This is a genomic window from Mediterranea sp. ET5 (genome assembly GCF_023337025.1).
In the GTDB taxonomy this organism is placed as follows: domain Bacteria; phylum Bacteroidota; class Bacteroidia; order Bacteroidales; family Bacteroidaceae; genus Phocaeicola_A.
Genome location: NZ_JAMBLN010000023.1, coordinates 1 through 48881 on the forward strand (window position 1 = coordinate 1; position 48881 = coordinate 48881).

A 48881-nucleotide genomic window follows, 5' to 3' on the forward strand; every position below is an offset into this window, starting at 1 on the left:
TGTTATGTCGCCCCTACATTCGCCGCCTCGTGGATTCATGCCCACGCCGAAGGGCAATTGTCCATTGTCAATTGTCCATTGTCAATTGAGGCATGGTTGGACCGTTTCCTGCATCTTTTCGAAGAAAATGTGCAGTATTCCTTTTGTTTCCCAAAAACAATACCTATCTTTGGACATCCAACAGTAATCTAAGGAGAGTTGAACCATGGAATTCATCCAAATTATCGTCATCTTCGCCATCATAGGCTTTGCGGTCGTACGTAACGTCCGCAAGGAGCTTGCCAAGGAACGGCGGCGCAATCCTGCCAAGCCGGTGGCGCAACCGGAGGTCTCTGTCCCCCGGCATGAAGAGGAGCGATGGGAGGCGGACGAGGCACCACCCGTCAGCCGTCCGCGGGTGAAGACCGGGAAGAAAAGCCCGCCGCCACCCCTGATACAACCTGCCGAAGCGGAAGCCGCGGCATCAGGTCCGCCACACGGACGCAGGCAGGTCCCACACCCGCAGAAGCGGACGCCGGGCAACGACATACGGCTCGGCTCACCCGAAGAAGCCAGGCGGGCGTTCATCTACTCGGAGATTTTTAATCGGAAATATTAATCTTATATATAAAGGTATAAGAGGGGACTAAGGGGATGAATCGACAAGCAGACTGTGAAACCAAAGCAAGCATCTATCATCAACCCTGTTTTCTTGCCGGCTCGTCCCCCACGCCTTTCCACCCGCCCCGGACGACGGACATGCTTCCCCGCCACTTTCCCCGCGGTATGCTCCACACGGAGCACCGACCCCTTCCCGAGAGAGAGACTTCCCCAGACATTTCGACTGATAAACTGTAAATCATAACCAACCAAAAAACACCTTTGACGCGTATGGGATACCACATCATCTCGGCAGCTGAGGCTGCCGCCCTTGTCAAAGACGGCGACACCATCGGACTGAGCGGGTTCACACCTGCCGGTACGCCGAAAGCCGTCACCCCCGAGATTGCAAAAATCGCCGAAGCGGAACACGCTGCCGGACGTCCGTTTAAAATCAATATCCTCACCGGCGCCTCCACGGGCGACTCGTGCGACGGAGTGCTCTCGCGTGCCAAGGCGATACGCTTCCGCGCCCCCTACACGACGAACCCCGACTTCCGCAAGGCGGTGAACAACGGCGAAATAGCCTACAACGACCTCCATCTCTCGCAGATGGCGCAACGCGTACGCTACAACTTCCTGGGACATGTCGACACTGCCATCATCGAGGCGTGCGACGTGACACCTGACGGGAAAATCTACCTCACCGCAGCCGTCGGCATCGCACCCACCGTGGCCCGCCTCGCCGACCGCATCATCGTCGAACTGAATGCCGCACACAGCAAGAACATGATCGGCATGCACGACGTCTATGAGCCGCAAGACCCGCCCTGCCGCCGCGCCATCGAGATTTACAAGCCGAGCGACCGCATCGGTGTGCCCTACGTGCAGGTGGACCCGGCGAAAATCGTGGGCATCGTCGAGGTGAACAAGCCGGACGAGGCACGTGCCTTCACCGCCCCCGACCCGGTGACCGACCGCATCGGGCAGAACGTAGCCGACTTCCTGGCTGCCGACATGCGTGCCGGACGCATCCCCGACACCTTCCTGCCGTTGCAGAGCGGTGTGGGCAACATCGCCAACGCCGTCCTCGGCGCGCTGGGACGCAACCCCGACATCCCCGCTTTCCAAATGTACACCGAGGTGTTGCAGGACTCCGTCGTCGGGCTCATCAAGCAGGGACGCGTGAAGTTCGGCAGTACGTGCTCGCTCAGTGTCACCAACGAGTGCCTGAACGACATCTACGGGAACATCGACTTCTTCCGTGACAAGCTGGTGCTCCGCCCCTCGGAAATCTCCAACAACCCGGAGGTCGTGCGCCGTCTGGGTCTGATCACCATCAACACCGCGCTGGAAGTGGACCTCTACGGCAACGTCAACTCGACGCATGTCTGCGGAACGAAGATGATGAACGGCATCGGCGGTTCGGGCGACTTCACCCGCAGCGCCTACCTGAGCATCTTTACCTGCCCGTCGGTGGCGAAGGAAGGCAAAATCAGCGCCATCGTCCCGATGGTTTCTCACCACGACCACAGCGAGCACTCCGTGAGCATCATCGTGACGGAGCAGGGTGTGGCGGACCTGCGTGGCAAGAGCCCGATGGAGCGTGCAGAGCTCATCATCGAGCACTGTGCCCACCCGTCGTACCGCGAGATGCTGTGGGACTATGTGAAGGGCAGTGCGAAGGGCCACACGAGCCACAGCCTGAGCGCAGCCTTCGCCATGCACGACACCTTCCTCCGCACGGGAGACATGCGCCTGACGAAGTGGGAAGAGTACATCAAGTAAGGACCTAAACCTTCCAGCTCCCGCACGCATCCCCCGGCGGACTTTCCTCCGGACGGACGGCGGAAGGGACTGATATATCATACACAAAAACATTTTAATGAAGAGGAGACAGCTTCATGGTTCGTCCATGCTGTCTCCTCTGTTTGTATATACCCCCTTCGTCCGGTTGTACGGACGGAACCGTCTCCGTCCGGCGTGTGTATGCACCCATCAGGCGACAATTGATAATTGCCTTTCGGCGTGTGTATGCACCCATCAGGCGATAATTGTCAATTTTCAATTGTCAATTGTCAATTGCCCAACAGGCCTTGCAGAGCCTCTTCCGCTTCAGGTTGCGAAGGACGCGGGGCGTAGGCGTCGGCGATGTTGAAGTCGCGGTCGATGAGCACGAAGCGCGGGATGTAGTGGATGCTCCAGCCCGTGCGGAGCGCCTCGTCGGTGCTGTTGTACTGCGGCAGCTGTTTGTCATGCGCCTTCAGGTAGGACAGCCACACCTCCCTTCCGGTGTCGGTCGAGATGGGGATGAACACCACGTCGGCATCCTTGAACCGGGTGGCGAGCTTCTCGAAGTGGGGCGACTCCTGGATGCACGGTCCGCACCACGTCGCCCAGAAGTCCAGGTAGAGCACCTTCCCGCGAAAGTCGGACAGGCGGTGTGCCTTGCCCTCGGTGTCGGTGAAGGAGAAGTCGATGGCGGGCTGCCCCTTCAGCAGGCGCGCTGCCTGGTCGAGCTTGGCGCGCAGCTCGTCGGCGAAGTCCGTGTGGGTGAGGCTGTCGGCAAAGGCTCGTGCAGCCTGCAACTGCGCTTCGTCGACCCGGTGCCGCAGCCGGTTCACCTGTCCGGCGGCGGCATAGAGCTCCCGGGCACGGGGGCTGAGCGTCACCTCGCCGGCGATGGCTTCAAGGGCGGGAGTGTAGGGCGTAGCGAGGCTGCCGAGGACATCGCGGACGACTGCCACGTCGAGCAGTTCGTCGTCAGTCAGTGTGCGGAGCAGCGGGACGAGGTCGGGCTTGAGCGTGGCATAGACGGAGTCCAGGCTCTCCGGCGTCATCTGCAGGTAGCCGCGCATGGCGGCATAGGAAGGATAGGACAGGAAGCTGTTGGCGACATCGGCTGTGATGCGTGCCCCTTCGAGCCGCTTGAAGGCGTCGGTGGCTCCCGTCAGTGTGTCGAGCTGGGTACGGCGGACGGCAGCCAGGCTGTCGACGAGGGCTTTCGTCCGGGCGAAGTCGGGGCGCAGGTTCGAGCCTCCCTCCAGGAAGGAGCCGCCCTTGGGGAAGAGCCGTCCCTTCATGTACGTGTTCACGGACGCTCCCTGCCCCGTGAACTCCGCCTGCCGGTTGTCCTGCGTGATGCGTAGGGTCAGGTCGTCGCCGGGTGTGAGGTAGAGCGTGTTGCGGCTGATGCTGTAGTACGTCGGCGCAGTCAGGGTAAGGACCGTGTCGAACCGTCCTTCCGCGTCGGTGTGCAGGATGATGTCCCGGCTGTCACCGACGAGGGATGCCGCCCCGTCATAGCGCATCGGCACGTCGGTCGTGCCCATGTCGACGAGTTGTCCCTGCAGGTGTACGGTGGTCGGTGCAGGTGCCGGCTGGCAGGCGGACGCCAGGAGGGCGGCTGCCGCGAGTGTGTGGATGAGGTGTTTCATACGTATGTCTTTGGGTGGTTGAGTCTTGTGATGGATGCGTCCGGAGGGCATGCGGGACAGGCGTGTCGCGTGTGCCCCGGCATGTCCCCGCGGACAGTGGTCAGATGAACGCGATGTCGGTGATGGGACCGAAGCCCGTGTGTACCTGCGTCGAGGGGTAGGTGTGGTCGCTGTCCACATTGCCCGCCGTGTTGAGCTGCAGGACGATGAGCTGGCCCTGTCCGTCGCCGGTGTTGACAGCCACGCCGAGGGTACGGCTGAAGGGGTGTCCGTAGGTGTCCGCTCCGTTGGTGTCGGCGTCGTTCTGGAACACGGAGTTGTGTGCCATCAGCAGGGCGGATATTTCAGCCGACGCGTCCTCGTGCTGGTAGATGACCGTGCTGTTGCCCGAGGTGAAGTCGAGCCGGTAGACCTTGTTGCCCACGGCGTAGAAGAGCAGGTTGCTGTACGTCGGTCCCGATGCCATGGGTGTCTGGTGGTCCACGCCTTCGGGGGTGGGGAAGTCATAGCGTCCGGAGACGGTCGCCACGTCAGAGTGCGTCAGCGAGTAGTAGCGCATGACGTAGATGTGCGACTGCCCGTCGGGCGACACGGTCCATGCGTAGGTGGAGTACTTCTGCCAGGGGGCGATGCCGCTGACCTCGTAGTGGTACCCGCCGACGAACTTGAGAATCTCCTCCTGCGGGTCGATGGCGTTCGGGTCTGCCACGTCCAGTCCGCTGCGGTAGGTTATGGGCACGATTTCCCCGCCATACATGTCCGCGCTGGGCGCATAGCCCGACCACGAGTCTCCCGTCTGGAGGTTGCAGTGGACGAAGCGGTGCCCGAGCTTGTCGAAGGCGATGGCGGTGTGCGGTCCGCCTGCCACCTGCTCGATGTAGTAGTCCCCCGAGAGGCTGACGGAGGGCAGCATCTCGAACATGACGGGCGAGTTGTTGTTGGCACGGAACACGTGTCCGTTGCTGCACATGGTCATGCCGTTCTGCGAGGCGGAGCACTGCATGTGGTCGAAGTCGACCAGTCCCAGCAGGTGTTCAGGCAGGAGGCTGCTCCAGTCCGCCATGAGGCTGAGCCCGTCGACCTGGTTGAGCAGCCCCGACTCCGACAGGTCGGTCGTCTGGACGTAGAGCTGCGAGGGCGCTTCATAGAGCCAGGTGTACTTCTGTGTGTTGTACTGGCGCGAGTAGAGGCGGACGGGCCGTCCGGTGAAGGAGGCTCCGCTCTCCTGGGTGTAGGCGTCCGGGGTGATGAAGATTTCCCCGTTGGCATACTCGACCGAGCCCAGTTCGGCGTGTCCGTCGGTCTCGTGGAGCACGATCCAGGAGTCGGTGAAGGGCTTGAAGATGACCAGTTCCGTCGGTCGCATGACGGTGATGCCCCGTCGGTTGTCCTTCACGTAGAGGCGGAAGTAGTAGTTGTAGCTGAAGTCCTCCGACTCGGGGTCGATGGTCACGGTGAGCGCCTCCTCGCGGGAGATGGTGTCCTGCGGGAGCGACATGGGTGCGGAGCCTTGCGTCCAGGCGTATTCGAGGTACGACTTGTCGCCGTCGGGCGTGGTGATGTCGGGCGTGATGGTGTAGGTGAACGCCTCCTTGTCCATGCGGACGTTGAAAGCCTCGTCGAGGCTGACGCTGATGTCTTCGAGCGTGTCGTCGTAGGTGTAGTTGCCTTCGTCTTCATAGCATCCCGCGCAGAGGGTCGCGGCGGCGATGCAGAGTGCATATCTGATGGTCTTCATAGGCGTTAGTTGTTAGGGAATGATACCGGTGTGCCGTCGGCTTCGGCGAGGGGTGTGTCGTGTGTGCTGTTCCACTCGTCGAGGGCGGAGGTGAGGATGCTCATGTAACGTCCGAAGCCGTAGGACGGCATCATCTGTGTGAGGTTGTAGATGGTCTTGACGTTGTCGGCGCTGTAGCCTGCCTCGCCCATGGCGACGAGGATGAAGCGCGCCTTGACGGGTCCGAACGTGCCCAGTGTGGCGGCGTAGTAGCTGTTCCACTCGTCTGCGTTATCGACGTACATGGACTCCCAGTCCGTCTCGTCGGTGAGGATGAGGGTGTACTGCTGACGTTCCTTCGTGCCGGGCACGACGTCGGAGTTCTCATAGTCGAAGGTGAGGATGGCGCGGTACTCGGTGTCCGCCACTTCGGGCTTGCGGATACCCAAGGTGATGGTGCGCCGGTATTCGCCCGCGGCGATGGCGGAGTCTCCGGGCAGGACGACATCGGCGAGGGGGTATCCCTCAGCCTCGACGACCCGCAGGCGTACGTTGACCGGGTGGTCGGGGATGATGCCTTCGAGCTGCACGCAGACCTTCGTCGTGGTGTCGGTGAATGCCATCCCCTTGGCAGCATAGTAGTTGTAGAAGTTGACCTTCGTGGTCAGGTTCTGGTAGTTGTCTACCGGTTGTCCGTAGCTGTCCCAGGCGAGGAAGTTGATGCCCAGGGCGTCGCTGTAGGGCGCGATTTCCTCCTCGTTGCAGGCGGGCAGGAGCGCCGTCAGGCAGAGGAGCAGGATGTATGTGAGCTTCTTCATAATCGTTAGCGTATGGTGGTTAGTAGATGTTGCCCAGGGCTATCTCGTCGTCGGGCAGCGGGAAACGGTAGTGCCCCTCGGTCATGTTGGCAATGGGGCAGCCGAGGAAGGTGTTGTAGCCCAGCCGCTTGTAGAAGAACCAGAGCTGTCCCTCGGCATAGAACTCCTTGCGGTACTCCTTCTCGATGGCCTGCATGCGCTCGGTGTCGTTGCGGAAGGTCTCCAGGGCGTCGACGCCGCGCATGGTGCGCACGGTGGAGATGAGGCTGGTCGCCTCGCCGAGGTCGTCCGTGCACTCGGCAAGGATGTAGTACATCTCCGGCAGGCGGATGAGGGGGATGTTGTTCTCCAGGGCAAAGGAGAAGAGCTGGTTCTGATTGTACTTCAGCGTGTAGGCGCCGTTGGCGTTGATGCTGAAGCCCATGCCCTCCTTCATGCGCATGTCGTTCTGTCCGTCGGTCTCGACGTCGAAGATGTCGTACAGGAAATTGACGTCAGTGATGATGTAGTAGTTCCACATGGTGATGGCGAACTCGCTCTCGATGCGGTCGGCAAAGGTGTTGGAGTCCATGTTGATGGCGAACATCAGCTCGGTGGAGCATATCTTGTCCTGTGTGTTATCGGATATCAGGGTGAACATGTCCCCTCCCTCGGGCTTCTGCGCGTCGATGACCTCCCGTGCGTAGCGGGCGGCATTGGTCTTGTCGCCTTTCCACAGGTAGGCGCGGGCGAGCTCTCCCTTGACGGCATACTTGTTCATGCGGTTGAAGCGGTAGTTGAGGAAGGGGTCGATGCTGGTGTCCTCGCCGTGTGTGGGGAAGGAGATGTTCATCGGGTCGTTCTCCAGCAGGGCCTCCGCCTCATGCAGGCAGTCGATGATGCTGTCGATGACCTCCGTTGCCGGCAACAGCTTGGCGACGTTGCGGTCGAACTGCGTGCGGTAGGGGAGCGAGGGCGACGAGGCGTTGTCGCGGTAGATGGGCCCGTACATGCGCAGCAGGTCGAAGTAGATGAATGAGCGCAGTCCGAGCGCTTCGCCCTTGATGAGGTCGTGATAGCCGTCGGTGACGATGACGTCGCCCCTGCTCTCAATGTTCGCCAGCAGGTTGTTGATGTTGGCGATGGTGTTGTAGCCCTCCGTCCAGAAGTCGTTGATGTAGGTCTCCGTACGCGTCGACGGGTAGGTGTACCACGTGTCCTCGTAGTAGTCCGCCAGTTCGTTACCGTCCGAGAGATAGTTCTGTGCGAGTTGCGAGAGGAAGCCGTAGGTCAGTTCCCGTCCGTAGAGTTGTGTCTCGCTCATCTTGATGTAGATTCCCGTGAGGGCTTCCTTGAAACCCTGTTCGTTCTTGAAGAGGTCCTCTTCCTCCACGTTCGTCTTAGGCTTGACGTCCAGCCAGTCGCTGCATGAGGTGCAGAGCGCCAGCAGGCAGGCTGCGAGGTAGTATAGTTTTCTCATTGTTTGCACGTTGTGTTAGAAGGTTAAGTTGAGTGACATGGATATTTGGCGCGACATCGGGTACTCGATGCCCCGCTCCTGCCGGATGGTCGACCAGTGGAAGAGGTCCTCCATGTAGAGTCCCACGCTGGCACTGCTCAAGCCGAGTCGCTTAATCCACGGAGTGTAGCGCTGCTCGAAGCGGTACTGTATGTTGATGGTGTTGAGCACCAGCTCGTTCTGGTCCATGAGGAAGCGGGTGCTTGCCTTCGTCTGCGAGCCGTTGACGTCCTGCGTCACTGCCTTGAAGACGGCAAGGTCGCCCACGTTCTGCCAGCGGTCGGTGTAGGCGCGGCGGTCGACATTGTAGCGCAGGTCGGCGTTCTCCACCTTGTCCACGAGGGTCTTGTTGTAGTACTGTCCGCCGTAGCGGTACTGTGCGGCGACGTTCACGCTGAGCCCCTTCCAGTTGAAGTTGAGGCTCATGGTGCCCTGCAGGTCCGGTTCGGTGTCACCCACGGGGACCTGGTCGGCGGCGTTCCACTCGCTGGTGCGCTCGCCATCGCGTGTCAGGAAGATTTCGCGTCCGGTAATCGGGTCTATGCCCAGAGAGCGGACCGCCCATATCATGGACTGCGAGTAGCCCTCCTCGTAGCGCGGCAGGGGGCGCGACAGCTTGTTGGGGTTGTCGGGGTCCTCCTGCATCTGCTCCTCGTTGCGGGCACGAAGGGCGTTGGAAATCTTCTTGATGGTGTTCTTGTTGTGGCTTCCGTTGACCACGAAGCTCAGGTTCATCTGCTGTGCCACGTTGTAGTAGGGCATCCAGCGCAGGGTAAACTCGTAACCTTCGTTCGAGATGTTGCCCACGTTGTCCTTGATGGTGTTGAAGCCGATGGAGGGTGCGAGCGAATAGTCGAGCACGGTGTTCTCCGTCAGCTTGTAGTAGTACTCGAAGCGTCCGCTCAGCCGGTTGTTGAAGAGGGTGAAGTCCAGACCCACGTTCCACGAATCGGTCGTCTGCCACTTCAGGTCCGGGTTGCCCATGCCGTAGAGCAGCGTACCCACCACGTCGGAGCTCTGGTAGATGCGCATGGAGTTGGAGTAGTTGTACATCTGCAGTGCCTGGTAAGCCTGGAAGCCCTGTTCGCCCGTCACACCGTAGGTGGCGCGCAGCACCAGTTCGTCGACGAAGCCCAGGCGGTGTATCCAGCTCTCCTTGTCGGCGTTCCAGCGGAGACCTGCCGACCAGAACGGGGCGTAGCGGTTGTTCCGTCCAAACTCCGAAGAGGCGTCCATACGCCCGTTCACGTCGACGGCGTACTTCTGGTCATAGGTGTAGCTCAGCGTCGCCACGCCGCCGAAGGAGCGGGTGGTGTTCTCACTGCCTTCGTTCTGCTGCACCTTCGCACCGAGGAACACCTCGTCCATGTTGTCGTTGGGGAAGCCGGTGGCATAGGCGCCGGCGCTGTGGTCCTTGGTCTCCTTGATGTTGTAGCGGAAGAAGGTGGCGAGTACGTGCCTGTTCTGCCATACCTTGTTATAGCTGGCTGTGAAGGCGAGGTCCCAGTCGAGCGACGTGGCGTTCGTCCAGCGATAGGAGCCGCGCTCCTCCAGGTCGGTCACCTCGATGAAGTCGGTGTGGTTGGCGGACTTGAAGATGTCGGTGTCCGACGTGGTCTTCGTCACCGTGAGGTCCATGGCGAGGCGCAGGTTCTGCAGGGGCGAGTACTCGGCACGGAAGGCGTCGCGCACCTCGAATGCCACGTTGCGGTCGATGGAGTTGTAGAGCGTGTTGTACATGGGGTTCCCCACGGTCATGCCGGCGGAGTTGATGCCACTCTCGTCATAGACTGCCTGTTCCAGGTATTGCTGGATTTGCCCGTGCTCGTCGCGAATGCGGTAGTAGGGGTTCAGGCGCGCGTACTGGTCGAAGGTGCCGTAGGGCGACGTCCGGTCCGAGGTGGTATAGTCCACGTAGGCGATGTTGCTGATGAGCAGCCCCTTGTAGCGGTAGCGGATGTCGACACTGACGCTCTTGCCGTTCACGCCCGTGCCGCGCATGATGCCCGGGGCGTCGTTCAGTCCGGCGTATATCTTGTAGCGCAGCTCCTGCGTTCCGCCTTCCAGGTTGATGCCGTGGCGGTGTGCGAAGACGGTCTCCAGCGGCTGGGAGAGCCAGTAGGTGTCCACGCCACGCTGCACCTCCAGGTACTTGCGCCGGTACACGTCGTAGCGGTTCTCCACGTTGGTGATGGTCCCGCTCTCGTCATAGTAGCCCGCGCGCCGTTCCAGCTCCAGCTTCTCGGCGGCATTGAGCAGGTGGTAGTCTGTCAGGTCGGGATACTCCACCTTGTAGTTGCCGTTGTAGGTCACGCGCAAGCGTCCCGCCTCGGGTGCCTTCGTCTCGACAACCACGACACCGTTGGACGCCTGTGAACCGTAGATGGCCATGGCGGCGGCGTCCTTCAGGAGCGTCACGCTCTCAATCTGTGCCGGGTCGAGGTCCATGATTTTCGTCACACCGACGTCGATAATGCCGTCGAGCACGAACAGCGGCTGGTTCGGGCGCGTGTCGATGTCGCCACGCATGATGACCGTCTCGTCGGTCGAATAGTCGCCCATGCTCGACTGTCCGCGCATGGTGAAGTCGGGCACGGAGCTAGGATTGGAGCCCGAGAGCATGTTGTCCCCCATGCGGAAGCCCGGGTCAAGCATCGTGATGGCGTTGAGTATGTTGCCCGACGAGAGGTTGCGTATCTCGTCGCCCGTCATGCGGTTGGCAGAGCCGGTGAAGCCCTCCTTCTTACGTTCGAAGATACCCGTGACGACCACCTCGTCCACCGTCTGCGCATCCTCCTCCAGGGTGACGCTCAGCGGACGTCCCTTGAAGGCGACCGTCTTGCTCTTCATACCGATGAACGAGAAGGCGAACGACCGCACGTCCTTCCCCGCGGGGAGGTTGATGGCGAACGTTCCGTCGGCGCTGGTGATGCCCTTCAGGCTTCCGTCGTCCGAGACCACCGACACACCCGGGATGGGGTTCCCCCCGACGTCGCTCACCTTTCCCGTGGCAGACCGTGCGGCGCCGGTGCTCCCCGTCTGTCGGGCAGGCACCACGGTGATGTAGCTCCCCTCCAGGCGGTAGGTCAGCGGATGCCCTGCGATGAGTGCGTCCATGATGTCGCTCACGGGACTGTCTTTCACCGACACCGTGGCACGGTAGGACTGCACGTCCTCATAGGTGAACAGGATTTTGTAGCCGGACGCCTGTTCCAGTTTCCGGAAAGCCGATGCCAGGCTTTCATTCGTACACTCGAAGGAGAGCCGCTCCTTCAAGGTGCCCTGTGCCGAGGTGGGAAGGCTGACGCAAAGCGCGAGCACCACCATCAGGCACCATTTTACTCTCTGATGCAGTTGTTGCTTAAGTAGCTGTTCCATGCATGATTCGTGTTAAGTTAATAAATATTCGCGCTGTTTAACCTCTATACGTACACACCTGGGAAATGGGTACTGCAAAAGTGAAGAAATTTGAAAGAAAATTGAAGTTTGTGCCCCGGCAGGCCCGAAAGAATGTCCGTCAGCCCTTCCGCTGAAACAAAAAAACACCTACATTTGCGCCGGAATGACAATCCGGAACCTGTACCGCCTCTCCGGCGTCAGACTATTAGAGAGATGAACCTGTATACGAATAAAAAGAAAGACACACTATGCTGAGCTTTACACTTTGCCTGCTGGCACTCATCGCCGGCTACTTCCTCTACGGCCGCCTCATGGAGCGCCTCTTCGGTCCCGACGACCGCCCGACACCCGCCCTGACCAAAGCCGACGGCGTGGACTTCATCGCGTTGCCGACGTGGAAGATTTTCATGATTCAGTTCTTGAACATTGCGGGCCTCGGACCCATCTTCGGCGCCATCATGGGCGCCAAGTTCGGCACCGCATCCTTCCTCTGGATTGTCCTCGGAAGCATCTTCGCCGGCGCCGTGCACGACTACCTCTCCGGCATGCTCTCGCTCCGTCACGGCGGGGAAAGCCTGCCCGACATCATCGGGCGCTACCTGGGTCGGACGACCGAACAGGTCATGCGCGTCTTCTCCATCATCCTGATGATTCTCGTGGGAGCCGTCTTCGTCGCCGGTCCCGCGGGCCTGCTCGCCAAGCTGACGCCCGACGCGCTCGACACGACCTTCTGGATTGTCGTTGTCTTCCTGTACTATATCCTCGCCACGATGCTCCCCATCGACAAGATTATCGGCAAGATTTATCCGCTCTTTGCCGTCGCACTGCTCTTCATGGCTGTCAGCATCCTCGTGATGCTCTACGTCCATCACCCTGCGTTGCCCGAGCTCTGGCACGGGCTGGAGAACACCCACCCCGACGCCGACACGCTGCCCATCTTCCCCATCATGTTCGTCAGCATCGCCTGCGGAGCCATCAGCGGGTTCCACGCCACGCAGAGTCCCCTCATGGCACGCTGCATGACCAGCGAACGCCACGGGCGCCCCGTCTTCTACGGTGCGATGATAGCCGAGGGCATCGTCGCCCTCATCTGGGCGGCGGCAGCCACCTGCTTCTTCCAGGACCATGGGATGGGAGAGACCAACGCCGCCGTCATCGTCGATGCCCTGACGAAGGACTGGCTTGGCACCGTGGGCGCCGTGCTGGCGGTCATCGGCGTCATTGCCGCCCCCATCACCAGCGGCGACACTGCCTTCCGCTCGGCGCGGCTCATCGTGGCGGACTTCCTCGGCATAGAGCAACGCACCATCCGACGCCGCCTCTACATCTGCATCCCCATGTTCACCCTGGCGGTGGGGCTGCTCATCTACAGCCTGCGCGACGCCGAGGGCTTCAACATCATCTGGCGCTACTTTGCCTGGGCGAACCAGACCCTGTCCATCTTCACGCTCTGGGCGGTGACCGTCTACCTGGTGCGCGAGCGGCGGAAGCCTGCCTTCCTTGTCACGTTCTTCCCCGCCCTCTTCATGACGGCGGTCTGCACGACCTACATCTGCATCGCGCCCGAGGGCTTCGGCATCCCCGTCAGTGCCACGGGCGTCGTCGCCATCCTCTCCGTCATCGGCGCCACCCTGTGGTTCTGCCTCTGGTACCGGAAGGCAGGGCGCCGTCCGCTGCAGCCCTGAGTCGTCAGCGGAGCACGATGCGGTTCCCCTCCAGGACCGCTGTCAGGCGTTGCAGTCCGTTGAGGCGCTTCAACGCCTCCTCCAGCGTGCCCCTGCGGTCGGCGACGTAGTGCAGGTGGAAGTCGAGCAGCTCCGGGTCGGCATTCACCTCGATGTCCACGTTGTACCACCGTCCCAGTCCGCGGAGTATCTCCTCCAGCGACGCGTGGTCGAAGTAGAAGTAGCCCTCCTTCCACTGCGTGCGTGCATAGGGGTCGACGTTATGCAGCTCCGACGAGCCGTCCGGCTTCAGCGTGAACTCCTGCCCCGGCTGCAGGTTCACTTCCTCCCGTCCGTCCGGGTCCTGCACCACCACGCTGCCCCGGACGAGGGTCACGTGTGAGGGCGCGTCGGTGTAAGCCTGGAGGTTGAACTCCGTGCCCAGCACGCGCGTGCTGAACTGCGTCGTTTCGACCACGAAGGGGTGACGTTCGTCGCGCGCCACGCGGAAGTAGGCTTCCCCCTCCACCCGGACGCGCCGTTCGCCGCCCGTGAACCGCGAGGGGTAGTGCAGGCAGCTCTCGGCGTTCACCCACACTTCCGTGCCGTCCGCCAGCACGAGGTGGAAGTCCTTGCCGCGGGGGACGGTCAGGGTCTGCATCTCCACACGTTCCACCTCCCGGTAGTCCGCCACGCGCCCGTCCGTCCGTATGCCCTGTTCCTCCAGCGCCTCAGCCGCCTGCGGCTTGTCCAGCTCCCAGACCGTCCCGTTGTCTGCCGACAGGGTCACGCCCCGCTCGTCGTGCACGGCAGTGAACATCAGCACCGCCTGCCCGTCGGTCTGCGGACGGGTGAAGAACACCCAGAGCAGCACGGCGAGGCATGCCGCCATGCCCGTCCATCCGCCCCACACGAGGAATCCGTTGCGCCGCCGCCGGTGCCGTCCATCCGTCCGTCGGCGGAAGTCCTCCCACGCGCGGTCAGTGTCGGGCGCCGCGTGCAGCCTCCGTGCGAAGACCCCGTTGCAGTCGTGCACCGCCTGGCGCAGGCGTTCCAGCTCCTTCTCGTCAGCAGGTCTGCCGACGTCGCCGGCTGTGTCCGCGTCCTCCAGCCAGTCGAGCCACTCGTCGCTATGTTTGTCGTTTGTTTCCATTGTCAGGTTCTTTACAATCCTATACGTGTGAGCCTCCGGTTCAGGTACTCACTTTAACATAAATTCGTCTCTCAGGTTTCTCAGCGCCGTGGTGATGTGCCGTTTGACGCCGTCCGTGGTGATGCCCAGGATGGCAGCCACCTCCCGGTAGGACTTCTTGTGGAAGAAGCACTGTTCCAGGACGAAGCGCCGTTGTGGCGGCATCTCGCTGATGACCCTGTCGACCCGTTGCAGCCGTTCCTCCAGCTCGCGGTCCGTCCCGAGCAGTCCCTCCCGGACGTCGGTGGCATAGAACAGGACGTAGCGTTGCTTCACCGACCTACGGCGCAGGTGGTCCACGCACCGGTTCTTGACGCAGGCATAGAGGTACGCCATCCGTCCGTCGGGGCGCACGGAGTCATAGTCGTGCCACAGCGTCTCGAACACGTCGCTCACGATGTCCTTACAGACCTCGGTGTCGTCGACAAACGTCAGTGCGTAGTAGTAGAGTCGGGTGTAGTTGCTCTTGAACAGGTATTCAAATTCTTTGTCATTCTTCGTCATCGTTCTACACGTCTAGAGTTTCATCGTTCAAAGGGTTTGAGTGTTTATGCGGCGGCAAATTTACATGATATTATTTTATAATTGACAACGATTTAATTGACAATTGATAATTGACAATTGACAATTGCCCTGCGATGTGGGAACGGTCCACCAACGGAATAATTGTCCATTGTCAATTGTCAATTGACAATTGGAAAGCGGTTGTATCAATTTGTCAAAATGTCAAATGAACCGCCTGAGAATGCCCGCGGTTGCACCAAAATACGGATTGGTGACCGGGAAGGCCTTTCTCGCGCGATTCGCGAAATACACATTGACGGGGTTTCCGTCGGTTCCCTTTCTTCCTGTTCCATTTTCCTGTCTGTCCGTTCCCTTCCGTCGGTCTTTTCACACGGAAGGATGCAAAATCACACATCGGGAATCGTGCCCCTTCGGGCTCTAAAAAATGGGGACAGGTGGGTGTTTTCGTACGGACGAACGACTACGACGGTGCGGACACGTCGGTACGACGGTAGTCGTTCGTCCGTACGAAGCCAGTCATAGGTGCTTTCGACCGTGAAAAGGAGGGCGAAGGATGCTTTTTCTACGTTAGAAACGGTGTAATTATGTGAATAATGGTTTATTTCAATGCGTTCTGAGGGATGTATCTTAAAATATTTAACGCGTGTTTTTCTAATTGGGACGATTTTGCGAAAATGTGCGTTACCTGAAAACGGCAAATCGGGAAAATGTGATGTTAAAACCGGACTTTCAATTGACAATTGACAATTGATAATTGACAGTGGACAATTATCGCCTTGTAGACACATCCCCCACGCCGCACGGCAATTGTCCATTGTCCATTGTCCATTGTCAATTGTGTTATGTCGCCCCTACATTCACCGCCTGATGGATTCAGGCATACGCCGAAGGGCAATTGTCAATTGTTCCTTGTCAATTGTCAATTGATAAAGGTCGCCCCTACATTCGCCGCCTTGTGGTATTGTTTTTTCTTCCTATCTTTGCCGCCGATAAGGAAGTAACTAAGCAACTAAGCATTCAATACGTTATGAAGATTGAAGACAAAATAGGGGCTTCGGTCATCGAGGCCATCCATGCACTCTACGGGCAGGAAGTGTCCCCTGCGCAGGTGCAGCTGCAGAAGACAAAGAAAGAGTTTGAGGGGCATCTCACCCTCGTAGTGTTCCCCTTCCTGAAGATTTCTCGCAAGGCGCCCGAAGCGACGGCACAGGAGATTGGCGCGTACCTGAAGGAGCACGAGCCTGCCGTGGCGGCATTCAACGTCATCAAGGGCTTCCTGAACCTGACCGTGGCGTCGGCATGCTGGGTCGAGCTGCTCGACGGCATCCACGCGGACGCCCGTTACGGACTGACGGACGCGACCGACCGCTCGCCGCTGGTCATGATCGAGTACTCGTCGCCGAACACCAACAAACCCCTTCACCTGGGGCACGTCCGCAACAACCTGCTGGGCAATGCGCTGGCGAACATCCTCGCCGCCAATGGCAACCGGGTGGTAAAGACCAACATCGTCAACGACCGCGGCATACACATCTGCAAGTCGATGCTTGCCTGGCTGAAGTACGGCAACGGCGAGACGCCCGAGTCGTCCGGTAAGAAAGGCGACCACCTCGTGGGCGACTACTACGTGGCGTTCGACAAGCACTACAAGGCGGAAGTGGCTGAGCTGATGGAGAAGGGCATGACCAAGGAGGAAGCCGAGGCGGCATCCCCTCTGATGAAGGAGGCACGCGAGATGCTCGTGAAGTGGGAGGCCGGAGACCCGGAGGTGCGCGCCCTGTGGAAGCGCATGAACAGCTGGGTGTACGCCGGCTTCGACGAGACGTACCGCATGATGGGCGTCGGCTTTGACAAGATATACTACGAGTCGGAGACCTACCTGGAGGGCAAGGAGAAGGTGCTCGAAGGGCTGGAGAAGGGGCTCTTCTACCGCAAGGAGGACGGCTCCGTGTGGGCGGACCTGACGCCCGAAGGGCTGGACCAGAAGCTGCTGCTGCGTGCCGACGGGACGTCGGTCTACATGACCCAGGACATCGGCACGGCGAAGCTGCGCTTCCGCGACTATCCCATCGACAAGATGATTTACGTCGTGGGCAACGAGCAGAACTACCACTTCCAGGTGCTGTCCATCCTGCTCGACAAGCTGGGCTTCGAGTGGGGCAAGGGCCTCGTGCACTTCTCCTACGGCATGGTCGAGCTGCCCGAGGGCAAGATGAAGAGCCGCGAGGGTACGGTGGTCGACGCCGACGACCTGATGGCAGAGATGATAGCCACCGCCCGCGAGACGTCCACCGAGCTGGGCAAGCTCGACGGGGTGTCGCGTGAAGAGGCCGACGACACCGCCCGCATCGTCGGGTTGGGTGCGCTGAAGTACTTCATCCTCAAGGTGGACGCACGAAAGAACATGACCTTCAACCCGAAGGAGTCCATCGACTTCAACGGCAACACGGGTCCCTTCATACAATATACGTACGCGCGCATCCGCTCCATCCTGCGCAAGGCCGCGGAGGCAGGACTGACCGTCCCCGCCCGTCTGCCGGAGAACGTGGAGCTGAGCGAGAAGGAGGAAGGGCTGATACAGCTCCTGGCGGACTTTGCCGGCGTGGTGCGCCAGGCAGGGACCGACTACAACCCCTCAATCATAGCCAACTACTGCTATGACCTGGTGAAGGAGTACAACCAGTTCTACCACGACTTCAGCATCCTGCGCGAGGAGAACGAGAACCTGAAGCTCTTCCGCCTCGCCCTGTCCGAGAACGTGGGCAAGATTGTCCGCCTGGGCATGGGACTGCTGGGCATCGAGGTCCCCGAACGGATGTAAGCAGGGGCGGACGTCCCAGACGGATACGAATGGACAACTGACAAGGCATTCTCACGCCGGCACGTCGTCGTGTGCCGGGGGTCGGCAGCAGCCGGTTTCCCCACACGGACGGTAGCCGGCAGGGGTGGCTTGCCGGTTGTCCATTTTTCATGGGCGGACGCCGCGTCCGTCCTCAGGAGTTCCGGTACGTCTGCGGCGTCATGCCGGTGTGTTCGCGGAAGAAGCGGTTGAAGTGGGAGGGGTTGACGAAGCCCAGCTCGAAGGCAATCTCCTTGACCGGCTTGCGGCTCGTGGAGAGCAGTTCCTTGGCGTTCATGATCAGGAAGTTGTTGATGAGCGAGAGGGCGGTGCGTCCCGAGGCACGCTTGATGGCGGAACAGAAGTGCGGGAGGGTCACTCCGCACGCCGAGGCGTAGAAGGCGACGGTGTGCTCCCGGGCGTAGTGGTGCAGCAGCAGGACGACGAACTCGCGACAAATCTCCTGGTCGCGCGTCAGCTCCCCGTCCCAGCGTGGCACATAGTGGTGGTACAGGCGCAGGCAGGTCTGCAGCGACAGCGAGAGCAGCGGGGTGAGCACCTCGCGGTCGTTCTCGATGCGGCCGATGGCGGCAGTGCGCATCAGCAGACGGTAGGCCTGCTCGTAGAGCCGTGTGATGCGCGGAGGCAAGCTGAGCGCGGGGTGCTGGAGGATGGAGTGGAAGTCGTCGACGACCAGCTTGAGGTAGTTCGACCGTGCCATGAACTCCGACGAGAAGCCGACCACGTAGAGATGGATGTCGCTGCTGATGGACTCGACCTGGATGAAGCTGCCCGGCAGCAGGGTGATAAAGGACCCCGTGCGGATGGTCAGGTGGGTCAGGTTCACGGTGGCGCGGACCTCGCCCCGGGTGCACAGGATGAAGAGGCACGCCTTTATCTTGCACGGGAAGCGGGCGTAGTTCTGGAGCAGTGCGACGGGTATTTCGTCGGTGACGATAAAGTCGATGGGGAGGTCGAATTTGGGGAGTTCGTGGTTGGTCATGGGTCGTAATCTTAAGAATGGGACACAGAATCGGAATAATGTGGCTTTGCGTACGTGCAAAATTATAAGAACTTTGCAGCGATTTTCCGGACTGTGCGAAACGGTCTGCAAGGTAAGAATATAATATTAAACAACGAAGACGATGAAGAAAGATTTTTTCAAGACCATGCTCCTGATGCTGTGTGCGGTTTTTACGTTCACGGCATGTAGCGACGACGACGATCCCATCCTGGGCAGTGAGGCTGCGATGATCAGCTTCTCCTTTGACCCCTCTGTAGCTGCCAACTCCATTGTGACCTCCCAACCGGTCATCGGCAGTGACAACTCGATTACGTACACGGTGAGCGAACAGGCTACCGAGGCACAGCTGGCTACGCTGGTGCCGACAGTGGTTGTTTCCTCCGGTGCCACCTATACGGCTTCCGGTTCTGACTTCTCGAAGGAAGTGACCTACAAGGTCGTTTCAGAGGACGGTCAGACGACCACGCAATATGTGGTGAAAGTGCCGGGCTTGACCTATCCCATCGAGGAGCAGGTAGCCGGAACCTACAAAGGCTTGCTGAACGTGGAGATGCTGGGAAACAGCCTGGTGGTCGACGAGCCGAAGAACATCACCGTGACGAAGAACAAGGGCAACGCCGTTGATTTGCTCCTGACTGACTTCTCCTTCCAGGGAATGCCTTTGGGCGACATCCAGCTCGACAGCCTGACGGTGACACTTGACGACAAGGGCGTGTACACCTTCACCGGCAACCAGGGACTGACCTTGGGTAGCGGTGTGGGCGACTGCACCGTGGAGACCGAAGGTACGGTGGACAAGGGTGCCGTGACAGCGAAGCTCACCATCCTGTGGATGCAGACTCCCATCAATGTGACCTATACCGGCGAACGCCTGACGGGCGACGAGAGTGGCGAGGCAAAGATGACGGCATTCTCCTTCACCGGAAATCCTTCGTTCGTGGCACAGCAGCCGGTCATCAACGACGACAATACCATCACGTTCGGCGTCAGTGAGTCTACAACCGACGAGCAGCTGAAGTCGCTGCAAGCCACCGTGGAGGTTTCGGCCGGCGCAACCTACAAGGCCGACGGCACCGACTTCTCCAAAGACGTGACCTACACCGTGGTTGCGGAGAACGGCACCGTGGCAACCTACGTTGTGAAGGCTCCCGCCCGTATGGCATCGCTGAAGTATTCCTTCGACGAGTGGGAAAGCGTGGCAGGAAGCTTCATCAGCAACGCATACGACAAGCCGAAACCGACGAATGAGTTGGCCTCCAGTGCCGAAGGCGCAGGCATGCTGAAGCTCTTCGGGGTTACCGACATGCCTATCTACAAGTCGACCGACGACAAGGTAGCAGGTGCAGCCGCTGCCCGCCTGGTGACGATGGATACAAGTGCGCAGGCAAACTCGCTGGTGCCCGCCATCACATCCGGTTCGGTGTTCACGGGCTGGTTTGACATGTCGGTGGCTACAACCGACAAGTTGAGCAGTACACGCTTCGGCATCGCCTATGACAAGAAGCCGTTGCGCTTCAAGGGCTACTACAAGTACACGCCGGGTGAGAAATTCATAGACGGCACGGACGTGGAGAACATCGTCACCGTGGACCAGACCGACGAGTGCGCCATCCAGGCAGTGCTCTACGAAGCTGAGACCGATGACTTCACGTTGACAGGTCACGACATCAACAACTCTGACAAGCGCGTCGCAGTAGCTGCTCTGTCTGACGGTACGGCAAAGGCAGCCTGGACATCGTTCGATATCCCCTTCACCTGGCTCGAAGGCAAGACCTATGACCCTGCCAAGAAGTACAAGCTCGCCATCGTCTGCTCATCCAGCAAGGAAGGCGACCTCTTCAAGGGGGCAGGCGGCAGCACACTGCTCATCGACGAGTTCGAGGTAGTCGGCGAGGCCGTAGCGAAATAACGGACCGTTCATATCCTCTCTTTAAATTGATAAGAAAAGCCGTCCCGGCTTCCCCTGACGGGGGAGTGGGGCGGCTTTCTTGTATGATAAGATTGGGGTTAGAGGGAGAGGCGCAGGAGGGTGCCGTCATAGTCGACTTGCCGGGTCGTGCCGTTCTCTCCCATCACGACAATGTGGAAGCGGCGGTGCTTCAGCATGCCCTTGAAGGCTCCCTGCCGTGTGCCGATGGTGAGTTCTCTGGTTGCGTCCTTCCAGTTGAAGGTGATCTCGGTGAAGGCTCCCTTCTCATAGTTATAGTTGTCGCCCTCATCCTCGTAGAGGGTGAAAGTGCCGTCAGCTCCCGGGTAGACGCGTATCTCCAGGTCATCCCAAGGTTTCTCCGACGCATACTGCACGTCCGGTCCCCACGGCAGGATGCTTCCCGCCTTGACATACACCGGCATGATGTCGATGGGGCACGGACGCCGGAGGGTCTGTCCGCCATTCAGCCGTTCGTTGGTCCAGAAGTCATACCAGTCGTTCCCTTCCGGCAGATAGACTTCGACGGGAGCTGCTGCCTGTTTGACATCCGGGTAGATGAGGTGTCCGCGCTTGTTGTCGTCCTTCCAGGTATACATCGGGTCCGTGACCGGTTTGACGAGGAGGTTGCGTCCGAACAGATATTCATCGTTGCGGGTGGCTGCCTTGCGGTCGTGTGCATAGTCCATGACAAGGGCACGCATAAGGGTGTTGCTGTGTTGCACGGCAGCTCCTGCGTTGCTGTAGATGTAGGGCAGCAGGCGATAGCGCAGGCGGATGAATTTCTTCATGGCGTCGTATGCCCAGTCTCCCTCCTTTCCGAAGAGATAGAGTTCACTGACCATGGGTGACGAGCAATGGTTGCGCATCAGGGGCATGAAGGTTCCCCACTCTATCCATCGCGTCTGCAACTCCTGCAAGGCAGGATTCTTCGGGTCCTGTTCGAACTCCCAGTAGAAGAAGCCGCCCAGGTCCGTATTCCAGAAGGGAATGCCGCAAAGCGAATAGTTCAGCCCGGAGGGCACCTGCTGCTTCATCTCCTGCCACGAGGCGAGGATGTCTCCGCTCCAGGAGAAGGTCCCGTAGTGCTGCAGCCCGAAGGCGCCGCTGCGTGTCATCTGCACGGAGCGTTTCGTGTTTCCCTTCATGGCGCGTTGGTGCTCATAGATGCCCCGGTTGTGCACCAGCGAGAAGGCATTTTTCACGCTGCGCCATGTGCCGTCGTGTGTCATGTAGTCGTCGTCGCCGGGCTTCTCGAAGTGGTCCGGTTCGGTGGAGTCGGTCCACCAGGCATCGAAGCCCATGCGATAGAGATTGGTGAGGTGTTTCCAGTAGATGTCCCGTGCTTTCGGGTTGAAGACGTCCGCTACGAGGACGCCGGCGTTGCGCGGCCATGTGTCGAAGGGGAGTAGAGCGCCGATTTCCTTCAGTTCGGCATAAGGCTCCGTCCACGGTCCGAAGTCCGGCCAGATGGTAATCATGAGGTGGGCGTGGTTGCTGTGTACGTAGTTGACCATTTCACCGGGCGATTTGAGTCGTGGCTGCTTGGGCGTGAGCGTACGCATGTCGTTGGGCAGGTACTTGTCCCACGCCGGGTCACCCACCTTGTTAATATAGTACGGGTTCATGAAGCGCATGGCGTTCCAGTTGGAGTCGCATCCCCAGTATTGCCAGTCCTGAACGATACCGTCGAGGGGAATTTGCAGCCGGCGGTAGTTGTCCAGTACCTCTGCCAGTTCGTCGCTTGTCTTGTAGCGTTCGCGGCACTGCCAGTACCCCATGGTCCATAGAGGAAACAAGGTTGCCTGTCCCGTGAGCTCGCGGATGGAGGCGATGACACCATCCTGTGTGCCGTCGCGGTAGATAAAATAGTAGTCGCTGCACAGCCCTACTTCGGAGGTGAAGGTGGTGCCTTCGGCATTGTCATCATAGTAGCTCTTGCCGGGGTTGTCCCAGTAGAGCCCCCATCCCTTCTCACTGGTGATGTAGGGGATAGAGATGTAGGTGTTGTGGTTCCAGATGTCGATGTGCCGTCCGCGTTGCACCATGCAGGTGTCGCGCAGCTGCCCCAGTCCGTAGAGCAGTTCGTCGGGAGCGACTTGCCACGTCTGGCTGAGCCGGTACTTCCCTTCGTCGTTGTCACCGTGCCGTTTGGTAAAGGAGCAGGCTTTCTCCTGCATGAGCAGGTTGCCCGAAGCGGTATAGAAGCCGACGATGCCGGTGCTCAAGTCGAGTTGTACCTGTAAGTCGTGTGTTGATAGTGTCAGTCGCCCGTTGTCTTCAGCGGACGTGACCTTACCTGCGTCGGGCTTCAGAATCACGGAGTAGCTCTGCTTGTCGGGCTGGCGGTCTGCAGCCGGATATTTGACAACCCTCACGATGGAGGGAGTGTAGAATTGAAGGACGATGTTCACATCGCCTACCTGGCGGGTGATAGCCTTGTCCGTACGGGCTTGCAGCGGAAGTACGGCACAAAGCCACGCCAGCAGAAAACAGATGTTTCGGAGTTTCATGGGTGTGTAAGTTTTAAGTAGGAAGGCGTGCCGTTCCTGTTACTGCGGGAGCGGCACGCCGGATGAGTTAATAGCCAGGGTTCTGTTTCAGCTTGCCGTTGGTCAGAATCTGTTTGTTCGGGATGGGGTAGAGATTCTTCGTTGCGTCACTTGCATCGTGTGAGAACCATGCCCGTGTGGTGAAGACCCCGAAGCGGACCATGTCTTGCCGGCGGCGTCCTTCCTGTGAGAATTCCCAACCCAGTTCGTCGAGCATTCTGCCATACTGGATGACGGCATTGTCGTGTGTGGCGGCGATGTTGTCGCGCCGCCCGTAGTCATAGCAGCTGTTGCCTGTCAGCTGGCTACCCGTGACCACGGCTTTCTCCGGATGCGAACGGAAGTTACGTTCACGCACCAAAGTGACTAGCTCGGCAGCCTCGTCTGTATGTCCGGTGCGGAGCAGTGCCTCTGCTTTCATCAGGCAGACGTCGGCATAGCGCAGTAACGGGAAGTCATTGCTCAGCCGATTGGTGATGCCTTGTGCATACTCGAACTTTCCCCAACGCAGTCCTTGGTTCTCCTCTGATGCGTCGATGCTGGTCACCTTGTTGACATACACGAGCGGCTTTCCTACGAGATTGCCCATCGTGCACTTCAGCGGGTTGCCGGCGGCGTCGTATTGTGGGCCGGCAATGAAGTCATCGGCGAGCCGTTTGTCATCCGGGTCGAAGGTGTCGATGTATTGGGGCAGTACGCAGACACCTCCCCAGGGAGTCTGCTTGAAGTTATACGTGGCCTGGTTCTCCGGCTGGAGGCTGTAGAGATGGAAATCGAAGGCGTTCCAGTCAGTGACATACGTCTCGTCAAAGGGCAGTGCGAAGATGATTTCTTTGGAGTTCTCGTTGTGGGTGGCGAAGACATTCTTGCGTGTACTCTCCAGTTCATACTTGCCGCAGTTGATGACACGGTCACAGGCTTCGATACATTTGTCGTAGTCTCGGTGTGCACCGTCTGAGAAGACCTCGGAGTTGAGATACATCTTGGCGAGCAGGGTGTATGCCGCCCACTTGTTGAAGCGTCCGTAGTACTCACTGTTGGTTGCCTCCGAGAGGTTGGGGATATTCTCAGTGAGCTCTTTGACAATGAACTCGTAGACTTCTTTGCGGCTGCTTTGGTCGGGCAGGAAGCCTTCAGGCACATCGAACTTCGTGATGATGGGTACGTTGCCGAAAAGGTCGTCGAGGACATAGTAGTATGAGGCGCGTAGGACTTTCAGCTCTGAGATGATGGCTGTCTCGCGCTCGCCGAGCCGTACTTGTCCTGACTCGATCTGATAGAGCACGCGGTTGCAGGCGTTGATTCCGTCATAAGTACGTACCCACGACTGCAACGGGATATCGTCTTCACTGGTCCACTTGTGCTGGTGCATGCGTTTATAGACACCGCCGTCGACCCATCCGTTGGGCCGGGCAGGGATAACGTCCTCGTCGGTCGAGAGCATTTGCGCCCTCGCTACTCCATTCCATTGCAGGAAAGTCTTTCTCCAGGAGACGTAGGCGGACGCCAGCAGTGAAGCGGCATCCTCGTCGGTCGGTTGGAAGCCGTCGGCAACCACGTTGGTGTAGTTGGTCTCTTCCAGCTCGGTGCAGGACCCTGCGCTCATGAGGAGTGCGGCTCCCAGCATGCTTAGATAAGGTATATTGCTTTTCATTGTTCAATTCGTTGAAATTAGAAGGTTACATTGAGACCGAAGGTGAAGGCACGGGTGTGGGGATATGTGTCTCGGTTGTCATACCCCGGTGCCAGTCCGGATGACGACACTTCCGGGTCTATCCCTTCGTAGCCTGTGATGGTCAGTGCGTTGTTGACGGAGCCGTAGAGTCGTAGCGACTTGATGTATTTGCCCAGTTGTCCGAATGTGTAGCCCAGGGTGATGTTGTCTATCTTCCAGTAGTCACCGTCCTCCACATAGTAGCTGTTGAACTCTTCAGAACAGAGACTGTTGAGGACGACCTTGCCGTAGACGGGCTTGTAGGCCGAACGCAGGCGGTTCCAGTCCTGACGGCTGCGGTTCTCATAGAACATGCGTGAGCCATTGATAATCTGGAAGCCGAAGGCTCCGCGCATGTTGATAGCGAGGTCCCAGTGCTTGTAGCGGAACTGGTTGTTGAATCCCAGGTGCCACTTGGGGATGCCATTACCGATAATCTGCTTGTCTTCAAACGCACGGCTGAAGTCGTCGTAGCCTACCAGCGCTCCGTTCCGGTCCTCGTAAATCCACTTGCCTTCTTCGTCGACATCGACCACCTTGAAGCCGTACATGTCGCCCACCTGGTGTCCGATGCGGACGATGTGTGATTCCGTCTTGACCGGTTCCTCAATCCATCCTGCCATGAAGTAGTCCGAGGAGGTTTGGTAGAGGTCGTTCGAGAGGCTTTTCAGTTTGTTGGAGTTGGTGGAGAAGGTGAGTGTGGAGTTCCACTCGAAGTCCTTTGTGCGGAAGGGGATTGCATTGAGCATGAGCTCCAGTCCGGCATTGCTCATCTCACCCACGTTGGCGCGTGTGGTGGTGTAGAGGTTGGGAGGCGAGGGGACGGTGTAGTCGTAGAGCAGTCCCTTGATGAGGCGGTAGTAGTAGTCTACAGACGCATTGAGACGGTAGTTGAGCACGCTGAAGTCTACTCCGACGTCATACTCATGCTTCTCCTCCCACTTTAGTTTGCTGTTGGAGTTCTGTGTCGGTTGCAGGGCACGTATCCATTGTCCGTTGTAGAGGTAGTAGTCGCCATAGCCCAGCAGGGGAACACCCAGGAATGACTGGCTGGGCTGGGATCCCGTCACGCCATAGCCGGCACGGAGCTTGATGTCGTCGAACACTTTCTGTCCCCTCATGAAGGGTTCCTGTGTGATACGCCATCCCAATGAGATGGAGGGGAAGTTGCCCCAGGGTCTGTCCGTTCCCGCCAGTTGGCTGGCAGCCTCGTGCCGCAGGCTTGCCATGAGGAGATAGCGATCCTTGTAGTTGTAGTTGATGCGGGCGAAGAAGCCGATGAGATTGGTCTTGAGGTAGTAGCTGTATTCTGTTCCCTTGCCCTCTTTCAGTGCCTGACCGATGCCGATGTTGTGCCAGCTGAAGAGGTCCGTCGGGAAGTTATAGTTGCGCTCGTACTGGTTGCTGTAGCTCCCTTCCTGGTAGCTGTAGCCGACAAGTGCCTGCACCGTGTGGTTGCCGAAGGTCTTGTGGAACTGTGCAGTCAGTTCCATCAGTTTGGTCATGGAAGCCGAGCTGCCCGTCGTGGCGTAGCCGTTCATGCCGTCGCGTATGTTCGAAATGTGCTGCTTTGTCTCGTAGTAGCCTCCATCCTGTGTGCTGCGGTCGTAGGAGAGGAGTGCGTTAAGCGTCAATTCACGGATAGGGTTGAAGGTGACGTTGGCGTTCACCCGCAGCTGGGCGACATCCTGTGTGCCGTCGCACTCGTAGATGCGGGACACCGGATTGTCGTAGTTGAAGATGCCGGTGTTTTCATACCACGTACCGTCCTCGTTCTTGACAGGTTCCGTCGGGTTGTGTATCATGGCTTGACGCCAGATGTAGGTGTTGAAACTGCCACCGTCGGCAGTAGCAGTGTATCCTGTCTTGTTGGCGAGAAGCTGGAAGTTGAACTTCAGCCTGTTGTCGAACATGGAGTGATTCACTTCGGCGCGTCCTTGGAACTCTTCCTTGTTGGAGCGCTTGAAGATGCCCTGGAGCTGGCGGTAGTTCAGGTTGAATATGTAGTTGGTTTGCGAGTTACCTCCTTTGAAGGAGAGGTTGTGCACGTGGCTCAGCCCGGTGCGCAGGACCTCATCCATCCAGTCGGTGCTTGCTCCCAAGTCCCACGAGGCGTCGCGGAGTCCGTCGGCTATTTGCTGACGATAGTCGGCGGCGTTGCAGAAGTCGGGTTTCTTGGCTATGTGCGACAGGCTCAGATAGCCGCTATACTGCACTTCGTTGATGTTGTCGCCTTTGGCCTTCTTGGTGGTGATCATGACCACGCCGTTGGTACCGCGTGAACCGTAGATGGCTGCAGCGGAGCCGTCCTTGAGCACATCGATGCTCTCGATGTCTTCCGGGGCGACCGTGTTGAAGTCTCCCGGAACACCGTCAATGAGGATAAGCGGATTAGTCGACGCTCCCAGGATGGTCGTGTTGCCGCGCAGGGAGATTTCCGTCTTGCCGACGGGGTTACCACTGGGGTTGGTGATGCTCAAGCCGGCAATCTTTCCCTGGATGAGTTGTCCTGCATCATTGACGGCCCCTGTGATGAAGTCTTCGCTCTTCACGCTGCCCACAGAACTGGTCACATCGCCCTTGCGTTGCGTGCCGTAGCCGATGACGACCACTTCGCTGAGCACCTTGTTGTCTTCCCGGAGGGTGATACGGAAGTCCCGACGCCCACTGACCGGTAGCTCCTGTGTAGCGAAGCCCACATAGCTCACTTGCAGGACTCCTTCACTGTCAGCTTCGAGCGAGAACCGTCCTTCCAAGTCAGAGATGGTTCCGTTGCCGGTACCCTGCTCCTTGACGGTCGCTCCGATGATGGGTTCGCCCTGTTCGTCGGTGATGAGACCTGTGATGCGCCGGCGGTCACCCTTCCCGACGGTCTTCTGTCGGTCTGCTCTGGAGATTATGACTTTCTTGCCTTTGATTTCGAAGTGGAGCCGTTGTCCGGCAAGAATCTGACTGACGGCTTCCGTCAATGTAGAGGCATTGACGGTGACCACCTCCGACGTGTTGACGTCAGAGCCTTCGTAGACGAAGGAATACCCACTCTTATGTTCCAGTTCGGTCATTGCCTGTTTCACTGAAACGTTGTGTAGCCTGAGGCTGAGCTCCTGTGCATGGGTCACGAGGTGGCACGACAGGAGGGCGGCTACGAGAAATGTTCTGCTAAAGTTCATCTTGAAACGAATAAAGGTTAGGATAAATAACAGGATGACGACACAGACACCAGCCCGTGTCGCAGTGGCGGTTTTGCCTTCCCCTTTTAGGGAGGGCTCGCGGTCAATCGGTAGTTGTTGGTTTCATGGTCTTTAAGGTATGGTTTTACATGAGGTTAATTCGAATAAAGTGTCACGCGGCGTCTCTCAATCCGATAGCGGACTTTCCCCGTGGCGGCAAGCGCGTCAAGGACTTCTGTCAGGGAGTTCTCCATGCGGATAAAGGTGCCGTAGAAATGGCAGTCCTCTAATCCCTCCGAGGCGAGCGTCACACTGACGTGGTAGCACTGCTCGATTTTTCGTGCAATGGTCTCAATGGACTCTCCGTCGAAAATGAGCCTACCGCCTGTCCATTGATTGGCGAGGTTAGCGTCGTAGGTGTCGCGAACGAGTGTGCCCGTATGTTTGTCGACCACAATCCGGTCGCCCGGTTTCATCAGTTCGGGAGAGCCCTTGCGGACGAGATTTTCCAGACGGATGCAACCTTCGGCGAGGATGACTTCAGCCTCCTTGTCGTCGGGATAGTCGCGGAAGTTGAAAGCCGTTCCAAGGTCTTGGACACAGACGGAGGAGGTGTGTACGCAGAAGGGCAGCTGTTCGTTCTTCTCTACCTCGAAGAAGCCTTCACCTTCCAGCCGGACGTTGCGGTCTTTCACTCCGAATCCCTGTGAATAGGCGAGCCGGGAGCCGGCATTGAGCCAGACAACAGTTCCGTCGGGGAGGGAGGTCCGCGTCCGCGAGTCTTGGGGAACCTCGATGGTGATGTCGGCAAAGGCGGACAAGAGATGTTTCTGTCCGGCGTAGTAGCCGATGCCGCCTGCCAGACAGAGCAGGAGTATCCCTGCCGCATAGCCTGTCCACCGTCGCAGTGTCTGCCGTCCGGCAAGGAAGTGACGGTTGGCGGACGTCCGCTTTCGGTTTATCCGGCGGAGGAAGACTGCATAGGCAGCCTCCTTGTCATACTTGCGCAATTCCTCGGGACGGGTGGCGGAGAACCACAGCTCCTGTCGTTGGTGCAGATACTTGGCATTCGCTGCGTCTGCCGAAGCCCAGGACTCCAGCTCTTGCCGTCCTTCCGGGTCCAGTTCGCCGCAGAGCAGGCGGATGATGAGGTCGTCGATGTGTTCGTTGGTTGTTTCCATGTTTAGAGGGTTCTAAGCATAAGACGAAAAAAAGAAGCCGGCGGGTAGCCGGCAATGCAGAAAAATGAAGGACGGAGGCAAAAAAAGTGAGAAAGTTGTGCCTCTCAATGCATTCCGTTGTGCAGAAGGAGGAGGACAGCCAGTGACAGATACTCCCGCAAGTCCTCATGCAGCAGTGCGAGGGCACGTTTGATGTGATATTTTACCGTGTTGACTGAGATGCCCAGCTCCTGGGCAATCTCTTCGTTTCTTTTCCCTTCGAAGCGGCTCAGGCGGAACACTTTCCGGCACTCCTCGGGGAGCTGGCGGATGGCTGCATGGACCCGCTCCTCCAGTTCCTCTTCCAGCAGCTTGCCCAACGGGCTGTCATCGCTTTTCAGGTAACGGACGACGGGCAGTGCCTCGATGCCCCCTGCTCCCGGAACGGACTGTTCACGCTCCACCTGCTGAGAACGGAGGTAGTCGAGACAGCGGTTGCGCACGCTCTGCACCAGAAAGCTGCGCAGCGAGCTCTCGATGGACAGGCGCTCTCTTATCTCCCAAAGGTGGAATATCACGTCGCTCACGATGGTTTCCGCCAGGAAGTCATCGCCCACATATTGCGCCGCCACGTGGCACAAGATGGGGTAGTGGCGGTCGTACAGATACCTGTAGGCACGTTCGTCGCCCTCTTTCAACAGTTCCACCATAAACTTTTCCGTGCTGTCCATGAGATTCAAATCATAAGCCGGTGGCAAAGATACGAAAAAACGGGTACATCCCTTCCGCCTTGTTGGCAGGATGCCCCGTTACCTTCCTCCCACCCCAACACCAAACGAGCCCCTGCCGACCTTCGGCAGAGGCTCGTTTGCTCTCAGGCAGGGGTTGCGCATCACTTACGCTTTCCGCGTCGCACGTGCAGCACGATGCCTGCCACGATGCCCAGCAGCAAGAGGGCGAGGGCGATGTAGGCGATGGTCTCTGTCGTGTGCAGCGAAACCGGGTCGAACGTCATCACCAGCTCGTGGCGTCCGGCGGGCACCTGGAGCGCACGCAGGATGTAGTCGGCGCGTCCGACTGCCACCTCCTTGCCGTCGATGAAGGCCTGCCAACCGGGATAGTACACCTCGGCGAAGACCACCACGCCACCCTTCGGAGAGTTCACTTCGTAGGTCAGGCGATTGGCGTCGTAGGACTTCATCGTCACCGTACAGGTGGAGTCGACGGGTTGTGCCTGTCCGACGGCAGACGCGAAACGCTTGTCCACCACTGCCGTATGACGGGGGTTGATGTGGTGGAGCGCCTCAATCTCCTCGTTGGCATTCGCCACCTCCTGCACCTCGCTGACGAACCATGCGTTGCCTAAGGCATAAGGGTTCTGCAGGGGGACGGTCGTCCCGTCGGCGGCAGGAAGGATGAACCAGCGCGTGTTGAGCATGTTGATGACCGGGAACAGCGAGTCGTTCACCTGCGTCATGTCGCCGCCGGCGGTCGCTACCTCTTTATAGAGAGCCTGCATCTCGGGGGCGATGTGCGCCTCGATCATCTCCTGGTAGCGGCGCAGCTTCGCGGCGTTATATCCGCCCACGCTCTTGTGGTAGTAGGAAGTCTCGTTCTCGTTGAAGGTGTTCGACGCAAGGTTGAGCACACGGTAGTCCAGTGATTTGTCGCTGAGGATGACCTTGTCGGCGGCCGACGGGCTGAACAGCTTGCTGTGTGACACCTCCCGAGGCTCGACATACATCTCGTCGCACAGGTAGCGCTTGTTCACCGACCAGAGGTCCACGAGGCAGAGCACGCCGACCAGCACCAGGGTCGTCTTCGCCTTCAGCCTGCCCAACGCGAAGAAGGCGATGAGCAGCGTGCCGGCGAGCACCACGAAGAAGCTGCGCCACGCATCGGCAGTGAACATCGCCACGCGCATGTCCGTCAGGTTCGTCAGCACCGCGGTGAGGTACTGAGACGGCAGTCCGTTCTGCAGCGCGCCCATCTCCATCGAAGAGATGAACGACGAGAAGCACACCTTCGGCGCCACGGCAAAGAGGAAGGCGACACCGCCCGTCAGCAGGAAGCTGCCCACGAACGCCTTCCGGTGCTCGCGGAGGACCTGCGGACGCGAGAGCACCTCACGCAGCGCCATCATGGCAAGCAGCGGGATGGTGAACTCCGCTATCACCAGGATGGATGCCACCGTACGGAACTTGGCATACATCGGCACGTAGTCGATGAAGAAGTCGGTGAAGCCCATGAAGTTCTTTCCCCACGACAGGAGCACCGACAGCACCGTGGCTGCCAGCAGCGCCCACTTCATCGGGCCCTTCACGATGAAGCAGCCCAGCACGAAGAGCATCAGCACGAACGCCCCCACGTAGACGGGGCCCGAGGTGCCCGGCTGCTCGCCCCAGTACTGCGTCAGCTGGCTGTAGAGCGAGCTGAACTGCGGGTCCGCCTTTGCCATTGCCGTGGCATTGTCGCTCATCAGCATGGGCTTGTCGCCGCGGTTGCTCGCGCCGCCCTTCACGTTCGGCACCAGGAGGGACCACGTCTCGCCGATGCCGTAGCTCCAGGCAGTGATGTAGTCGCGCTCCAGTCCGCTGTCCGTCTGGTTCCCGTTGTCCGCTTTCACCAGTTCGCTCTTGCCGCGCATGGACTCCTTGCTGTACTGCCAGGTGTGGTAGAGGTTCGACAGGTTCACACAGGCACCGATGGCAGCTGCCACCAGCAGCGTGCACGTCGCCTTGACGAAGCGCGGCATCTCCTTCTTCCGCCAGGCATCCACGCCGAAGGCTATCGCCATGAAGAGCATGACGAAGCCGAAGTAGTAGCTCATCTGGATGTGGTTCGAGAGGATTTGCAGAGCGAGGAAGAACGCCGTGACGATGCCTCCCCACAAGTACTTGCCGCGGTAGGCGAGCACGACGCCCGCTATCGTCGGCGGGATGTAGGCGAGGGTGACGAACTTCCAGATGTGGCCTGCCGCAATGATGATGAAGAAGTAGGACGAGAACGCCCACAGCACGGCGCCGAGGGCTGCCATCCATACGCGGAAGTCAAAGGCGCGCAGCAGGATGTAGAACCCGAGCAGCATGATGAACACCAGCCACACGCTGCCCGGAAGATAGAGGTGATAGACGTCCCCGACGGTCTTCAGCAGGTCCGTCGAGTCGTAGCTCGGCGCCATCTGATAGGTAGGCATGCCGCCGAAGAGCACGTTGGTCCAACGGGTGCGCTCGCCCGTACGCTGTTGATACTCTTGCATCTCGATGCCCGCGCCGATGCCTGCCACCGCGTCGTGCTGTGCCAGTACGCGTCCCTCGAGCACCGCCGGGAAGAAGTAGGCGAGCGAGAGCACCACGAAGGCAACCACCGCGATGACATCGGGCAAAATCAGTTTGAAGTGCTTGTTCATAAAAGGAGGGTTAGTATCTGTAATGTTCTGCTTTGTAGGGACCGTCCACGGAGACGCCGATGTAGGCAGCCTGCTCCGGGGTGAGCCGGCTCAGGTGGACGCCGATGCGCTCCAGGTGGAGCCGTGCCACCTCCTCGTCGAGCTTCTTCGGCAGGCGGTAGACGTCGATGGGGTACGGCTGGTTGAACAGCTCGATTTGTGCCAGCGTCTGGTTGGTGAACGAGTTGCTCATCACGAACGAGGGGTGTCCCGTCGCGCAGCCCAGGTTCACCAGACGGCCGTCGGCGAGCAGGATGACGGAGTGCCCGTCCGGGAAGTAATAACGGTCAACCTGCGGCTTCACGTTCACGCGGCGGATGCCGGGGTAGTGCTTGAGCGCGTCGACCTGAATCTCATTGTCGAAGTGGCCTATGTTGCAGACGATGGCCTGGTCGGGCATCTGCTCCAGGTGTTCGATGCGGATGATGTCGATGTTCCCCGTCGTGGTGACGAAGATGTTGCCCTGCGTGCATGCCTCCTCCATCGTCACGACCTGGAAGCCTTCCATGGCAGCCTGAAGGGCGCAGATGGGGTCGATTTCCGTCACGAGCACACGGGCGCCATAGGAGCGCATGGAGTGCGCGCAGCCCTTGCCCACATCGCCGTAGCCTGCGACGACCACCACCTTGCCGGCAATCATCACGTCGGTGGCGCGCTTGATGCCGTCGGCGAGCGACTCGCGACAGCCGTAGAGGTTGTCAAACTTGCTCTTCGTCACCGAGTCGTTGACGTTGAATGCGGGGAAGAGCAGCTTGCCCTCCTCCTTCATCTGGTAGAGTCGGTGTACGCCCGTGGTGGTCTCCTCCGACACGCCGCGCACCTCGGCAGCCACAGCCTGCCAGTAGCCTTTGCGCTCGGCGAGCACCCGGCGCAGGAGGGCGAGCAGCTCGACCTCGTCCTCGGCGTGCACGTCGACATCGAGCACCGACGCATCCTTCTCCGCCTCCACACCCTTGTGGATGAGCAGGGTGGCGTCGCCGCCGTCGTCGACAATCATGTTCGGACCCTTGCCGCCGGGGAAGTTCATCGCCTGGAGCGTACACCACCAGTAGTCGGCGAGCGTCTCGCCTTTCCAGGCAAACACGGGCACGCCCATCTCGGCGATGGCAGCCGCGGCGTGGTCCTGCGTGGAGTAGATGTTGCAGGACGCCCAGCGTACCTCGGCACCCAGGGCGACGAGCGTCTTGATGAGCACGGCGGTCTGGATGGTCATGTGCAGCGAGCCCATCACGCGGGCACCTTTGAGCGGCTTCGTCTCGCCGTATTTTTCGCGCAGAGCCATCAGTCCGGGCATTTCTTTCTCAGCCATGTCGATTTCCTGACGTCCGAATTCCGCCAGTGAAATGTCAGCAACTTTGTAAGGGAGGGTTGAAAACAGTTCGTTTGTCATTTTATAGTGTATTGATTTGTTGTCAGTTCTCCGCCTCGCCGGCGGGTGTGCGTCGGTGCCGTCAGCCGACGGTCCCGCGCGTGTGTCCGGAGGACCTGCAAATATAGGCAAACTTTCTCTTTCAGCAAGATATGCCGGCGGCGAATGTGGGGCGGCAGGATGCCTTCGGTCCGTACGGGCGTCGGTGTCAGAATGTCAAAATGTCAAACGAATCGCCCGAGAAGGGGCTTCCTTGCGCCAAAATACGGATTGGTGACCGGGAAGGCCCTTCTCGCGCGATTTGCAAAATGCAGGTTGTCGCCTTTCCCGTCGTTCCGCTTTCTTTTGTTCAGCGGAAGGGGCGTTCAGCCGACGGGACGTTGCCGGAACCGTCCGTGTGGACGTCAGGAAGACAGGTGACAAACGGAAGGCTCCGTCCGTCTGAAAATGAAAACAGGTAAAGAAAAAGGACAAAACCGAGGCCTTTTTTCGTGCGGACGCGTCCGTACGACGGTGCGGACGAACGACTACGGTGGTACGGACGCGTCCGTACGAAAGTGAAAACGGGTTGGAACGACCGTGCGAAGGGGTTCGAAGCTCCGTTTTTGTGTTAACGGAATAAAAATTGGAGTCTGTCCGGACGTCCGTGTCTTAAAAAGTGTATTCAACTGCGCGCTGGAAGGGACGAAATGACGAAAGTACGCGTCAGCTGAAAACCCCGAATCGGGAAAAAGTGACACCAAAACGGCTGAAACAGCGATAGAATGACAAACCGCGAGCCACGCTCCGCCCCGACACCGGAGGACAGGCACGGGGACTGCCGTCACGGGGGTGTACCAGGATGGAAACGGGATTGTCACAGGGGCGTCACGGTGCTGTAACGGGGAAGGACGTACTTTGCAGCAGTTTTCTGAAATATTCCTAAAACTATTCTATATATGTATCAAAAGTCAGCTAGATTAGGGGCATTCGGAGTCGCCTTGTGGGCACTCTGCCTGAGCGCTGCGGCGCAGAATTCTGTTTTGAGTTTTTCCGGAAAAGTCCTCGACGAGAAGGGCAAGGGCATAGCCGGGGTGGTGGTCAACGACGGGGTCCGTTTCACCCGGACCGACGGCAAGGGCGCCTGGTCGCTCGATTCGGACACCACCGTGAGCAAGTTCGTGAGCATCTCCACGCCGTCGGCTTACCGACTGCCGCAGCGGGAAGGACTGGCGGACGGCTTCTATGTGTCCGTGGGTCAGCTGGCGGCTGGCGGCAACCGGCACGACTTCAGGCTGGAACGGCGCAAGGAGGCGTCGGACCGCTTCTACTACATCGCCGTGTCCGACCCGCAGGTGCGCAACGCACGCGAGATGAAGCGCTGGCGTCAGGAGGCAGTCGTGGACCTGAAGGAGACCATCGACTCGCTGAAGCAGAGCCGCGAGGTGGTGGGCATGACGCTCGGCGACCTGGTGTTCGACAACATGGGGCTGTACCCCGAGTACAAGGAGTCGTTGCGGAACACGGGGGCGACCTTCTTCCAGTGCATCGGCAACCATGACTTCGACCTGCGCTACCAGGACCTGCACAACATGGAGGCGGGGACGCCGGTCTATGGGGAAATGGTCTACCACAGCTACTTCGGCCCGACGGACTACTCCTTCAACGTGGGCAAAGCGCACATCGTGACCATGAAGAACATCAACTACGTAAGCAACAAGAAGTATATCGAAGCACTCACCGGGGCGCAGCTGGCGTGGCTGAAGAAGGACCTGAGCCATGTGCCCGAAGGCAGCCTCGTCATCCTGAACATGCACGCGGCTTCCTGGAACACCGTGGAGCCGGGCGGGAACATCCGCAATGCCTCCGCGCTGAAGGAGGTGCTGGAGGGCTACAACGTGCATGTCTTCTGCGGGCACACCCACTTCCTGCAGAACAACGAGGTCAGCCCGACGCTCTATGAGCACAACATCGGGGCTGCCTGCGGTGCCTGGTGGGCAGGCTGGGTGAACCAGTGTGGCGCACCGAACGGCTACATGGTGGTCGATGTCGACGGCGACCGGCTGAAGTGGCACTACAAGGGTACCCGCCGCGACTTCGGCTACCAGTTCCGCCTGTACAACCGGGGCGAGTTCACGACGCAGAGCAGCTTCGTGGTCGCCAACGTCTGGGACTGGGACAGTGCCTGCCGCGTGGTGTGGTACGAGGACGGGAAGCCCATGGGGGACATGGAGCGTTTCACCGACTCGGACGAGGAGCGTGCCGCGCAGCTGAAGAACCGTGCGAAGGCTCCGAAGACGGGACACCTGTTCCGCCTCATGCCGTCGGACGGTGCGAAGGAAATCCGTGTGGAACTGACCAACCGCTTCGGCGAGGTGTACACGCAGACGCTCCGTCTGTGAACCGGACGGGCGGGAAACTCGTCAACTAATATGAACATGCACTCATGAAAACAAGACAGACAAGGATAACAGGCAGGCGCATGCCGGGCTGCAGACGCGGCCTCGTAAGCCTGCTGGTGGCCTGCTCGGCTGCCACGGCATGGGCTGCCGTCGTCCCGTTCGAGGGGACGGTGGTGGATGCCCAGGGCCAACCGCTCACAGGCGTTGCCGTACGCGTCAAGGGCGAGAACAAGGGGGTAGTGACGGACATCAACGGCCGCTTCACACTCAATGTGGAACAGGGGAAGACGCTTGTGCTGAGCTACATCGGCTACTCCAACCAGGAAATCGAGGTGTCGGACGGACAGCAGATGCAAATCGTCCTGAAGGAGGACGACCAGCTGCTCGACGAGGTCGTCGTCGTGGGTTACGGAACGGCGAAGAAGGCGAACCTGGTGGGCGCCGTGGAGCAAATCGACAGCAAGCAGATAGCGGAGCGTGCCAACAGCAACGTGTCCCGCTCGCTGCAGGGCCTGATGCCGGGACTGAACGTGACGTTCTCCGACGGCAAGCCGTCGCGCAACCCCTCCATCAACATCCGTGGTACGGGCAGCATCGGGGCGGGCGGAAGCGCGCTCATCCTCATCGACGGGGTGGAGGGCGACCTGAACTCGGTGAGCCCCTCTGACGTGGAGAGTGTGTCGGTGCTCAAGGACGCCTCGTCGGCAGCCATCTACGGCGCACGCGGTGCCTTCGGCGTGGTGCTCATCACGACGAAGAAAGCCCAGTCGGGCAAGGCTCGGGTCAACTACAACGGTAGCGTGTCGCTGCACCGGCGTACGGTGCGCACGGAGGACGGCATCGTCTCGAACGGTCTGCAGTGGACCGACGGCTGGTACACCGCCTACCTGGAGGGGAAGAACTCCATCCCGGCGGGCATCAACAACGTGTTCAAGTACTCCACCGACTGGTACAACGAGCTGGTGAAGCGCGATGCCGACCCGACACTCGACAAGGTGCGGGTGAACGACAACGGCGAGTACGAGTACTTCGGCAACACGAACTGGCTCGATATCATCTACCGCGACTTCAACTACTCCACCGAACACAACGTGAGCGTGAGCGGTGGCAGCGACAGGGCGAAGTATTACGTCTCGGGGCGTTACTTCAACCAGGACGGCATATACAGCGCCGGTGGGGAAAGGTACACACAGTACAACCTCAACTCGCGTGGCGAAATCCGGATTAACCGGAACCTCACGCTGGAGAACAGCACGAAGTTCACCCACTTCAAGTCGCACCAGCCGATGGTGATGTACGACCGGCAGAACATCGCCCGGCAGATACAGCACCAGGGCTACCCCGTGACGATGGAGAAGAACCCTGACGGGACCTGGACCGAGGCGGCTGTCTACATCGGCTGGGCAGGCTTCGTCGAGGGGACTTCGTGGCAGAAGAACGGCAAGATAGACTTCCGCAACACCAGCACCCTGACGTGGGAGCCCATCCTGGACCAGCTGACTTTCAAGGGCGATTTCACCTACGCGAAGAGCCTTTCCGACCGTCGCCGCGCCGAGAACCAGTATGAGTACTACACCGGCCCGGAAATCGTGAAGGAGCGCAACACGTACAGCTCCCTGGAGAATGTAGACTATGACAAGGAGTATATCTCCAGCAACATCACGGGCAACTATGAGCCGCAGTTCGCCAACCCCGACCATTACCTCAACGTGCTGCTCGGCTGGAACCTGGAGACCCAGTCCTACGAGACCATTACCACCTACCGCCGTGGGTTGCTGTACCCGACGAAGCCCAGCTTTGCCCTCATGGACGGCGACTACTACACGGAGAACCAGAGCGGCTATGAGTGGGCGTACGTGGGCTTCCTCTACCGCGTGAACTACAACTACAAGAACCGTTACCTCGCCGAGTTCAGCGGACGCTACGACGGCTCGTCGAAGTTCCCCTCCAACCAGCAGTGGGGCTTTTTCCCTTCAGGGTCGGTGGGCTGGCGCATCTCGGAAGAGCCGTTCATGGCTCCCGCCCGCACCTGGCTGGACAACCTGAAGCTGCGCGCCTCCATCGGTAGCCTGGGCAACGGGAGTGTGGACCCGTATCTCTACCTCTCCACCGTTCCCATCAAGCGGACGTCGGTGATTCTTGACGGCGGTCTGCAGGGTTATGCCACCACACCGGGCATCGTGCCCAGCAGTCTGACGTGGGAACGCGCGACGACTTACGACGTGGGCCTCGACTTCGCCCTGCTCAACAACCGTCTCAGCGCCACCTTCGACTACTACCAGCGTTATACCACCGACATGTACACCGTCGGCCCGACGCTGCCCGCCGTGCTGGGTGCCTCGACTCCGAAGGGCAACAACGCCGAGATGAAGACCCGTGGATGGGAGCTCTCCGTGGAGTGGCGCGACCGCTTCACCCTGGGCGACAAGCCGTTCAACTACAGCATCAAGGCGATGGTATGGGACAACCGCACGTGGGTGACGAAGTTCTACAACCCGACCAAATCGCTCTCGACCTACTACGAGGGGCAGGAAATAGGCACCATCTGGGGGTACCACATCGAGGGACTCTTCAAGGACCAGGCTGAGATCGACGCGCATGCCGACCAGTCCTACCTCGTCGTCTCCGACGACAACATCCTGAAGCCCGGTGACCTGAAGTTCGCCGACCTCGATAGCAGCGGCGCCGTGGACAACGGGAAGAACACGCTCGACGACCACGGCGACCTGAAGGTGGTCGGCAACACGACCCCGCGCTACCAGTTCGGCGTCACCCTGGCAGCCAACTGGAACGGCTTCGGCGTGAGTGCTTTCTTCCAGGGTGTGGGGCAGCGCGACTGGTACCCGCACCGCGAGTCCGCCTTCTTCTGGGGACAGTACGACCGTCCCTACAGCTACATGCTGAAGGAGCACACCGGCAACAACGTCTGGACGGAAGAGAACCAGAACACTGACGCCTACTGGCCGCGCTACCGTGGCTACCTGGCTCAAGGCTCGACCCGTGCACTGGGCCGGCAGGCGAACGACCGCTACCTGCAGAACGCAGCGTACGTCCGTCTGAAGAACCTGCAGGTGGACTACACCTTCAGTCCGAAGGTCTGCAAGGCGCTCCATCTGGAGAACCTCAAGGTCTATCTGGCGGGCGAGAACCTCTGCACGTGGAGTCCGCTCTACAAGCACACGAAGATGTACGACCCCGAAGTCATCAATCCGGGCGACGCTGACTTCCGTTCCACCGCCAACACCGACGGCGACGGATACGGCTATCCGCTCCTGAGCAGCTACACCTTCGGCATTAACGTAACCTTCTAACGACAACGCAAATGAAACGACACTATACACTCTTGCTCATGGGACTGCTGGCGCTGGGAGGCTCCTCGTGCGAGGACTTCCTGAACTGCCAGCCTGAGAATGCCGTCGGGTCCGAGGCTTTCATGACCTCGGAGAACGACCTGAAGCTCTACACCAACGGCTTCCTGCAGACTTTCCTCCCCTCGGAAGAGGACATTGCCTGGGGAGGCGACCAGTATGCCGACTACTGTGCCACCCGCACCTCGACGACCTTCCTGAAGGGAGACACCTGGGACTCCAGCCAGCAGGGCGGATGGTCCTGGAATGACCTCCGTCAGGTGAACTACTTCCTCGACCACCTGCCGCAGATGGAGGGCAAAATCGACGAGGCTACCTACCGGCATTATGAAGGGGTGGGACGCTTCTGGCGGGCCTACTTCTACTACAACATGGTGCGCACCTTCGGCGATGTGCCCTGGTATGAACATACGCTTGATACCGGGGAGACGGAGGAGCTCTACAAGGGACGCGACAGCCGCGAGACGGTGATGGCACACGTGCTGGAGGACCTGACGTTCGCCTCGACGTATTGCTCCACTGACGGGACGGAGGTGGAGAGCAGCACGCTTGTCACCCGTTGGGTGGCACTGGCCTTCAAGTCGCGGGTCTGCCTGTTTGAGGGCACGTACCGCAAGTACCACGACGAACTGGGTCTGCAGAGCACGGCCAACCAGTTCCTGGAAGAGGCAGCCGCTGCCGCCAAGGAGCTGATGGACAATGGCCCGTACTCGCTGGTAGACAACCCGTCGGACGTGGAGACGCAGTACCGTGCACTGTTCACGTCCGAGAAAATCAACACGCAGGAAGTCATCTGGGCGATTGCCTATCAGACGGACGTGCGCATGCACGACATTACGTGGAAGATATTCTCCGGTTCGTACGGTGCCAACTGGTCGCTGGTCCGTCCGTTCGTGAACATGTACCTGATGCGCGACGGCAGCCGCTTCACCGACCGTCCGGATTATGCCACGCTGACGTACGACCAGGAGTTTGTCGACCGTGACTGCCGCCTTGCCCAGACCGTCATCGGTCCCGATTACCAGCGGACCATCAGCGGTACGCTCCAGCCCGACGCCCCGAACTTCGCCATTACCTCCACAGGGTACATGATGATCAAGTGGGCGCTTGACGACGATGTACACGTGGGTAAGGCGACGGCAAACAATTCCATCCCCATCTTCCGCTACGCCGAGGTGTTGCTGAACTATGCCGAAGCCATGGCGGAGCTGGGACGGTGCGACCAGTCCGTGTGGAACGCTACCATCAAGCCGCTCCGCGAACGTGCCGGTGTGGACGGCAGCATCCCTGCCGACTACGACCCCTATGTAGCAGCTTATTTTGACAATCAGACACAGGACAAATGGATTCTGGAGGTGCGTCGTGAACGCGGTGTCGAGCTGGCCTTCGAAGGCGTGCGCTACGACGACATCATGCGTTGGAAGCAGGGCAAGCTCATCGAGCGTACCTGGCAGGGGATGTATGTCCCGGCAAAAGATACGCCGTACGACTTGAACCACGACGGGACGTTCGATGTGGCTTACGTCGACCAGGAGCCTGCTGCCGAAGATAAGGTAAAGGGAGTGGACTACGTCGTGCTCGACGGACAGAACTACCGCCTGTCGGAGGGTGACCACGGCTATGTGGAGTACGGCATGTCGCAAGACCGCCGTTGGCTGGACAAGAAATACCTGCGCCCTGTGCCTCTCTCTGCCATTCAAATCAACGAGGCGCTGTTGCCGCAGAACCCGGGCTGGGAGTAACTTCCGGTCCGTATGAAAAAAGAGGATGTGCCGGTGTGAGTGCCGGTGCATCCTCTTTCTTTATGGGTTGTCGGTATGACTGTTCACTCGTCCATCTCCGCCGAGCGGATGACCATCCGGGCGACGATGCCCGGTCCCTCGTAGATGAAGGCGGAGTATATCTGCACATAGTCGGCGCCCATGCGGAACATCCGTTCGGCGTCGCCGGGAGTCATGATGCCGCCTGCCCCGATGATGAAGAGGTCGGGACCGCCGTGCTTGCGCAGGTAGTCGACGGCAAAAAAGGACTTCATGCCCATGCCTTTGCCGCTGACTCCACCGGCTCCGAGGGCTTTCAGCTCGGCTTCCGTGTAGCGGCGTAGCTGGGAACGGTCCATGGTGGGTCCGGTGGCGATGACTCCGTCGAGTCCGTAACGGCTGATGAGGGAAAGTACGGTATCCATGCCCTCGGTCGTGATGTCGCCGGGGAGCTTCAGGAGGATGGGACGCCGCATGCGCATCGTGGCACGCTTCCCGGTCAGTGCGGCAAGAACCTCCTCCATGAGTGCGGCATCGATGGAGCCCCAGTTGAGGGTGAAGTAGTCGGCGACGGCGTTCAGCTCGGTGAAGAGCAGGAGGAAGTCGTCCACTGCCTGACGGCCCTCCGACGCGGGGTTCTTGTTGATGTTGACACCGACGGTCACCCGTCCGGTCTTGTGGCTGAGGCGTTGCTTGACGACCGCCAGCCCGGGGTTGTTGAAGCCCGTGCGCGAGATGAGCGATTCGTCCTTCGGCAGACGGAAGATGCGTGGTGCCGGATTGCCGGGGCAGGGGTCGGGCGTCACGGTACCTACCTCTATGAAGCCGAAGCCGTAGTCTGCCAGTTCGTTGAAGACTTCCGCCCCCTTGTCCATCCCGGCGGAAAGCCCGATGCGGTTCCGGGTGAGGATGCCTTTGCAGAGGATGTCCTCTTCCTCGTACCGGTACTGGCTGCGCAGGTAGGGGCGCAGGAGAGGGATGTAGTTGGTGAGCTTGAGCAGGGAGAAGGTGAGGCGGTGGGCACGCTCCGGTTCCAGGGCGAAGAGGAGCGGACGGAGGATGGATTTATACAGCATAGTACCTTTGCGTTTTGATTGATGACGCAAAGGTACGCAATGCCGTTGGAAGTTCCGTCTTCGAAAGGTTTATCTGTGATAAAAGCAGGTTATAAGCCGGTAGGGAATTGGTTGTCTACCTCGAAGACTACGCCGTTCATCACGAAGGTTTTGCTCGCGGGACTGTAGGTGAGGATGCAGGGAGCGGTCTTTTCCATCTCGGAGAGTTGGATGCTGCTCAAATCGGGGAGGAAGCAGTTGATTTTGTAGGTACATACAATCCGGTTCCCTTTAATCTTGCCGGCATACACCGTGTTGCCGGAATGGCTTATGCGCCCGTCTTCATAGACAGAGGAGCTTTCTTCGTTGATGAACACCCACCCGTCCCGTTTCTCAAAGGAAAGGAATATCAGCTCGTGCTTGATATCGCGGTTCCTGTAGGTCTTCCTCAGGACCAGTGAGTTGATGGGAGGAGTCGGTTGGAACGTGATTGGGAAGTCGCTGCGCTGGTAGGTCATCACTTTGGTTGCGGGGTTGTATGTCAGGGTTGCTTCCACCTGCTCGTTGGGGGAACCGTAGCGCCAACTGAACGTCTTGACCTTTGCGTTGTTCCCTTGCAGGGACAGGACTTGGGTGATTACCCAGACGTCCGAATTGAATTCATTCTCACTTTGCAGATAGCCGTAGGAAGCGGCGGACTTGTCCGGGGTCTTCAATGACTTCCCGTAGAGGTCAATGTACAGGGCGTGGTATTCGTCCGTTGTGTCTTTTTCCCAGAAACCTTTGAAAGGCTTTCCTTGTGCGAATGCGAACGAGAGCGACAGGGAAAGCAGCATGAACAGTGTAAGGATACGTCTCATGGTAAATGTGGGTGTTAAATGTGAATGAATGTCAGGCAAGCCGGTAAGCCCAGTGTGCAGACCGACTTGCCCGGAATGGAGGAGGAAGAATGACTCAGGATGCCGCCACAAGTGCAACCAGTGAGCCGACGAGTACGATGAGGATGATGAGTCCCAGCAAGCTGATGCACAGACCGGCAATGGCCAGTCCGCGTGGTACACGGAATACGCCGATGGCGGAGAAGATGAGTCCCAGCAGCCAGAGAATCCAGTCAAGTACAGGAATCCAGCACAGGAACAATGCCACAAGCGACAGGACAAAGCCTGCTGTACCGATGCCGTTCGACTTTTTTTGCGGTTCTTGTTGCACAATCACGGTCTGTTGTACGGGCTGTTGTGCGGATTGTTGCCCGTTTTCTAAAGTGTCCATAATGTAAAGTTTTTAAATTGTGTTCTCTCTAAAGGAATGATGGCTCTCTCTCACAGGGGCTTTCAGTGAAGCGATAGTGCGACACTGTACGCTGCATATCGTCGAAGCCTGTCCAAAGATATGCATATTATTTGAAACGTTGTATGGATTCTTTAAGAAAAAAGCAGGTTATAGTTTCCCCAGCCGTTCGTGGATGCCGTCGAGGTACATCCGCCAGAAGCGGGGGATGTCACGCCAGCTGTAGGCCTTCGTGAAGGGGGCGGTGAAGAAGGCGAGGAAGATGTATCCGAGGGTCTCCTGCAGGGGGCGGAGGTAGCGGATGAGGAAGTTCTTGCCGTAGTGGTGGTTGAAGTAGGCTCCGTTGCGCACCTGGTAGAACCGTTTCCACTTCTTCTTGCGTTGCCTTTCCGCCCAGGTGTCGTTGTTGTAGAAGCGTTCCTTGTACATGAGCGCGTTGGGGACGTAGAGTACCTGGAGTCCTGCCAGCACGGCCCGGTAGGCATAGTCGGTGTCGTCGTAGAAGATGAAGAGGTCCTTGTTGGGATAGCCGATGCGCTCGATGGTCGACCGCTTGATGAGCGGACCCTCGAACACCATGCCCTGGATGGAGACCAGGTGGCAGATGTAGGGCTCGACCTTGTCCAGGTGGAGCGATGAGAACGGGTCTATCAGGTTGAGGTACCTGCATTCGGTGACGAACACCTCCTCTCCCATGATGCGTCGCGGGCAGAGGATACCGACGCCGTGCATGTCGGCATCGATGAGGAAGTTCAGGCAGTCCGGCCGGGGACAGACGTCGTCGTCCATGCACCATATCCAGTCGCTGCCGCCCTCGTAGGCAGCCTTCATGCCGGTATAGAACCCGCCCGAGCCGCCGACGTTGTCCTGGTGGATGACCTCCAGGTCGGCCTGCGTGTCGAGCCATTCGGTGGTGCCGTCGGTGCTCCCGTTGTTGACCACGATGATGTGGGTCACGAGGGGAGTCATGCGGACGTAGTCGAGGGTTTTCTGCAACAGTACGAGGCGGTTGAATGTCACGATGACGGCGGTTACTTTCATGGCTGCAAGGGGTGTTTGGGGTTAGTGGATGGGGTTTGTCAGCTTCTGGCTTCGCGGAACGCCTGCTCTTCGGCTTCGGCAATGATGCGTTCCACCTCGTCGAGGTTCGGACGGGAGATGGGGGTAAGCTTGTCGTCGGAAGTGCTGTCGTGCGTCTCCTCCTCTTCTGCCGGGTCCTCGGTATAGACGGTCACTGGGTCTTCGTTGAGGATGACGGCTGCCGTGTCGGACACTTCGACGGTGACACTGCGTGCCTTCTTGGCGGCAAAGACCGCGTCGATGAACTCGGAGTCCTTCTTCAGTCGTCCGAGTGCCTGCTTGGCAGCTGCCTGCTGGCTCTCTTTCTTCGAGTATCCGGTGCCGCTTCCGCCGACGATGCCTTCCAGCAGGACATCCGACTGGAAGACGGGGCTGCTCACATCCTGCGTCTGTTCCACCAGACGGAACTCCAGCTCGACCTTGTTCTTCTGCGACCACTCGATGAGTTTCGACTTGAAGTTGACCTCCTTGTAGGCGACCTTGTCGATGTTGATGAGCTTGTGGAGGATGCGTTCCTGCATGAAGCGCATGCAGGCGTCATAGCCCCGGTCGAGGTAGATGGCGCCGATGAGTGCCTCGAAGGCGTTGCCACACATGTAGCTGTTGTGGTTGCTGGAGTGGGTGGAGTAGGTGATGAGCTTGTCCAGCCCGATTTCCACGGCAATCTTGTTGAGCGTCTCCCGCTGTACGATTTTCGAGCGCGTGTTGGTCAGGAAGCCCTCGCGTTTGCCTTCGAAGTGCTTGTAGACGACGTCCGCGACGATGGCATCGAGGATGGCGTCGCCCAGGAACTCCAGGCGTTCGTTGTTGAGCTTGTAGCCCTTGGCGCTGCGGACGGTCGAAGACTTGTGGAGCAGTGCCTCCTTGTAGTAGCTGATCGTGCGCGGATAGAAGCCCAGGATGCGGTACAAAGCAAAATAAGACTCCCTTTCCTTGGAGAAAAGGAGCCTTATTCTATATAATATAGTAATTCTCTGAAACACTGATAGCTTCTTATTCGGCGTATTTCTTAACGATTATACATGCATTGTGTCCGCCGAAGCCGAATGTGTTCGACAGGGCGGCATTGACCGTACGTTTCTGAGCCTTGTTGAACGTGAAGTTCAGGTTGTAGTCGATCTCCTCGTCGTTGTCACCCTCGGTGTGGTTGATGGTCGGAGGAACAATGTCGTTCTTCACGGCCAATACGCTGGCAAGTGCTTCGACGGCTCCGGCAGCTCCGAGGAGGTGTCCGGTCATTGACTTGGTCGAACTGATGTTCAGCTTGTAGGCATGTTCGCCGAAGAGCGCCTTGATGGCTTTCACCTCAGAGATGTCGCCCACGGGGGTCGATGTGCCGTGTACGTTGATGTAGTCGATGTCTTCAGGTTTCATCTCTGCATCCTCGAGTGCGTTCATCATCACCAGCTTCGCGCCCAGTCCTTCGGGGTGGGATGCAGTCAGGTGGTGTGCGTCGGCACTCATGCCCACGCCGGCAACCTCGGCATAGATTTTGGCACCGCGTGCCTTGGCATGTTCCAGTTCTTCGAGAATCAGACAGCCGGCACCTTCGCCCATCACGAATCCGTCACGGCTTGCGCTGAACGGACGGCTGGCACCCTGCGGGTCATCGTTGCGGGTCGAGAGGGCATGCATGGCATTGAAACCACCCACGCCGCACGGGAAGATGGCAGCTTCGGCACCACCGGAAACGATGACGTTCGCCTTGCCCAGACGGATCAGGTTGAAGGCGTCAGCCAGTGCGTTGGTCGAGGAGGCGCAAGCTGAAGAGGTCACGTAGTTGGGACCGTGGAATCCGTACATGATGGAGATTTGTCCGGCACAGATGTCGGCAATCATCTTCGGGATGAAGAAGGGGTTGTACTTGGGTCCCTGGTCTTTATGAAGTGCATAGTTTCCGGTCTCTTCCTCAAAGGTGTGCATGCCACCGATGCCGACACCGAAAATCACACCGATACGGTTCAAGTCTTCTTTCTCCACATCAAGCCCTGAATCCGTCACGGCCTCCTTGGCGGCCACGATGGCATACTGGGTGTAAAGGTCCATCTTGCGTGCTTCCTTCCGGTCGATGAAATCGTTCGGGTTAAAGTTTTTCACTTCACACGCAAACTGGGTCTTGAAGAGTGATGCGTCGAAATGAGTAATAGGTCCTGCCCCACTCACTCCGTTCACCAGGTTCTCCCATGTTTCGGGAGCGGTGTTACCTACGGGAGTCAGTGCGCCAAGACCTGTTACTACTACTCTTTTTAATTCCATAAAATTACTTCGCGTTAGCTTCGATGTAAGAAACGGCGTCACCTACGGTAGTAATCTTTTCTGCTTGGTCATCAGGAATTGAGATACCGAATTCCTTTTCGAATTCCATGATCAATTCTACAGTGTCCAATGAATCGGCTCCAAGGTCGTTTGTGAAGCTAGCTTCGTTAGTTACTTCCGATTCTTCAACGCCCAATTTATCAACGATAATTGCTTTTACTCTTGATGCGATTTCAGACATAATTTTACGATTTAAATTAATACTTTGTTGTTATTTCCTTATTTTTGCGGTGCAAAGAAAGAAAGATTTATCATTATGAGCAAATAATTAACTGATTAATTGCACTTGCTTTGCACAAATTTCACGCATCTGTGCACTAAATTAGGATATATATGCAGAAAAACATTGCCATTTTTGCTTCGGGTTCGGGTACGAACGCCGAAAACATCATCCGCTACTTTCAGGGAAACAAGACCATAAGGGTTTCTCTTGTGGTGTCAAACAAACCCGATGCTTTCGTGCTCCAGCGGGCGGAACGGCTGGGGGTACCGACGTGTATCCTGACGCGTGAGCAGTTTGCCCGGGGCGGAGAGGTCGTGGAGTTGTTGCGCGGACGGGGCATCGACTTCATCGTGCTGGCAGGGTTCCTGTTGCGTGTACCCGACGAGTTGCTTCAGGCTTATCCGCAGCGGATTGTCAACATCCATCCCGCCTTGCTGCCGAAGTATGGAGGCAAGGGGATGTACGGCGACCGGGTACACCAGGCGGTGGTTGCTGCGGGCGAGCGCGAAAGCGGCATCACTATACATTATATAGATGAGCACTACGACGAGGGGACGACCCTCTTCCAGGCAACGTGTCCCGTGGAGCCGGACGATACCCCCGAGCAGGTGGCACAGAAGGTGCATGCGCTGGAGTATGAACACTATCCGAAGGTCATCGAGCGTATCCTTCTCGGACAGGAGGCAGACTGACGATTTGCTGCCTTTCCTTCGTTTTTGCTTGACGGAGAGTTGTAAATAGCAGGTTTTCTCTAACCTGTTTTTTGCGACTCTCCGTCATTCTAGCATTCAATGGTTAATTGCGATTAACGGTTGAGGCTAAAACAGTTCTTCTATTTTAGGTTTATAAACACTTTCGATCCGAAAAACTTACATTCTAACGCTCAAACAATATTGTTTCACTCGTCAAACACTTGTGTTTGGTTCCTCAAACAATATTGTTTCACGCCCCAAACAATATTGTTTCATCCGGGAAAGTCCAATCTTTGGAACGTAAAGGTAAAATGTTTTGATTCTCATTCGCTGGAAGACGGAATGGGACTTCAATTTGTGCTGTGATAAAAAGTGTCTTCTCCTGCTGTACGGATAAGCGGAAGGAAACAGATGTACGCTAAATATTGTCTGGATGAAAGGAAAATCTCATTGATAGCATCAACATGTATTTCACGAATCTCCTGAGAATGCCTTCTTTTGCCACCGACTCGTCCCCCCCCGGGTCGAAAAATGCGATTCTGGAAGGCTTCCGCAGAACAAAATGTCAGAGCTGGAGGGGAAATTGACAATGTGTCACGAGGGGGGGAGGGTTCTGTCTTATCAGGCTTAGATGTCTCTATGTCCCAATAAAGATGGCATGGATGGGGTGGTTGATTTTTTCTTATT

Annotated in this window: 32 protein-coding genes; 10 read left to right on the forward strand and 22 right to left on the reverse strand. The window is 58.6% G+C overall.

The features are described 5' to 3' along the window. The 3 genes from M3087_RS12380 to M3087_RS12390 all read left to right on the forward strand — a co-directional run. Positions 1 to 192: hypothetical protein (locus M3087_RS12380; protein WP_249096193.1), on the forward strand; the 192-nt coding region annotated here is incomplete at its 5' end. 13 nt (positions 193 to 205) lie between these two features. Then, on the forward strand, positions 206 to 598 hold the full coding sequence (locus M3087_RS12385) for a hypothetical protein (RefSeq protein ID WP_249096203.1): 393 nt from the start codon (positions 206 to 208) through the stop codon (positions 596 to 598). Between the two features lie 272 nt (positions 599 to 870). Continuing rightward, positions 871 to 2367 (forward strand): acetyl-CoA hydrolase/transferase family protein, encoded by a 1497-nt coding sequence (locus tag M3087_RS12390; RefSeq protein WP_249096205.1) that lies wholly within the window; start codon positions 871 to 873, stop codon positions 2365 to 2367. A 290-nt stretch (positions 2368 to 2657) separates the two neighbouring features. On the opposite strand, the gene M3087_RS12395 is transcribed toward M3087_RS12390, so the two are convergent. The 5 genes from M3087_RS12395 to M3087_RS12415 all read right to left on the reverse strand — a co-directional run bounded on the left by M3087_RS12395 (position 2658) and on the right by M3087_RS12415 (position 11427). Beyond that, positions 2658 to 4016, reverse strand: coding sequence for a TlpA family protein disulfide reductase (locus M3087_RS12395; RefSeq protein ID WP_249096206.1), 1359 nt, complete (start codon positions 4014 to 4016; stop codon positions 2658 to 2660). A 100-nt stretch (positions 4017 to 4116) separates the two neighbouring features. Further along, positions 4117 to 5754 carry a PKD-like family lipoprotein gene (locus tag M3087_RS12400; RefSeq protein WP_249096209.1) on the reverse strand — a complete coding sequence of 546 codons (1638 nt, stop codon included), beginning with the start codon at positions 5752 to 5754 and terminating at the stop codon, positions 4117 to 4119. A gap of 5 nt (positions 5755 to 5759) precedes the next feature. Next, positions 5760 to 6551 carry a hypothetical protein gene (locus M3087_RS12405; protein WP_249096210.1) on the reverse strand — a complete coding sequence of 264 codons (792 nt, stop codon included), beginning with the start codon at positions 6549 to 6551 and terminating at the stop codon, positions 5760 to 5762. Between the two features lie 19 nt (positions 6552 to 6570). Beyond that, positions 6571 to 8010, reverse strand: a complete 1440-nt coding sequence (locus tag M3087_RS12410) for a RagB/SusD family nutrient uptake outer membrane protein (protein ID WP_249096212.1) — start codon at positions 8008 to 8010, stop codon at positions 6571 to 6573. A gap of 15 nt (positions 8011 to 8025) precedes the next feature. Beyond that, complete coding sequence (locus tag M3087_RS12415) at positions 8026 to 11427, reverse strand: SusC/RagA family TonB-linked outer membrane protein (protein WP_106484103.1); 3402 nt, start codon at positions 11425 to 11427, stop codon at positions 8026 to 8028. A 269-nt stretch (positions 11428 to 11696) separates the two neighbouring features. Between M3087_RS12415 and M3087_RS12420 the strand changes: the two genes are divergently transcribed. Beyond that, on the forward strand, positions 11697 to 13133 hold the full coding sequence (locus tag M3087_RS12420; protein WP_249096213.1) for a carbon starvation protein A: 1437 nt from the start codon (positions 11697 to 11699) through the stop codon (positions 13131 to 13133). Between the two features lie 4 nt (positions 13134 to 13137). Here the strand turns inward: M3087_RS12420 and M3087_RS14345 are convergent, their stop codons facing one another. Beyond that, positions 13138 to 14265 carry a FecR family protein gene (locus M3087_RS14345; protein ID WP_262918983.1) on the reverse strand — a complete coding sequence of 376 codons (1128 nt, stop codon included), beginning with the start codon at positions 14263 to 14265 and terminating at the stop codon, positions 13138 to 13140. A gap of 48 nt (positions 14266 to 14313) precedes the next feature. Next, positions 14314 to 14808, reverse strand: coding sequence for a sigma-70 family RNA polymerase sigma factor (locus M3087_RS12435; protein ID WP_249096214.1), 495 nt, complete (start codon positions 14806 to 14808; stop codon positions 14314 to 14316). A 1048-nt stretch (positions 14809 to 15856) separates the two neighbouring features. Here M3087_RS12435 and argS point away from each other — a divergent pair. Continuing rightward, positions 15857 to 17650, forward strand: coding sequence for an arginine--tRNA ligase (gene argS / locus M3087_RS12440; RefSeq protein WP_249096215.1), 1794 nt, complete (start codon positions 15857 to 15859; stop codon positions 17648 to 17650). Between the two features lie 172 nt (positions 17651 to 17822). Here the strand turns inward: argS and M3087_RS12445 are convergent, their stop codons facing one another. Beyond that, complete coding sequence (locus M3087_RS12445) at positions 17823 to 18671, reverse strand: helix-turn-helix transcriptional regulator (RefSeq protein WP_249096219.1); 849 nt, start codon at positions 18669 to 18671, stop codon at positions 17823 to 17825. Between the two features lie 142 nt (positions 18672 to 18813). Here M3087_RS12445 and M3087_RS12450 point away from each other — a divergent pair, with 142 nt between their 5' ends. Beyond that, positions 18814 to 20601, forward strand: coding sequence for a PCMD domain-containing protein (locus tag M3087_RS12450; RefSeq protein WP_249096221.1), 1788 nt, complete (start codon positions 18814 to 18816; stop codon positions 20599 to 20601). Between the two features lie 98 nt (positions 20602 to 20699). On the opposite strand, the gene M3087_RS12455 is transcribed toward M3087_RS12450, so the two are convergent. From M3087_RS12455 to ahcY, 7 genes are all read right to left on the reverse strand, one after another. After that, on the reverse strand, positions 20700 to 23132 hold the full coding sequence (locus tag M3087_RS12455; protein ID WP_249096223.1) for a TIM-barrel domain-containing protein: 2433 nt from the start codon (positions 23130 to 23132) through the stop codon (positions 20700 to 20702). A 67-nt stretch (positions 23133 to 23199) separates the two neighbouring features. Then, the gene (locus tag M3087_RS12460; RefSeq protein ID WP_249096226.1) at positions 23200 to 24825 is read right to left on the reverse strand and encodes a RagB/SusD family nutrient uptake outer membrane protein; all 1626 of its coding nucleotides are present in this window, start codon (positions 24823 to 24825) and stop codon (positions 23200 to 23202) included. A gap of 17 nt (positions 24826 to 24842) precedes the next feature. Continuing rightward, the gene (locus M3087_RS12465) at positions 24843 to 28055 is read right to left on the reverse strand and encodes a TonB-dependent receptor (RefSeq protein ID WP_249096228.1); all 3213 of its coding nucleotides are present in this window, start codon (positions 28053 to 28055) and stop codon (positions 24843 to 24845) included. A gap of 155 nt (positions 28056 to 28210) precedes the next feature. Further along, positions 28211 to 29236: a FecR domain-containing protein gene (locus M3087_RS12470; RefSeq protein WP_249096230.1), complete on the reverse strand. Its 1026-nt coding sequence runs from the start codon at positions 29234 to 29236 to the stop codon at positions 28211 to 28213. Positions 29237 to 29340: 104 nt separating this feature from the next. Continuing rightward, positions 29341 to 29946 (reverse strand): RNA polymerase sigma-70 factor, encoded by a 606-nt coding sequence (locus M3087_RS12475; RefSeq protein WP_249096231.1) that lies wholly within the window; start codon positions 29944 to 29946, stop codon positions 29341 to 29343. Between the two features lie 161 nt (positions 29947 to 30107). Further along, positions 30108 to 32624, reverse strand: a complete 2517-nt coding sequence (locus M3087_RS12480) for a YfhO family protein (RefSeq protein WP_249096233.1) — start codon at positions 32622 to 32624, stop codon at positions 30108 to 30110. A 10-nt stretch (positions 32625 to 32634) separates the two neighbouring features. After that, on the reverse strand, positions 32635 to 34053 hold the full coding sequence (gene ahcY / locus M3087_RS12485; RefSeq protein ID WP_249096234.1) for an adenosylhomocysteinase: 1419 nt from the start codon (positions 34051 to 34053) through the stop codon (positions 32635 to 32637). A 917-nt stretch (positions 34054 to 34970) separates the two neighbouring features. Here ahcY and M3087_RS12490 point away from each other — a divergent pair. From M3087_RS12490 to M3087_RS12500, 3 genes are read left to right on the forward strand one after another with little or no spacing between them, the layout of a single operon-like run. Then, entirely contained in the window at positions 34971 to 36413 is a 1443-nt protein-coding gene (locus tag M3087_RS12490) for a calcineurin-like phosphoesterase C-terminal domain-containing protein (protein ID WP_249096235.1), read from the forward strand. A 44-nt stretch (positions 36414 to 36457) separates the two neighbouring features. Next, positions 36458 to 39724, forward strand: a complete 3267-nt coding sequence (locus tag M3087_RS12495) for a SusC/RagA family TonB-linked outer membrane protein (protein ID WP_249096236.1) — start codon at positions 36458 to 36460, stop codon at positions 39722 to 39724. 11 nt (positions 39725 to 39735) lie between these two features. Next, a complete protein-coding gene (locus tag M3087_RS12500; RefSeq protein ID WP_249096238.1) occupies positions 39736 to 41523 on the forward strand; it encodes a RagB/SusD family nutrient uptake outer membrane protein in 1788 nt (595 codons plus the stop codon). Between the two features lie 83 nt (positions 41524 to 41606). On the opposite strand, the gene M3087_RS12505 is transcribed toward M3087_RS12500, so the two are convergent. From M3087_RS12505 to M3087_RS12535, 7 genes are all read right to left on the reverse strand, one after another. After that, positions 41607 to 42614, reverse strand: coding sequence for a quinone-dependent dihydroorotate dehydrogenase (locus tag M3087_RS12505; protein WP_249096254.1), 1008 nt, complete (start codon positions 42612 to 42614; stop codon positions 41607 to 41609). Between the two features lie 92 nt (positions 42615 to 42706). Next, complete coding sequence (locus tag M3087_RS12510; RefSeq protein WP_249096241.1) at positions 42707 to 43456, reverse strand: hypothetical protein; 750 nt, start codon at positions 43454 to 43456, stop codon at positions 42707 to 42709. Between the two features lie 94 nt (positions 43457 to 43550). Continuing rightward, positions 43551 to 43865, reverse strand: coding sequence for a hypothetical protein (locus M3087_RS12515; protein ID WP_022384762.1), 315 nt, complete (start codon positions 43863 to 43865; stop codon positions 43551 to 43553). Positions 43866 to 44033: 168 nt separating this feature from the next. Beyond that, positions 44034 to 44924, reverse strand: a complete 891-nt coding sequence (locus tag M3087_RS12520; RefSeq protein WP_022384763.1) for a glycosyltransferase — start codon at positions 44922 to 44924, stop codon at positions 44034 to 44036. A gap of 38 nt (positions 44925 to 44962) precedes the next feature. Further along, positions 44963 to 45946 carry a ribonuclease III gene (gene rnc, locus M3087_RS12525; RefSeq protein ID WP_249096243.1) on the reverse strand — a complete coding sequence of 328 codons (984 nt, stop codon included), beginning with the start codon at positions 45944 to 45946 and terminating at the stop codon, positions 44963 to 44965. Positions 45947 to 45956: 10 nt separating this feature from the next. Then, positions 45957 to 47219, reverse strand: coding sequence for a beta-ketoacyl-ACP synthase II (gene fabF, locus M3087_RS12530; protein WP_022384765.1), 1263 nt, complete (start codon positions 47217 to 47219; stop codon positions 45957 to 45959). A gap of 4 nt (positions 47220 to 47223) precedes the next feature. Next, the gene (locus M3087_RS12535) at positions 47224 to 47460 is read right to left on the reverse strand and encodes an acyl carrier protein (RefSeq protein ID WP_022384766.1); all 237 of its coding nucleotides are present in this window, start codon (positions 47458 to 47460) and stop codon (positions 47224 to 47226) included. A 152-nt stretch (positions 47461 to 47612) separates the two neighbouring features. Between M3087_RS12535 and purN the strand changes: the two genes are divergently transcribed. Next, entirely contained in the window at positions 47613 to 48194 is a 582-nt protein-coding gene (purN, locus tag M3087_RS12540) for a phosphoribosylglycinamide formyltransferase (RefSeq protein WP_249096249.1), read from the forward strand. Positions 48195 to 48881: the final 687 nt, after the last annotated feature.

Coding starts and splice junctions, on each gene's coding strand:
- M3087_RS12385 (WP_249096203.1), top strand. CDS start 206: ATGGAATTCATCCAAATTATCGTCATCTTCGCCATCATAGGCTTTGCG.
- M3087_RS12390 (WP_249096205.1), top strand. CDS start 871: ATGGGATACCACATCATCTCGGCAGCTGAGGCTGCCGCCCTTGTCAAA.
- M3087_RS12395 (WP_249096206.1), bottom strand. CDS start 4,016: ATGAAACACCTCATCCACACACTCGCGGCAGCCGCCCTCCTGGCGTCC.
- M3087_RS12400 (WP_249096209.1), bottom strand. CDS start 5,754: ATGAAGACCATCAGATATGCACTCTGCATCGCCGCCGCGACCCTCTGC.
- M3087_RS12405 (WP_249096210.1), bottom strand. CDS start 6,551: ATGAAGAAGCTCACATACATCCTGCTCCTCTGCCTGACGGCGCTCCTG.
- M3087_RS12410 (WP_249096212.1), bottom strand. CDS start 8,010: ATGAGAAAACTATACTACCTCGCAGCCTGCCTGCTGGCGCTCTGCACC.
- M3087_RS12415 (WP_106484103.1), bottom strand. CDS start 11,427: ATGGAACAGCTACTTAAGCAACAACTGCATCAGAGAGTAAAATGGTGC.
- M3087_RS12420 (WP_249096213.1), top strand. CDS start 11,697: ATGCTGAGCTTTACACTTTGCCTGCTGGCACTCATCGCCGGCTACTTC.
- M3087_RS14345 (WP_262918983.1), bottom strand. CDS start 14,265: ATGGAAACAAACGACAAACATAGCGACGAGTGGCTCGACTGGCTGGAG.
- M3087_RS12435 (WP_249096214.1), bottom strand. CDS start 14,808: ATGACGAAGAATGACAAAGAATTTGAATACCTGTTCAAGAGCAACTAC.
- argS (WP_249096215.1), top strand. CDS start 15,857: ATGAAGATTGAAGACAAAATAGGGGCTTCGGTCATCGAGGCCATCCAT.
- M3087_RS12445 (WP_249096219.1), bottom strand. CDS start 18,671: ATGACCAACCACGAACTCCCCAAATTCGACCTCCCCATCGACTTTATC.
- M3087_RS12450 (WP_249096221.1), top strand. CDS start 18,814: ATGAAGAAAGATTTTTTCAAGACCATGCTCCTGATGCTGTGTGCGGTT.
- M3087_RS12455 (WP_249096223.1), bottom strand. CDS start 23,132: ATGAAACTCCGAAACATCTGTTTTCTGCTGGCGTGGCTTTGTGCCGTA.
- M3087_RS12460 (WP_249096226.1), bottom strand. CDS start 24,825: ATGAAAAGCAATATACCTTATCTAAGCATGCTGGGAGCCGCACTCCTC.
- M3087_RS12465 (WP_249096228.1), bottom strand. CDS start 28,055: ATGAACTTTAGCAGAACATTTCTCGTAGCCGCCCTCCTGTCGTGCCAC.
- M3087_RS12470 (WP_249096230.1), bottom strand. CDS start 29,236: ATGGAAACAACCAACGAACACATCGACGACCTCATCATCCGCCTGCTC.
- M3087_RS12475 (WP_249096231.1), bottom strand. CDS start 29,946: ATGGACAGCACGGAAAAGTTTATGGTGGAACTGTTGAAAGAGGGCGAC.
- M3087_RS12480 (WP_249096233.1), bottom strand. CDS start 32,624: ATGAACAAGCACTTCAAACTGATTTTGCCCGATGTCATCGCGGTGGTT.
- ahcY (WP_249096234.1), bottom strand. CDS start 34,053: ATGACAAACGAACTGTTTTCAACCCTCCCTTACAAAGTTGCTGACATT.
- M3087_RS12490 (WP_249096235.1), top strand. CDS start 34,971: ATGTATCAAAAGTCAGCTAGATTAGGGGCATTCGGAGTCGCCTTGTGG.
- M3087_RS12495 (WP_249096236.1), top strand. CDS start 36,458: ATGAAAACAAGACAGACAAGGATAACAGGCAGGCGCATGCCGGGCTGC.
- M3087_RS12500 (WP_249096238.1), top strand. CDS start 39,736: ATGAAACGACACTATACACTCTTGCTCATGGGACTGCTGGCGCTGGGA.
- M3087_RS12510 (WP_249096241.1), bottom strand. CDS start 43,456: ATGAGACGTATCCTTACACTGTTCATGCTGCTTTCCCTGTCGCTCTCG.
- M3087_RS12515 (WP_022384762.1), bottom strand. CDS start 43,865: ATGGACACTTTAGAAAACGGGCAACAATCCGCACAACAGCCCGTACAA.
- M3087_RS12520 (WP_022384763.1), bottom strand. CDS start 44,924: ATGAAAGTAACCGCCGTCATCGTGACATTCAACCGCCTCGTACTGTTG.
- fabF (WP_022384765.1), bottom strand. CDS start 47,219: ATGGAATTAAAAAGAGTAGTAGTAACAGGTCTTGGCGCACTGACTCCC.
- M3087_RS12535 (WP_022384766.1), bottom strand. CDS start 47,460: ATGTCTGAAATCGCATCAAGAGTAAAAGCAATTATCGTTGATAAATTG.
- purN (WP_249096249.1), top strand. CDS start 47,613: ATGCAGAAAAACATTGCCATTTTTGCTTCGGGTTCGGGTACGAACGCC.